Source organism: Polaribacter batillariae, from assembly GCF_017498485.1.
GTDB lineage: Bacteria > Bacteroidota > Bacteroidia > Flavobacteriales > Flavobacteriaceae > Polaribacter > Polaribacter batillariae.
The window spans coordinates 3,763,187-3,820,857 of record NZ_CP071795.1 but is presented as its reverse complement, the minus strand read 5'-3'; the positions used below and the strand labels follow the sequence as shown (position 1 = coordinate 3,820,857).

Annotated in this window: 46 protein-coding genes, 1 tRNA gene and 2 pseudogenes (1 of these 49 cut by a window edge); 17 read left to right on the top strand and 32 right to left on the bottom strand. The window is 31.3% G+C overall.

The genetic code is table 11. From position 1 onward, the window contains the following. The first annotated feature begins 64 nt into the window (after positions 1 to 64). The 7 genes from JL193_RS16760 (at position 65) to JL193_RS16730 (ending at position 7,750) form a co-directional block, all read left to right on the top strand. Positions 65 to 262 carry a hypothetical protein gene (locus JL193_RS16760; protein ID WP_243456793.1) on the top strand — a complete coding sequence of 66 codons (198 nt, stop codon included), beginning with the start codon at positions 65 to 67 and terminating at the stop codon, positions 260 to 262. Between the two features lie 16 nt (positions 263 to 278). After that, positions 279 to 920 (top strand): alpha/beta hydrolase, encoded by a 642-nt coding sequence (locus tag JL193_RS16755; RefSeq protein ID WP_207971851.1) that lies wholly within the window; start codon positions 279 to 281, stop codon positions 918 to 920. 305 nt (positions 921 to 1,225) lie between these two features. Beyond that, a complete protein-coding gene (locus JL193_RS16750; RefSeq protein WP_207971850.1) occupies positions 1,226 to 1,534 on the top strand; it encodes a helix-turn-helix domain-containing protein in 309 nt (102 codons plus the stop codon). Then, entirely contained in the window at positions 1,524 to 2,771 is a 1,248-nt protein-coding gene (locus tag JL193_RS16745; protein WP_207971849.1) for a DNA cytosine methyltransferase, read from the top strand. The genes JL193_RS16750 and JL193_RS16745 overlap by 11 nt, the downstream gene beginning before the upstream one ends. Then, positions 2,764 to 4,149: a Sau3AI family type II restriction endonuclease gene (locus JL193_RS16740; RefSeq protein WP_207971848.1), complete on the top strand. Its 1,386-nt coding sequence runs from the start codon at positions 2,764 to 2,766 to the stop codon at positions 4,147 to 4,149. The genes JL193_RS16745 and JL193_RS16740 overlap by 8 nt, the downstream gene beginning before the upstream one ends. A gap of 338 nt (positions 4,150 to 4,487) precedes the next feature. Next, complete coding sequence (locus tag JL193_RS16735; protein WP_207971847.1) at positions 4,488 to 5,723, top strand: DEAD/DEAH box helicase; 1,236 nt, start codon at positions 4,488 to 4,490, stop codon at positions 5,721 to 5,723. A gap of 488 nt (positions 5,724 to 6,211) precedes the next feature. Beyond that, entirely contained in the window at positions 6,212 to 7,750 is a 1,539-nt protein-coding gene (locus JL193_RS16730; protein ID WP_207971846.1) for a sulfatase family protein, read from the top strand. A gap of 126 nt (positions 7,751 to 7,876) precedes the next feature. On the opposite strand, the gene JL193_RS16725 is transcribed toward JL193_RS16730, so the two are convergent. From JL193_RS16725 to JL193_RS16710, 4 genes are all read right to left on the bottom strand, one after another. Further along, entirely contained in the window at positions 7,877 to 8,860 is a 984-nt protein-coding gene (locus JL193_RS16725; RefSeq protein WP_207970543.1) for an IS30 family transposase, read from the bottom strand. A 131-nt stretch (positions 8,861 to 8,991) separates the two neighbouring features. Beyond that, positions 8,992 to 10,440 (bottom strand): tagaturonate reductase, encoded by a 1,449-nt coding sequence (locus JL193_RS16720; protein WP_207971845.1) that lies wholly within the window; start codon positions 10,438 to 10,440, stop codon positions 8,992 to 8,994. A gap of 46 nt (positions 10,441 to 10,486) precedes the next feature. Next, complete coding sequence (locus JL193_RS16715) at positions 10,487 to 12,139, bottom strand: UxaA family hydrolase (protein WP_207971844.1); 1,653 nt, start codon at positions 12,137 to 12,139, stop codon at positions 10,487 to 10,489. Beyond that, a complete protein-coding gene (locus tag JL193_RS16710) occupies positions 12,132 to 13,157 on the bottom strand; it encodes a zinc-binding alcohol dehydrogenase family protein (protein WP_207971843.1) in 1,026 nt (341 codons plus the stop codon). Before JL193_RS16710 ends, JL193_RS16715 begins: the two co-directional genes overlap by 8 nt. Positions 13,158 to 13,797: 640 nt before the next feature. On the opposite strand from JL193_RS16710, the gene JL193_RS16705 reads away from it, so the two are divergent. Both JL193_RS16705 and JL193_RS16700 read left to right on the top strand, forming a co-directional pair. Continuing rightward, positions 13,798 to 13,881, top strand: a tRNA-Leu gene (locus tag JL193_RS16705). Positions 13,882 to 14,084: 203 nt separating this feature from the next. Then, positions 14,085 to 14,888 carry a carboxypeptidase-like regulatory domain-containing protein gene (locus JL193_RS16700; RefSeq protein ID WP_207971842.1) on the top strand — a complete coding sequence of 268 codons (804 nt, stop codon included), beginning with the start codon at positions 14,085 to 14,087 and terminating at the stop codon, positions 14,886 to 14,888. A 207-nt stretch (positions 14,889 to 15,095) separates the two neighbouring features. Here JL193_RS16700 and JL193_RS17410 read toward each other — a convergent pair whose 3' ends face one another. The 14 genes from JL193_RS17410 to JL193_RS16635 form a co-directional block, all read right to left on the bottom strand. Beyond that, positions 15,096 to 15,224 carry a hypothetical protein gene (locus tag JL193_RS17410; RefSeq protein ID WP_302849914.1) on the bottom strand — a complete coding sequence of 43 codons (129 nt, stop codon included), beginning with the start codon at positions 15,222 to 15,224 and terminating at the stop codon, positions 15,096 to 15,098. A 177-nt stretch (positions 15,225 to 15,401) separates the two neighbouring features. Beyond that, positions 15,402 to 16,232, bottom strand: coding sequence for a prohibitin family protein (locus tag JL193_RS16695; protein WP_207971841.1), 831 nt, complete (start codon positions 16,230 to 16,232; stop codon positions 15,402 to 15,404). A gap of 45 nt (positions 16,233 to 16,277) precedes the next feature. Beyond that, positions 16,278 to 17,171, bottom strand: coding sequence for a cation diffusion facilitator family transporter (locus JL193_RS16690; RefSeq protein WP_207971840.1), 894 nt, complete (start codon positions 17,169 to 17,171; stop codon positions 16,278 to 16,280). 102 nt (positions 17,172 to 17,273) lie between these two features. Continuing rightward, positions 17,274 to 19,430, bottom strand: a complete 2,157-nt coding sequence (locus JL193_RS16685; protein ID WP_207971839.1) for a TonB-dependent receptor — start codon at positions 19,428 to 19,430, stop codon at positions 17,274 to 17,276. 156 nt (positions 19,431 to 19,586) lie between these two features. Further along, positions 19,587 to 19,883, bottom strand: a complete 297-nt coding sequence (locus JL193_RS16680; RefSeq protein WP_207971838.1) for a hypothetical protein — start codon at positions 19,881 to 19,883, stop codon at positions 19,587 to 19,589. Between the two features lie 167 nt (positions 19,884 to 20,050). Next, a complete protein-coding gene (locus JL193_RS16675) occupies positions 20,051 to 22,078 on the bottom strand; it encodes a VWA domain-containing protein (RefSeq protein ID WP_243456792.1) in 2,028 nt (675 codons plus the stop codon). Between the two features lie 378 nt (positions 22,079 to 22,456). Further along, the gene (fabG, locus tag JL193_RS16670) at positions 22,457 to 23,197 is read right to left on the bottom strand and encodes a 3-oxoacyl-[acyl-carrier-protein] reductase (protein ID WP_207971837.1); all 741 of its coding nucleotides are present in this window, start codon (positions 23,195 to 23,197) and stop codon (positions 22,457 to 22,459) included. A gap of 108 nt (positions 23,198 to 23,305) precedes the next feature. After that, positions 23,306 to 24,178: a succinate--CoA ligase subunit alpha gene (gene sucD, locus JL193_RS16665; protein WP_207973514.1), complete on the bottom strand. Its 873-nt coding sequence runs from the start codon at positions 24,176 to 24,178 to the stop codon at positions 23,306 to 23,308. Between the two features lie 114 nt (positions 24,179 to 24,292). Next, positions 24,293 to 25,219 carry a UDP-3-O-(3-hydroxymyristoyl)glucosamine N-acyltransferase gene (locus JL193_RS16660; RefSeq protein WP_207971836.1) on the bottom strand — a complete coding sequence of 309 codons (927 nt, stop codon included), beginning with the start codon at positions 25,217 to 25,219 and terminating at the stop codon, positions 24,293 to 24,295. Between the two features lie 93 nt (positions 25,220 to 25,312). Continuing rightward, positions 25,313 to 25,879: an elongation factor P gene (gene efp, locus JL193_RS16655; protein ID WP_207971835.1), complete on the bottom strand. Its 567-nt coding sequence runs from the start codon at positions 25,877 to 25,879 to the stop codon at positions 25,313 to 25,315. A 55-nt stretch (positions 25,880 to 25,934) separates the two neighbouring features. Beyond that, positions 25,935 to 26,720, bottom strand: coding sequence for an acyl-ACP--UDP-N-acetylglucosamine O-acyltransferase (gene lpxA, locus JL193_RS16650; RefSeq protein WP_207971834.1), 786 nt, complete (start codon positions 26,718 to 26,720; stop codon positions 25,935 to 25,937). Positions 26,721 to 26,722: 2 nt separating this feature from the next. After that, positions 26,723 to 28,114, bottom strand: a complete 1,392-nt coding sequence (locus JL193_RS16645; RefSeq protein WP_207971833.1) for a bifunctional UDP-3-O-[3-hydroxymyristoyl] N-acetylglucosamine deacetylase/3-hydroxyacyl-ACP dehydratase — start codon at positions 28,112 to 28,114, stop codon at positions 26,723 to 26,725. Positions 28,115 to 28,116: 2 nt separating this feature from the next. Beyond that, a complete protein-coding gene (lpxD, locus tag JL193_RS16640; protein WP_207971832.1) occupies positions 28,117 to 29,151 on the bottom strand; it encodes a UDP-3-O-(3-hydroxymyristoyl)glucosamine N-acyltransferase in 1,035 nt (344 codons plus the stop codon). A gap of 44 nt (positions 29,152 to 29,195) precedes the next feature. Next, the gene (locus JL193_RS16635; protein ID WP_207971831.1) at positions 29,196 to 30,419 is read right to left on the bottom strand and encodes an HD domain-containing protein; all 1,224 of its coding nucleotides are present in this window, start codon (positions 30,417 to 30,419) and stop codon (positions 29,196 to 29,198) included. Positions 30,420 to 30,586: 167 nt separating this feature from the next. On the opposite strand from JL193_RS16635, the gene porX reads away from it, so the two are divergent. Together porX and JL193_RS16625 are read left to right on the top strand one after the other, a co-directional pair. Then, the gene (porX, locus tag JL193_RS16630; RefSeq protein WP_207971830.1) at positions 30,587 to 32,134 is read left to right on the top strand and encodes a T9SS response regulator signal transducer PorX; all 1,548 of its coding nucleotides are present in this window, start codon (positions 30,587 to 30,589) and stop codon (positions 32,132 to 32,134) included. Between the two features lie 122 nt (positions 32,135 to 32,256). Further along, entirely contained in the window at positions 32,257 to 32,835 is a 579-nt protein-coding gene (locus JL193_RS16625) for a DUF1287 domain-containing protein (RefSeq protein WP_207971829.1), read from the top strand. A 384-nt stretch (positions 32,836 to 33,219) separates the two neighbouring features. Here JL193_RS16625 and JL193_RS16620 read toward each other — a convergent pair. The 4 genes and pseudogenes from JL193_RS16620 to JL193_RS16605 form a co-directional block, all read right to left on the bottom strand. Further along, a pseudogene (locus tag JL193_RS16620) lies at positions 33,220 to 33,659 on the bottom strand (DUF4268 domain-containing protein). A gap of 91 nt (positions 33,660 to 33,750) precedes the next feature. Further along, a pseudogene (locus JL193_RS16615) lies at positions 33,751 to 34,331 on the bottom strand (MiaE family protein). A gap of 2 nt (positions 34,332 to 34,333) precedes the next feature. After that, positions 34,334 to 36,523 (bottom strand): SulP family inorganic anion transporter, encoded by a 2,190-nt coding sequence (locus JL193_RS16610; RefSeq protein ID WP_207971828.1) that lies wholly within the window; start codon positions 36,521 to 36,523, stop codon positions 34,334 to 34,336. Between the two features lie 2 nt (positions 36,524 to 36,525). Then, complete coding sequence (locus JL193_RS16605; RefSeq protein WP_207971827.1) at positions 36,526 to 37,359, bottom strand: universal stress protein; 834 nt, start codon at positions 37,357 to 37,359, stop codon at positions 36,526 to 36,528. A 125-nt stretch (positions 37,360 to 37,484) separates the two neighbouring features. Between JL193_RS16605 and JL193_RS16600 the strand changes: the two genes are divergently transcribed. Then, entirely contained in the window at positions 37,485 to 39,335 is a 1,851-nt protein-coding gene (locus tag JL193_RS16600; protein ID WP_207971826.1) for a cation:proton antiporter, read from the top strand. Between the two features lie 25 nt (positions 39,336 to 39,360). Here the strand turns inward: JL193_RS16600 and dnaX are convergent, their stop codons facing one another. After that, entirely contained in the window at positions 39,361 to 41,052 is a 1,692-nt protein-coding gene (gene dnaX / locus JL193_RS16595) for a DNA polymerase III subunit gamma/tau (RefSeq protein ID WP_207971825.1), read from the bottom strand. A 325-nt stretch (positions 41,053 to 41,377) separates the two neighbouring features. Here dnaX and msrA point away from each other — a divergent pair, with 325 nt between their 5' ends. After that, on the top strand, positions 41,378 to 42,031 hold the full coding sequence (gene msrA / locus JL193_RS16590; RefSeq protein ID WP_207971824.1) for a peptide-methionine (S)-S-oxide reductase MsrA: 654 nt from the start codon (positions 41,378 to 41,380) through the stop codon (positions 42,029 to 42,031). Positions 42,032 to 42,116: 85 nt separating this feature from the next. On the opposite strand, the gene JL193_RS16585 is transcribed toward msrA, so the two are convergent. From JL193_RS16585 to JL193_RS16570, 4 genes are all read right to left on the bottom strand, one after another. Beyond that, positions 42,117 to 43,730 (bottom strand): sulfatase family protein, encoded by a 1,614-nt coding sequence (locus tag JL193_RS16585; protein WP_207971823.1) that lies wholly within the window; start codon positions 43,728 to 43,730, stop codon positions 42,117 to 42,119. A 194-nt stretch (positions 43,731 to 43,924) separates the two neighbouring features. Next, the gene (locus JL193_RS16580) at positions 43,925 to 44,158 is read right to left on the bottom strand and encodes a DUF1871 family protein (protein ID WP_207971822.1); all 234 of its coding nucleotides are present in this window, start codon (positions 44,156 to 44,158) and stop codon (positions 43,925 to 43,927) included. Further along, on the bottom strand, positions 44,155 to 44,412 hold the full coding sequence (locus JL193_RS16575; RefSeq protein ID WP_207971821.1) for a hypothetical protein: 258 nt from the start codon (positions 44,410 to 44,412) through the stop codon (positions 44,155 to 44,157). The genes JL193_RS16580 and JL193_RS16575 overlap by 4 nt, the downstream gene beginning before the upstream one ends. A 533-nt stretch (positions 44,413 to 44,945) precedes the next feature. After that, positions 44,946 to 45,284 (bottom strand): DUF4870 domain-containing protein, encoded by a 339-nt coding sequence (locus tag JL193_RS16570; protein WP_207971820.1) that lies wholly within the window; start codon positions 45,282 to 45,284, stop codon positions 44,946 to 44,948. A 364-nt stretch (positions 45,285 to 45,648) separates the two neighbouring features. Here JL193_RS16570 and JL193_RS16565 point away from each other — a divergent pair, with 364 nt between their 5' ends. From JL193_RS16565 to JL193_RS16555, 3 genes are all read left to right on the top strand, one after another. Beyond that, positions 45,649 to 46,560, top strand: a complete 912-nt coding sequence (locus JL193_RS16565) for a mechanosensitive ion channel family protein (RefSeq protein WP_207971819.1) — start codon at positions 45,649 to 45,651, stop codon at positions 46,558 to 46,560. A 154-nt stretch (positions 46,561 to 46,714) separates the two neighbouring features. Next, positions 46,715 to 48,109 (top strand): tRNA uridine-5-carboxymethylaminomethyl(34) synthesis GTPase MnmE, encoded by a 1,395-nt coding sequence (gene mnmE / locus JL193_RS16560; protein ID WP_207973513.1) that lies wholly within the window; start codon positions 46,715 to 46,717, stop codon positions 48,107 to 48,109. Between the two features lie 173 nt (positions 48,110 to 48,282). Continuing rightward, positions 48,283 to 48,483, top strand: a complete 201-nt coding sequence (locus JL193_RS16555; protein ID WP_207971818.1) for a hypothetical protein — start codon at positions 48,283 to 48,285, stop codon at positions 48,481 to 48,483. A gap of 44 nt (positions 48,484 to 48,527) precedes the next feature. On the opposite strand, the gene JL193_RS16550 is transcribed toward JL193_RS16555, so the two are convergent. From JL193_RS16550 to JL193_RS16530, 5 genes are all read right to left on the bottom strand, one after another. Then, the gene (locus JL193_RS16550) at positions 48,528 to 49,379 is read right to left on the bottom strand and encodes an N-acetylglucosamine kinase (RefSeq protein ID WP_207971817.1); all 852 of its coding nucleotides are present in this window, start codon (positions 49,377 to 49,379) and stop codon (positions 48,528 to 48,530) included. Further along, on the bottom strand, positions 49,363 to 49,701 hold the full coding sequence (locus tag JL193_RS16545; protein WP_207971816.1) for a hypothetical protein: 339 nt from the start codon (positions 49,699 to 49,701) through the stop codon (positions 49,363 to 49,365). Before JL193_RS16545 ends, JL193_RS16550 begins: the two co-directional genes overlap by 17 nt. Before the next feature lie 36 nt (positions 49,702 to 49,737). Next, the gene (nagB, locus tag JL193_RS16540; RefSeq protein ID WP_207971105.1) at positions 49,738 to 51,666 is read right to left on the bottom strand and encodes a glucosamine-6-phosphate deaminase; all 1,929 of its coding nucleotides are present in this window, start codon (positions 51,664 to 51,666) and stop codon (positions 49,738 to 49,740) included. A gap of 35 nt (positions 51,667 to 51,701) precedes the next feature. Then, entirely contained in the window at positions 51,702 to 53,006 is a 1,305-nt protein-coding gene (locus JL193_RS16535; protein ID WP_207971815.1) for a sugar MFS transporter, read from the bottom strand. A gap of 333 nt (positions 53,007 to 53,339) precedes the next feature. Next, positions 53,340 to 55,016 carry a discoidin domain-containing protein gene (locus JL193_RS16530; RefSeq protein WP_207971814.1) on the bottom strand — a complete coding sequence of 559 codons (1,677 nt, stop codon included), beginning with the start codon at positions 55,014 to 55,016 and terminating at the stop codon, positions 53,340 to 53,342. 353 nt (positions 55,017 to 55,369) lie between these two features. Between JL193_RS16530 and JL193_RS16525 the strand changes: the two genes are divergently transcribed. Continuing rightward, positions 55,370 to 57,671: the 5' portion of a DUF8487 domain-containing protein gene (locus tag JL193_RS16525; protein WP_207971813.1), read on the top strand. Its footprint extends 767 nt past the window's final position; 2,302 of the gene's 3,069 nt are visible here — the first part of the coding sequence; its start codon is at positions 55,370 to 55,372; its stop codon lies beyond the right edge, outside the window.

The window sequence follows — 57,671 nt, the reverse complement described above, 5'->3', positions numbered from 1 at the left end:
AGCTATATTACCATAATTGGAACATTAATAGCATATATTTTAAACAAAGACAAGAAAAATTATTTTGCCAGTTTTCATATTCGACAATCTTATTATAAATCGATGGATAATTTACCAATCTTCAGGAAAAAATCCTGGTTGGTTTTTTGGAGTTTTTATTTTTACTCTTTGGATAATTGGCTTAATTGGCGCCGTTCAAGGAGAAGAAAAAAGAGTTCCTGTTTTAGGCGATTATTTTCAAAAATGGTTTAAAAATATTTAAATAGATTTTATTTAGAATGAGCGATTTACATTATTTAGTAAGACAACCCAAAAAAGCATCCGAAAATCCGCCTTTGTTAATTTTATTACATGGTTATGGAAGTAACGAACAAGATTTATTTTCTTTTGCAGACGAATTGCCAGACGAATTGCTAATTATTAGTGTACAAGCACCACTTTCTATGGGATTTGGAGGGTATGCTTGGTATTCTATTAATTTTGATGATGTGAATGGAAAATTTTCCGATTTAAAAGAAGCCAAAACATCAATCGATAAAATCGCTGTTTTTATTGACGAAATAAAGAAAAAATACAATACAAATTCTAATAAAATTTTTTTGTTAGGTTTTAGTCAAGGAGCCATTTTAAGCTACTCTTTAAGTTTTTTCTATCCTAACAAAGTAAATTATGTAATTGCCTTAAGCGGTTATGTAAATACAGAATTGTTACCCCAAAACATGCCAACCAACTTAAAGACGGAATATTACAGTTCTCATGGCAGTGTAGATCAAGTTTTACCTGTAGATTGGGCTAGAAACACCAAACCTTTTTTAGATAAATTAGGGGTAGAAAATGTGTATTCGGAATACAATGTTGGCCATGGAGTTGCTCCACAGAATTTTTACAGTTTTAAGAACTGGATTGAAACACGCTTGTAAAACTGCCTGTTAAAAAAAAGGGTATTTTCACCCTTTCATTTTTCCAAGTAAAAAACTAACTTCGCTAACTACTGATATAAGTTATTAAAACAGACGTCATATCAGTGAATAAGTTGTACACAAGCTACCAGCCGCATATTTTAGTACTTTTGTTTTTTGCAAACGCTGAATTCCAACGCTCTAAAAACAAAAAGTACTAAAATCTCCCACCACACCAGAACGAATAAAATAATCTGAATTAAAACTTGTTAATCCGAAATGTTTTTATAAATTTGGACAATATTTGTCTAAAACAATTTTGACCAATGAAAACATTAGGAGACACTTTGAAATGTGCGAGAGAGGAAAAAGATTTAATTCTGCGAAAAGTTGCGGCTGAAGTAGATATTGACCAATCTTTGATTAGCAAATTTGAGAAAAATGAAAGAAAACCTACAAGGGAACAAATCATAAGACTTGCTAAATTTTATGAACTTTCTGAAAGTGAACTCATTATAAATTGGTTTTCAGAAAAAATTGCAGAAGAATTAAAATATACAGAATCGACTTCTGAAATACTGAAAGTAGCAGAAGAAAAAATTAATTATTACAAAACTCAAGAAAATGGAAAATAAGAAATTGAAAGTTGCAGAATTGTTTGCAGGAGTTGGAGGTTTTCGTCTTGGACTTGAAAAAAGTAATTACGAAATTGTTTGGAGTAATCAGTGGGAACCATCAACAAAAATACAACACGCATCAAAAGTTTATGAAGAACGTTTTGGAAAAGAAAATCACTCAAACGAAGATATAAATGAAGTTGTAACGAGAAATGTGGAGGAAATTCCAGATCACGATTTATTAGTTGGCGGATTTCCTTGTCAAGATTATTCAGTTGCGACTACTTTACAAAATTCTAAAGGTTTAAAAGGTAAAAAAGGTGTTCTTTGGTGGTCAATTCATCAAATTTTAGAAAAGAAAAAAAACAAGCCTAAATACTTGTTTTTAGAAAATGTTGATCGTCTTTTAAAATCGCCAGCAAAACAAAGAGGTCGAGATTTTGCAGTAATGTTGCAAAGTTTAAATGATTTAGGTTATGCTGTAGAATGGCGAGTAATAAATGCAGCAGAATATGGAATGCCACAAAGAAGAAGAAGAGTTTTCTTTATTGGTTATCACAAATCCACAGAAATTTACAAAAGACTTCAAAAATCTAATAAAACAAATTGGTTAACAGAAGAAGGAACAATTGCAAATGCTTTTCCTGTAACTAAAATAAATACAATTCAAGAAGTAGAATTAAAAGGAGATTTAGTAGAAATAACAGACAGCTTCAATAAAAACGGAAAGTTATCGCCTTTTCAAAACACAGGTTTACTTATAAAAGGTAAAGTTTATACAACTAAAACAGAACCAAATTACGATGGAGAAAAAACTGTTTTAGCAGATGTTCTGCAAAATGGAGAAGTAACTTCTGAATTTTTCATTGACGAAAAAGACAAACCAAAATGGGAATATTTAAAAGGTGCAAAAACCATTGAACGAAAATCAGCAGATGGTTTTGTTTATAAATATTCAGAAGGTGGAATGATTTATCCAGACGCTTTAGATAATGCTTCAAGAACAATTATTACTGGAGAAGGTGGAAAATCACCCTCAAGATTTAAGCACGTAGTTGTTTCAGATAGAGGTTTGAGAAGATTAACACCAATTGAATTGGAAAGGTTAAATATGTTTCCAGATAATCACACCAAACTTGAAGGAATTACAGATACAAAACGTGCATTTTTTATGGGAAATGCTTTAGTTGTTGGAGTAATTGAAAAAATTGGAGAGGAACTTTATAAACAAATAAATCAATTTGAGTATGTATAATGTAAATTCGGCAGATTCGATTATCGGTTTTGCTAAATTATTAAAAGACCAAACTTTAAGACAAGCTTGTGGAGTAGAAATTGAAAAACACGGTTACAAAGGAAAAGGTAATTTTGGTCAGATATTAGAAAAATTCTATTTTGGTTACGAACCAAATTCTGATACTGAACCCGATTTTAAAGAAGTTGGAATGGAACTTAAATCAAGTCCATTAAAAAGTTTGAAAAACGGAGAATTCCGTTCTAAAGAAAGACTCGTTTTAAACATTATAAATTATTTAGAAGTTCATAAAGAAGAATTTGAAACAAGTTCTTTTTGGAAGAAAAATGCTCATTTACTTTTAGTGTTTTATCTTCACGACAGAGATTTAGAATTACTTGACTATATAATAAAGTTGGTTGATGACTGGAAATATCCAAATGAAGATTTATTAATAATAAAGCAAGACTGGGAGTTTATCAATCAAAAAATAAAAGACGGTAAAGCTCACGAGTTATCAGAAGGAGACACTTTTTATCTCGGAGCTTGTACAAAAGGATCAACTGCTCTAAAATCATTTAGAAATCAACCTTTTAATGAAGTCAAAGCAAAACAAAGAGCATATTCTTTAAAACAAGGTTATGTAAATCACATTATAGCCAATATTGCTCAAGAAGAACAAGCCGTTTATGGAAAAATTCTAACACAAGAGACAATACTTGAACATTTACCATCAATTGAAAAGATAGTAGTTTCTAAATTTGAACCGTTTTATGGCAAAACATCAATCGAAATTGAAGAACATTTTAATCTTAAACTAAATAGGTTAGCGAAAAGTTATTTTGCTAATCTAACGAAAGCAATTTTAGGAATTAGTTTAGACAAGAAAATTGAAGAGTTTGAAAAAGCAGATATTCAAGTAAAAACAGTGAGATTAAAAGAGAATAATCTTCCTGATCAACATATTTCCTTTCCTATTTTTAAGTACCAAGAAATCATAAATTCAAATTGGGAAAGTTCCAATTTTAAAAATATTTTAGAGCAAAAATTCTTCTTTGTATTCTATCAATTTGAAAACAAAAAATTAGTTTTAAAGAAAGTAAAGTTTTGGAATATGTCTAATTCAGATATTGAAGAAACTAAAGTTGTGTGGGACAAAACAGTAGAAACAATTGAAAAAGGCGAAATTGTAAAAGAAATAAAAAACGGTAGAAGGTTTACGTATTTTCCTAATTCATCAGAACATCGGATAAGTCACGTTAGACCACACGCAACTGACATTTATAAAAACGTTAATTCTTTGCCGAAAAAAGACAAACTTACCAAAGTAGAAGAATACACAAATCACTCTTTTTGGTTTAACGCAAAATATGTAAAAGACGAAATTTATCTGAAATAAGCCAACACAAAAAGCCATACACATTTGCAATTCGCTTCAGCCACCAACACAAGCAAAAAATTGCAAAAGAGTATACCTTTGCCAACGCTATCAAGTTTGCTGAAAAGAAAAGCCAGTGTACAACACCATATATAATTTATTGCTGGCTTTTTGCTTATTTATGAAAATCCTTGCGAATTTTCTATTCGGTTTTTATTTGCTAAATTAGTTGCTAAACCACGCAACTAATATTATACACAAACACGTTAGCGAAATAAATTAAAAAATCAATTTCTTTAATTTAATTCTCAACTCCACTCCTACTTTCTTTTAAACTATCTTTGCATAAAAATTAATACATGCAATTTTCTGAAATTCCACTTGATAAATCTATCTTAAAAGCAGTTGCTGAAGCACGTTTTCATACACCAACTTTAGTACAACAACAAACCATTCCTTTAGTTTTAGAAAAGAAAAATGTAATTGTTTCTGCAAATACAGGAACAGGAAAAACAGCTGCTTTTGCCTTGCCCATTATTCATTTATTAATAAATAATGAAAATAAAGAAGTGGAAAAAAAGAAAATAAAATCGCTTATTATTACTCCAACTCGTGAATTGGCCATTCAAATTTTCGAGAATTTTAATAGTTTTAGCAAATACACAAACCTTAAAACCACAGCAGTTTATGGAGGCGTTTCTTTAGAACCTCAAAAAGAAATTTTAGCGAAAGGTGTAGATATTTTAATTGCAACTCCAGGAAGATTAATCGACTTGCAAATGCAAGGAAATATTGATTTAAACTCGGTTGAAATTTTTGTTTTAGATGAAGCCGATTTAATGTTAGACATGGGTTTCATCAAAGACATCAAAAAAATAGAAGCGTTATGCCCAAAAAACAAACAAACGTTACTTTTCTCTGCTACAATTCCAGATTCAATTACAGAATTAGCCTATAAAATCCTTAAAAACCCTATAAAAGTAGCCATAAATCCAGAAGAAACCACAGCCAAAAATATTGGTCAGCTTTTGTATTATCTTCCTAAAAAAAATAAGACAGATTTGTGTTTGCATTTGTTAAGAAACACGATAAATGGAAGCATTATTATATTTAAACGTACAAAATTTGGCGTTGATAAATTAGAACAAACCTTACTTAAAAATGGCTATAAAGTTGCTAGTATTCATGGAGACAAAACACAAGCTGTTAGAAACAAAGCCATTGAAGAATTTAAAAATAAAAAAGCACATCTTTTAATTGCGACAGATGTTGCTGCACGCGGAATTGACATTACAAATGTAGATGCCATTATTAATTTCGACATTCCGAATGTTGCAGAAACCTATATCCACAGAATTGGAAGAACTGGTAGAGCAGGAAAATCTGGCATTGCATTCTCTTTTTGTTCGCCAGATGAAAACGGATATATTAAATTAATTGAAGCTTTAATCGAAAAACCTATTAAAGTTGTTACAGAACATCCTTATGTAATTAACAAAGCTAAAAACACCAAAAAACAGCCAAATACCATCAGCAAAAATAAAAAAGGGAGAAAATCTAAAGCTTCTAAAAAGAAGAAAAAACGCTGGTATTAAATGCTTTATCGCTTTGGACTTCGTTTGTTTCTAAATTCGAAAAAAATTATAATCATCATTGGTCTTGGGGTCAGATACAAGTATAAAGATGAATTAAATAACTATAAAATAGAACCATTATGATATACATACAAGATGGGATACAAAAAGATATAAGTATCTTTAAAAGGAAATAAATACTGGAAACATAGTTGACAAGTTTATTAATTTTTCAAAAATTACTCCCCACTAGCGCTAGTTTGTAACTATTGCCGTCAACAATAAGAAAATATAGATAAACTAATTTAAGAAATTAGATCGATGTTTTTACAAGACAAGTTATTTTGATGTATTAGCAGACAGGGGAAGCTATTGTAGAAAAGAATGATTACTATGGGTGTTTGAGTGAGCAGGAGCATAATGCGAATTGAAAGCATTTTTACATTTTCCTATTTATCAAAAATAAACTAAATTAGTACATCAAAACAAATATTACAAAATACGCCTTTATGAACTATTCTATACCAATTATATTACTATCATGTTTATTTTTTAGTTGCGCAGATAAACAAGAAGAAGCTACAAAACCCAACATCCTATTTATTTTATCTGATGACCACACCTCACAATCTTGGGGAATTTATGGTGGAGTTTTAGAAGATTATGTTCAAAATAAAAACATTAAAAGAATTGCTACAAATGGTGCTAAATTAAACAATGTTTTTTGCACAAATTCTATTTGTGTACCAAGCCGAGCAAGCATACTAACAGGGCAATACAGCCATCGAAATAATATATATACTTTATCTGACGCGCTCGAGCCAGATAGCATGAATATTGCAAAAGTCTTTCAAAAAAATGGCTATCAAACTGCTCTATTTGGAAAATGGCATTTAAAAAAACAACCCGCTGGTTTTGATGATTTTTTAGTGCTACCAGGACAAGGTGTTTACAACAATCCTATTTTAAGAACTGCTGCCAACTGGCCAAAAGGCAAAGAATATCAAGGTTTTTCTACAGATGTTATTACAGATTTATCAATTAATTGGTTAAAAAAACGAAATTCAGAACAACCTTTTCTATTGATGACTCATTTTAAAGCAACACACGAACCATTTGAATATCCAGAAAGATTTGCATCATTATATGAAAATGAAGAAATTCCAGAACCAGAGACTTTATATGATTTTGGACCAGAAACAACTGGTAGAAGTTTTATAGGTCAAAAAGTGGAAGTTTTAGAAAAAAGATGGCAAGCAGCAGTAAATGATCCTAAGTTTTGGACCAATTATCCAGGTTTACCATTTAATAATAAAGGACTGGACAGCATACAATTGAGAAAAGCCATTTATCAAAAATTTGTAAAAGACTTTATGAGATGTGGTGCTGCTATTGACGATAATATTGGGAAATTATTAAATTATTTAGAAGAAAGCGGACTCGCAGAAAATACAGTAGTAATTTATACTGCAGATCAAGGATATTTTCTTGGCGAACATGGCTTTTTTGATAAAAGATTAATTTACGAAGAATCTCTTAGAATGCCTTTTGTTATACAATACCCCAAAGAAATTAAAGGTGGTAGCACAATTGATGATATTATTTTAAATATAGATTTTGCAGCACTTTTTGCTGATTATGCAGGCATTAAGCAACCAAGTTTTATACAGGGAGAAAGTTTTAGAGAAAATTTAAAAGGTGAAACCCCAAAAAATTGGCGCAAAGATGCCTATTACAGATATTGGTTGCACAGAACAGAACGACCAGCTCATTTTGGAATTAGAAACAATAGATATAAGCTTGCATTTTTTTATGGGCAACCGCTTGATATGTCAGGCGCAATGAAACAAACAACTACGCCAGCTTGGGAGTTTTATGATTTAGAAAAAGATCCTAACGAAACCCATAATGCAATTGATGATGAGCAATATCAAACCATAATTAAAGAAATGAAAAATCGTTTGCAAGAACTTCGTGAAGAAATTGGCGATACGGATGAACAATATCCTATAATGAAAGAGATTATAAAGGAAAACTGGAATCTATGAACCAAATGATTATTGTAAGAAATGATTTTTGAGAGAAAAATTTCATTATTTTTCAGGAAGAAAGAAACCGATTACAAATTTCGTTACACTTTGGTTCATTATAATAATCCGCTAATAAACGTAGATTCAAGTACCAAGTGCAAGTTTTTGATTTTGGTTAATAAATTGATAAAAAACCTCTTTAGGGGTTCTGTATCCTAACTTTTTTCTTGGTCTATTATTGAGTTTGTTTACCGTTTCAAAAATATCCTTTTGTTTGACATTATCCAAGTGTTCATTTTTTGGGAAATATTGTCTGATAAGTTTGTTCGTATACTCGTTAAGTCCACGTTCCCAAGAGCTATAAGGGTGAGCAAAATAGACATCACAATTTAATTTTTCTGCTATTTTTTTATGTCCTGCAAACTCTTTTCCATTATCATTGGTAATTGTTCGAACCCATTTTTTATGTGGTGCTAAAGTGTTTATAGTCATTTTTGTAATCATATCTGCTTTTTTTCCTGTCACATTTTCAATCCATAAAAAACTAGAATAGCGATCTACAATGGTTAATAAAGCTCCTTTATGGTCTTTTCCTATAATTAAATCAGATTCTAAATCACCTACTCTTTCTTTGAGTTCTACAATTTTTGGACGTTTTTCTATAGACACTTTATCGGGTATTTGTCCTCTATTGGATTTACTTCCATACCTTTTTTTATATTTTTTTTGACCTGTTCGTAGTTCTTTATAAAGCAATCCTCCTTGTCTTTTATCTTGCCAAACATATTGGTAAATTCGCTCGTGAGAGACCATCTGTATTGCTTTAAGTTTACACCAACCAACTATCTGTTCTGGAGACCATTGAAATTTAATCATTTTTTCTTTGATTATTTTTTTCATTTCCGTTGAAAAAATAGTCTTATAATGGCCTTCTTTTTTACGCTCATCAGCTAATTTTTGTGCGTGTTTAGCACTATAAGTCCTAGGTTTTGAGTTCCTTTTCAATTCTCTATAAAAAGTACTTTCATTAATACAAAGTGATTTAATAATCTCTTTTTTACTAATTTTTGCCTTAAGCATTAATTCTATTGAGTACCTTTGTTCGAAAGTTAATTGTTTGTAGTTCATATCACAAATCTTTGACTTTTTTTGGACTTTTCCTAACGGGGTAAAACCCGTAGGAAAATCCTATCAAAAACTTGCACTAGCATTTGAATCTAGGAAATGATAAAAATTTTTCGAAAAACACACTACAAATATTAATAGTGCTTATCCGTTAAAAAAGCTTCTAATGCCACTTTCATTCCTTTATTTATAATGGCTTTTAAATGTTTTGTTACTTCCTGTTGTAATCCTTCAATTTTTGTTAAATCTATTCCCCAAAAATTTAGGTTACACAATACTTTTTCTGCAACTTGTTCACAATTATTGGTAATCCAAATATCCTTAAAGGTTGCTAACACTTTAACATCATCTTTTAAAGTGATTACTGCTCCATTTCTATCTCCTTTATAAAAGACTATTAATGCTGCTAATGAAAATAATAAATGAGAGGGTAATTTATTTTTTATTTTAACAAATTCTAAAACAGATGGTATCACTCGTGTTTTGTATTTCGATACAGAATTTAACGAAATACTCATGAGTTCATGCTCTAAATAGGGGTTTTTAAATCGGTCTAAAACATCATTTGAAAACTGATTGAGTTCTGCCTCTGGTAAATTTAAAGTCGGAATAATCTCATTAAAAATAGTGTTTTTTAAGTATGTTCCAACAACATTATTCTCTACAGATTCACGCACTTTATCAATACCATATAAATAACCAACAGGAACTAAAGTGGTGTGTGCACCATTAAGAATTCTAACTTTGCGGGTTCTATAAGGTTCTATATTATCGGTAAATACAATATGCAAACCACAAACCTCTGCAGGAATTTCTTCTTTAACGGCTTCTGCCCCTTCAATAACCCATAAATAGAATTGCTCTCCTTCTACCACTAAATTATCTTTGTAGCCTAATTCTTGGGTAATTGCATTTATTTTATCTTTCGGGTAACCAGGTACAATTCTATCTACTAGAGTGTTACAAAAAATATTATGTTCATTAATCCACCTAACAAATGCTTCGCCTAAACTCCAATCATTAGCATATTGTAAAATAATTTGTTGTAAGTTATCGCCATTTCTATCTATCAATTCACAAGGAATTATAATCAAACCTTTATCTGAAGCGCCATTAAAGTATTTAAATCTTCTGTACAAAAGTGCTGTAAGTTTTCCTGGGAAACTGCTTGCTGGGGCATCCTTTAATTTATCTTTGGCATTATAAGCAATGCCTGCCTCGGTTGTGTTTGAAATAACGAAACGCAACTCTGGATTTTCTCCAAGTGCTAAATAAGCGTTATAGTTTTCGTAAGGATTGATACCTCTTTGAATACAGTCGATTATTTCATGTTCACTAATGGCCTTATTATTTTTAATTCCGTTTAAATATAAAGTATATAACCCATCTTGATTGTTCAACACCTCAATCTGTCCTTGATTTATTGGTTGAATAACCACAACACCTGCATTAAAATTGGCATTTTTATTCATTTTATGAACCATCCAATTGGCAAAGGCTCTTAAAAAATTACCTTCTCCAAATTGAATAATACGTTCTGGGTAAGTGCTTGCTTTTACTGTATTTCTATTTAATTCTAGCATCTTTTCTCTCTTGCTTTCGTCTTATTTTTTATTCTATTGTTTTTTTCTACAATGAAACTCCTCTTTTCCAAGGAATAAAATCGTTGTTTGCTTGTAATACTGCTTTTGAAGGTGTTTCGCCACTAGCCACTCTAATGATATGGTTTAAAATCTTTTGTCCCATAGACTCGATAGTGTCTTCACCCGTGATTACAGTACCTGCATTTATATCTATAATATCATTCATGCGTTCGTATAAGTTGGTATTGCTAGATATTTTTAAAACTGGTGCTACTGGATTTCCTGTTGGTGTTCCTAAACCTGTAGTAAATAGAACGATATTACAACCAGAGCCTACTAAACCGGTTGTAGATTCTACGTCATTTCCTGGTGTGCATAATAAGTTTAAACCAGGTTTTGTTACCTGTTCTGTATAATCTAAAACTTTAACAACAGGAGAAGTGCCTCCTTTTTTTGCGGCTCCTGCCGATTTCATAGCGTCTGTAATTAAACCATCTTTAATATTTCCTGGGGAAGGATTATTTTCAAAACCAGAACCAACAGCAACAGCTGCTGCTGAATAAGAGCGCATTAAATTATAAAATTTCTTAGCATCTTTTTCAGTAACACATCGATTAATAATTTCCTGTTCTACACCGTTTAATTCTGGAAATTCTGCCAATACTGGGCTACCACCAAGAGCGACCAATAAATCTGATGCATAACCTAAAGCAGGATTTGCAGATATTCCTGAAAAACCATCTGACCCACCACATTCCAACCCTAAAATTAGTTTATTTAAAGATGCTGGTTGCCTTTCTATTTTGTTTGCTTCTGTTAAACCTATAAAAGTATGTTTTACAGCTTCTTCTATAAAATGTCTTTCGCTTTTACTTTGTTGTTGTTCTAAATAATAAACCGTTTTTGTAAAATTAGGATCAATGCCTTTAATTGCTTTTTGAAGCATATTTATTTGTGCATTCTGGCAACCCAAACTAAAAACAGTCGCTCCAGCAACATTGGGGTTTGCAATATAACCCGCCAATAGTTTTACTAAAACTTCAGAATCTTCGCGAGTACCACCACAACCACCATCGTGTTTTAAAAACTTAATTCCATCTACGTTAGGGAAAACTCTATTTTTAGAAATTTCTTCTTGGGTAGTAATGATTGGTGTATTGAGTATGGCTTCAGAAGAAGCTCCTGCTTTATACTGTTTTATTAAAGCTTCTATATCTACAGCAAAATCTTTTTGGGTTTCGTAACCCAATTTTTCAGAAAGTGTACTTTCTAAAACATCAAGATTTCTGTTTTCACAAAAAGTTAATGGAATTACCAACCAATAATTTGCAGTTCCTACTTTACCATCTTTTCTGTGGTAACCGTTAAAGGTGCGTTGTTTAAAGTTGGATGCATCAGGAGCAGTCCATGTAAATTTTTCTTTAGAATTATTATATTCCGCAGACGCGTGTTTTATATTTTTAACGGTAATTGCTGTTCCTCTCTCAATAGAAAGTACAGCTTTTCCAATTAACACACCGTACATAAAAATCTCGTCGCCAACTTTAAAATCGTACAATGCGAATTTATGTTTTTGTTTGATGTCTTCTTGCAATGTAAACGTCTCGCCAGCAACATCTATAAAGGTGTTTTTAGGCAAAGAAGTTATAGCAACTATAATGTTGTCTTTTGGATCTATTTGAACATAATTTTTAGACATGAGTTTTTAAATTAAAATTTACGGTTGCTTTTATAACGCCAGTTTCTGGTTTTAACCAACGATCGAAATGATGTATCATTTCTGTAAACGGCACATTGTGTGTTATAAAAGATTCTGTTGGAAATTGGTCTAACACACTAATTACGTACTCAAAATCTTCAGTAGTCGCATTTCTACTGCACATTAAAGTCATTTCTTTGGCGTGTATTTTTGGGTGTGTATAGGTTAATTCTCCTTTAGATAACCCCACTAACACAAAACGCCCTCCATGAGACATATAGTCTGGGCAAGTTTCTAAAGCAAATTTATTACCTGAAGCATCAAAGACAGCTGTACATAAATCACCATTTGTAATTTTAAAAATTTTAGTCGCTGCATGTTCTCCAGCTTTTACAGTATAATCGACACCTATTTTTTCTTTGGCATATGCTAAACGTTGTTCGTTTATATCTATCGCAATTACTTTTGCACCTGCTATTTGAGCCAGTTTCATAATACCAATTCCTATTGGACCGCAACCAACAACCGCTACAATTTCGTCTTTTTTTAGGTTTGCTCTTCTAACAGCATGGGCTCCAATAGCCAAAGGTTCTACTATAGCCATTTGGTTGTTAGTTAAATTGTTTGCAGGCAACAAAATATTAGTAGGAACTGTGATTTGTTCTTGCATACCACCATCTGTATGTACACCCAAAACTTTAATATTGGTACAGCAATTGGTTTTTCCATTTTTACAAGCAATACAATTACCACAGCTTAAATAAGGCATCACTACAACGTTGTCTCCTTGTTTAATCCCTTTTGGGTTTTCGTTAATTTCTAAAACAGTAGCAGCCAGCTCATGGCCTAATATTCTAGGGTAAGTAAAAAAGGCTTGGTTTCCACCATAAGCGTGTAAATCTGTACCGCAAATACCTACTTTATTAATTTTTATTAGGGCTTCGCCTTTTTTTCTAATTGGAGCTTCTTTATCTTTTAAAAGAAACACTCCTGGTTTTTCGCATACTATATATTTCATAAGGTATAAATTCTTTTTTTAATTAAATCTTAATTTTAAAAATCACTATTGATTGCCTATTAAAAATAATAAAGAATTTCTTGAAACTAAATATTTTCTGAGCAGAGCAACAGTGGTATTTCGCTGGTTTTATTTTTATCCAAAAAGGTCAAAAATTAAAATTCTGTATTTAGATTCCCGTTTTCACGGGAATCACAATTTTAAAGAAAATCTCGAAGCAGAGTCTCTTTCATTTAAAAAAACGAATTTAAACTTAAAATTGATTAAACACCTCTTAAATGTTTGCTTAGCATGATATTTTTTTTGCATTAAGGATTAAAAGTGTTTATTTTTAATGTTTTATTAGTTTTTAGAAATTGCATTGCTACTTCACAAAAGCCTCTTTTGGTGTCGAAAAGCATTTATGCGCTTATTTGTTAAAAGTAAATAATATACTTTTTAAAGCTCGAAATTAATTATATTTGCAGTTAGCTAGCGTTAAGTTTAACATATTATAAATCAAATAAGGTGTACAACGCATACCTATGAGGTATAAATTTAACAAACAGCTTACTGGTGTTGGGTTTTAAAGTGTTAAGTTCTATCTCCCAGTATAACCAAAAGGTTAAGCAAAAGCTTGGCTTTTTTGTTTTAAAATAATGCGCACGTGGCGAAATTGGTAGACGCGCAGCCTTGAGGGGGCTGTAAACAATAGTTTGTGTAGGTTCAAGTCCTATCGTGCGCACAAATTCCATAAACAACTAACAATCAATTAGTAAAGTGTTTAAAAATCTAGTTAAAAACTAAAAAACTAGACTATAAAATGTTGTTTGGAAAGCAAAAAAATGAATTCGTACCTACATTCGTACCTATTGATGTTTTAAAAAAAACCTACTTCTTTTAGAAATAATTAACCAAATTATAATGGATTATTACTAATATTGCATTATGCAAAAAATACTATTTATTTTGTGTTTACTTGTCTCTTTAAGCACATTTTCACAGAAAGACAGCCTGCAAATTAAAATTTTAAAAGGGCAAGTTGTCCATGCAGAAACTAAAAAAGCGTTGAGTGCTGCACATATTTTAAATTTAAATACGGTTAACGGAACGATTACCAGCGAAAAAGGATATTTTGAACTTCCTACAAGAGTTAACGATACTATTTTAGTATCTTACATAGGCTATTCTTCTATTAAATTAAAAATTACAAACGACTTATTAAAAGGTAACGAACTCGAAATCGCCCTGTTTGAAAAACCAGAAGAGGTAAAAGAAGTCGTTATAAAATCTACAAAATTAATTGGCGTTTTAGAAATTGATGTAAAACAAGTGCCAAAAGATCGCTTTACAAGAATACATATAAATGGATTGCCACAAACCTACGAAGTTGGAAAACCACGAGCCAAAGACTTCTCCTCTCCTATTGCAGCGCTGTTTCAGCCTGTAGATTTTCTCTATAACCTTTTTGGAAATAAACCAAAGCAACTAAAAAAACTTCAGAAACTAAAAAAAGAAGACGATTTACGTAAAATGCTTGCGGGTAAATTCGACAGAGAAGTTATGATGGAATATTTAGAAATGGACAGGCAAGAACTTTCCGATTTGTTAACGGATTGTAACTACTCTGCCTATTTTATAAAAAAAGCATCTGATTTACAGTTAATTGAAGCAATTTTAGATTGTTACGAAAATTACAAAGCTCACAAAAAAGGAAAAATTGAAAGAAATAAAATTCCTAATAAGAACTAAAAAAAACCTCTTTTTTTAAATTCATTTAAAACAAAGCCAAATCTAATAATTAAATTTCTCTTAAGCTATTTGTTTGCTTTCTTTTAGCAAGTAAAATTAAAAAAGTGATTTTAGATTCGAAAAAAATACACATTTATTTAAACTGAAAAAGGCCAGAAGCATAACTTCTGACCCTAATCAACTATTAAAAACTAACTAAATGTCTAACTAAAATACAGTGGTAATGTATTTGTAATTGTACTTTCTTTTTGTGTTCCAAGCAAATCTTTTAGATTGTATGATACCAAATGAATTTGATTTCTTGTTTTCTGCTTCTATGCTTTGTGTTGATTTCATAATTATTATATTTTAATTTGTTTTTTATTTTGTTACACCCATAAGACGCTACAACAACTCGTTAGTTACACTTTATTTTTCGTTTAACAGAACTTTGGCAAAACTTCTTAAGAACTTGTTAAACAAAAAAAAATCCAGCAAAAGCTGGATGTTTAAAATATTTAAAATTTTGTTTTTTTATTGATTTCCTAAAATAATAGGCAAACCATCTTTTCCAGAACCAATTACAATAACCTTACTGTTAGAAGATTTAGACAACTCTAAAGTAGCATCTATACCTTTTTCTTGTAAAATTTTTTCTGTTAAAGAAGCACTTAAAATTTTATTTGCAATTGCTTTACCTTCGGCATCAATTTTTTGTCTTTCTGCTTCTTTTTTAGCCTTTGCCAATCTAAACTCATATTCTAAAGATTCTTGCTCTTGTTTTAATTTGGTTTCAATCGCAGTTCTAATGGTTGTTGGCAGTTTTACATCTTCAACTAAAACTCTTTTTACGATTAAAAACTGCCCTTCTAATATGTTTTTTACTTCGTCTAAAATTTCTTGCTCAATAACATCTCTTTTGCTTGAATACAATTGCTCTGGTGTGTAACGCCCTACAACACTTCTTGCTGCTGCATTTATGGCTGGATCCAACAATTCGCGCTCGTAATCTTCTCCTTTGGTTTTAATTAAAGAACCTAAATTCGAAAATTCTGGTTCGTACCAAATGGTTCCATTTACTTTAACTTCTAAACCGTTTACAGAAAGTACATTCATTTCGTCGGAAATAGATTGCTGACGCACTTTTCTTATAATCATCTTATTCCAAGGTAACATTAAATGAAACCCTTCTCCATATGTTTTTTCTGTATCTATACCATCTCCTAATGTTTCAAAAATAACACCTCCTTCACCAGGTCCAATTGTTACTGTAGATTTCGAAAATATAATTACTGCAATTACTGCTATAATAATAAAGAGAACACCTCCTTTTGGGAAGCTAAGTTCTGGTTGTCTTGTTGCCATATGTATTTGTTTTTTATAATTTATCAAATTTACAACTAAAACTTATTAAACACAATCTATATAGCTACAATCTTCGTTTGTTAATTCGATTTCTAGTGTTATGTGCTCTAAATGAAAATTGTCGTGTAAAATTCTTCTTACTTCTGTTTTAAGTGCAATTTGTGCTTCTCTATTTAAAGATTCTTCAATAATTAAATGAGCTGTAAACACATTGTACTCTCCATCCATAGACCATAAGTGGCAATCGTGCATGCTTTTTATGGTGGTATGCTGAAGAATTTTCGTTTTAATATCATCTACAGAAATTTTTAAAGGAGCTCCTTGTAAAATAATTCGAATACTTTCTTTGCCATTTTTAAAAACATTGTATAAAATAAATAGGGCAATTAATATCGATAAAATTGGGTCTAAAACAGGAACATCATAATATTGCATAACAATACTTGCCATTAAAACAGCTGCCCAGCCCAAAACATCTTCTAGCATATGCAAAGAAACAACACGTTCGTTTATAGATGTTCCTTCTTTTAATTTTAAAACTGCGGCTCCGTTTATAACAATTCCAAAAATGGCAAACCACATCATTCCTTTTGCATCAGATGCTTCTGGATTGATAATTCTTGGTATTGCTTCAGAAATAATAAAAAAAGAACCTATTAATAAGATTACCGAATTGATTATTGCGCCTAAAAGTGAAAAACGTTTGAAGCCATAAGAATACGTTTTCGTTGGTTTTTTCTTAGATATTTTTTGAAAATACCAAGCCGTTCCTAAACTTAAACTATCGCCCAGATCGTGAATTGCATCAGATGTAATTGCCAAACTATTGGTGTAAAACCCTCCAATAAATTCAATAATTGTAAAAAACAGGTTTAAAAAAAATGCTATTCCTATATTTTTTGATGATGAATCGTGATGATGATGATGACTGTGTCCCATATTTTTGTAACAAGGGAGCATGCTCTCTTGCTTTCTTGTTTTAATTGCTTTTGTAATAGACCAATAATTATTTAAAAAGACGCAATCAACGGCCTATTTATTTTAAAGTTTTATTAAAATTCCTGTATTAAAAATAAATCCGTCTGTTGGTGCCCAAATATCTGTAAATGTTGGGTTGTTGTGAGGAGGCAGAATCATAGATTGATAATTTTGTTGTTTTGTATCTGTAAAGTTTTCGAAATTAGCGTATAAACTAATGTTTTTAAATGTTTTTATTGCCATAAAACCCATCGTCCAATAATTGGGTGTTTTTGTGTTATCGTTTCTAAATTGAGCACTTTTGTAATATGCTTCGTAACCAATTCTCCAAGCATCGTGCACTTCGTACATTAAAACGCCTCCAAAACTGTGTTTGGGAGTCAATGCTTTTTGATGGTTCTCCATTATTACATCATTAAAAGCATAATTGGTAAATAGCACAAAATCTTTATATTTCAACTTTAAATTTGTTTCAAAACCAACGCTGTTTAAAGGTTTATTGGCGTTTACAAATTCGTACACTGCTTCTTTTTGTTTTAAAATTAATGAATTTTCTAATTTTGTATAGAAAAATAATTGATTGAACGAAAGTGATACATAATCATTAAAAATATTTGTTTTGTAATTTATATCTGCATTAAAACCTATAGACGTTTCTGCTTTAAAATTATTGGCATTTATTGGCAATACATTTTCGTACGAACGCAATTCTGCTGCTTCTGTAAAAATGGTTGGTATTTTATACCCCAATCCACCTCCAATTCTCGAAGAAACAGCATCGTTAAACTCAATAAATAAAGAAGTTCTTGGCAATATAAAAGTTCCATAATTGTTGTTATAATCGGTTCTTAAACCACTTTCTAAGGTTATATTATCTGTAAATTTCCACGTATTTTGTGCAAAACCTCCAACAGTAAATTTACTGTAACTTCGATCTAATATTGCTTTATCTTCTTCTTTAAAATTTTCTGAAATAATATTTCCTCCGAAAACCCAATCTAATTTTTCGCTGTATAAATTGTAAGTAGCTTCTGTAAATGTAGCAAATTGTGTACCTAAAAACTGGAAATCTGGCAACAGTAAATGTCTTTTAAAATAACTTAAACTATTTTTAAAACGAAAGCTTTTATTTTCTGAAATATTGTTGTTATAGCTAAGCTGTGTTGCGTAACGCTCTGATTTATTTTCTTCAAAAAAACGGTGAGCTACACTTGGTTTTCCATTAATTACACTTACATCTCCTCCAATTCTGTTTTCTATGGATGAATTTAAACTTAGCCTCCAGGTTTCATTTTCGTTCGGATAATAAAATAAAGACGGATGAATGCTAAAACTCTTTACTTTTGGAATGTCAGAAAAGTGGTCGTTGTTTACATCTACAATATTTTGAAAATTGGCAGAGGTGTATAATGTCAATCCAAATTTATTGAATTTATTGCTGTAAAATGCGTTTGCTGTTTTTCCGTTTCTGGAAGTATAATCGAACATAATATTTAATTCTTGCTGGTCTTTTGGCTTTTTCGAAACCAAATTTACCAAACCAGCAATGGCACCTCCACCATATAAGGTAGAAGAACTTCCTTTAATAATTTCTATTTGTTGCAAATCTAAAGGCGGAATTTGCATAATACTTAAACCGCTAGAAAAGCCACCAAACAAAGGAAAACCATCTTTTAAAAGTTGTGTAAATCGACCATCTAAACCTTGAATTCTAATACTTTGGTTGGCAGAATTTGCAGAAGTTTGTTGCATTTGTATTCCTGTACTTTCTCTTAAAACCATGGCAATATTTGCAGAGTTCATGGCAGTTTTTTCGCCTAATTCTTCTGCACCCACAACCTCTATTCTTGTCGGTATTTTAGCAATACTTCTTTTACTTCTGGTAGATTGTATTACAATTGCATCTAAAGATTCTTTATTTTCGTGCAATTCTATTACCAATAAATTGTTTGTTCTTGGAAAACTTATTTTTTTAGAAACCGTTTCGAAACCAATATAAGATACTACAATGGTTTGCAATCCACCTTTAATATTTTTTATGTTTGCCAATCCATCAAAATCGGTGGTACTCCCTATATTTGTGCCTTTAATAAAAACGTTTGCGCCAAAAATGGGTTCTTTAAATTCTTTTGAAATTACTTTTACTTGTAAGGTGTTTTGTGCCAATATTGTATGAGAGAATAAGCCTAAAAATAGGGTTATTAATATATTTTTAATCATTTTAATTGATATTTTAAATTATAAATTTGTGTAGTAAACAGGCTTTTTTGTGCATAAAAATTGCGTAGTAAATAGAATTCCTCTAAAATGTAGAGACTGCCTTTTTACCTTTTCTTTTGAAAAAAAGTTCAACTGTGTATTAACAGTTTTAGAATACTATAATTTAAAATTTCTTGGAGGCTGAAAAATGCTGTTTAAGTAAAAAGAATAAGTTGCATTTTTATAGAAAGTAATGGTTTTATTGTTTTCTATAAATTTAGAAAACAGAATTTGATTTTCTACAGGCAAAAAAATATTTATTAAGCTAATAGAGCTACAATGATGGTGGTGTTCTTGATTTTTTTCTTGGTTTGAATCGTTTTTGTGATGCGCTTCTTCGTGTTGTAATTCTAAGTTTGAAGAATGGTGTTTTGTTACTTCGTTAAAAACAACAACATCTGTGTGTGCTTGCATTGGTGGCGCAAGCAATAAAAAAACAAATAATATGATGAATAGTTGTTTCAAAAAAAAATCGGAATTGTGCTACAAAAATAAAGTAATTTAGTACAACCATTAGTTCTTTAACCTTATTTTAACATATGTTAAACTATTTTTAATAGGTTAAAAATCCATTTTCTGCACTATATTTTTCCATAATATTTTCTAATAAACCATTCTGCAGTAAACAAACCAATCACAAAAAATAAAATCCATTTCCAATCAATTAAATTCTGTTCTTTTGTAATTGATTTTTGTGTTGTAAAATATGCTTTATTATCCATTAGCTCTTTAAAAAGAGTATTGGTTTTATTTTTATAAAACAGCTTCCCTCCTGCTTTTTGCGCTAATTTTTGCAATTTGTCTGAATTTGCGTGCGTAAATTGCTCTTCAATTTCGTAATCGGTAACTTTAAATTGTCCGTATTTAGAAATTTTTTGCCCCACAACAGCAACTTTATAACTGTAATCTCCTGAAGGAAGATTTTCTATACTTGCTTGAAAAGACTTATTTATTAACGAAAAAGGAAGCTTTGTAACTTCTTTTGTTGCTTTGTTAGTAATAGTAATTTCTAATGAAGCTCTATCATCAAAATTGTAATTTTTATCGACATAAAAAGCAGAAATATGAATGTTAGCATTTGCTGGGTACAAACTTTCTGCATTAATTTCTAAACGATTTCTCTTCTTTTTAGACGCTAAATATTGTACCAAATTTCCTATAAATTGGTCGAAATCTTGAAATGAATTTGAATTTAAAAAACTCGAAGAACGCCATTTCCAAATTCCTTCGCCGAATAAAACCGCTGTTTTTTGATTGTTTTGCTCTAATACCGACAACAGTGGTTGTTGTGTTTGAACGCCATTTATATTTTGTAATAACAAATCTTGATGGTCTTTTGTAAATGTAATATCACCAAATTTATCTTTTAAAGGAGAAAACTCATTAAACCCAATATTTTTTTGAAAAAAAGTTAAAAAAGATTCGTTGTAAGTTGCTCCGTAATTTTCGGTTTGATTGATGGCTTTTTTAGAAAACCCTAGTTGTTTTTTATTGATAAAATTCCAATCTGTATTGGCACCAGAAACGAGTAAAAAATTAGATTTTCGCTCGATAATTCGATCTAAAACAACACGGAATTGGTAATTGGGTTGAAATAAAATAACCAATTGATAATCATTAATTTGACCATTAAACTTATGTGCCAATTGCACTTCTACAGAACGCTGTTTGTTACTTTCTATGGCTTTTTTAAATGTTCCTAAATCTGGGTGTAAAATGGAAGACAGAATTAACACTTTAGTCTGCTCGTTAATTACTTCTATAGAAAAACTTTTGGTATTGTTTCGTGTGTTTTTTTCGCCTTCGATTTTTCGAATGCTTGCTGTATAGTAATTTACCCCTTCTTTATTGGAAGTTAAATTTGCGGTAATTGTTTTCGAGTTTTCTAATTTCGAAAATGTTAGGTTTTTAGAAAATACTGTTTTTTTTCCACTAAAAATCGAAAATTTGCTTTTTACGGTTTCTTCTCCTTCATAATTTAAAATTACTTCAACAGGAAACTTGTTTTTTATATAACTGTATTTATTTACGTTTAATTGCTTAATTTTTAGATCTTTATATTTTGTTGTATCGCCAATTACAACTGGGTAAATTTGCTGTTTCGAATTTACATATTCGTAGTCGTTTCCAATGGTTTGGTTGCCATCAGAAATTATTAAAATTGGCGCATTTTTACCTTTATTTAATTCATTTATAGAGGCAATTGCTTCGTAAATATTGGTATTGTTATTATCGAATGAAAGTGAGTCTAAAACTTGTATGTTTTCTCCAAAAGAAAATGTTTCGATTGTAAATTTTGAATTTAATTCTTTGTTTTTTGCAATTGTATTTAGTATTTCTTTTACATTTTTAACTTCTTTAAAAAAAGTAACTGATTTAGAATTATCTACCAAAACAGCCAAAGTTGGTTTTGTGTTTACTAAAGTTGTTTTTTTTATTGTAGGGTTTATTAGTAGCAATAAAATCAAAAAAATACTTAATGATTTTAGAGCAAATAATAAAATTGTAACTTTTCTCTTATTTTTTACGTTGTAATAATATTGAAAAAAAGCTATGGAAATAGCGAACAATAAAGCAATAAAAATGTATAAAATAGTTGTTGTTTGCAATTGATTTTTATTTATGTGGAAAGATATAAAGAACTACTAAAAAAAAGAAAAGAAGCTGTCACAAAAGTAAATTTAACTGTCGTTTTGAGTAAAGTTGTAAAATCTAAAAATACCGAAATTCAATAAATAAGATTTCTCTATTACAGTCGAAAAGACAAATTTTAATACTTTCGAGACAGCTTCTTGTATGTAATACCATTTGAAAATCCTATAATAAATCGCCTTTTTTTCCTTTCTATTTCAGAATAAAAAACCGTAGCTATGGCTATGCTTTGTTTTCTTCTTTATATAAAGGAAAAAACCATCCATTTCTTTTCCAGTAATTTCAAACAATAACGGGTATCATTTAAATAATAGAACAAAAACTCTTCGTTCTTTTTACATTCCTCCATCTACAGATAACGTTTGTCCTGTAATATACGTACTCATGTTAGAGGCTAAAAACACACATGCATTTGCGACGTCTATTGGTTGTCCTCCTCTTTTTAAAGGAATTGCATCTCGCCAACCTTGCACTACTTTTTCATCTAATTTATCTGTCATTTCTGTTTCGATAAAACCTGGAGCAATTACATTACTTCTAATGTTTCTAGAACCTAATTCTAATGCTACAGATTTAGAAAAACCAATAATACCAGCTTTAGAAGCTGCGTAATTAGCCTGACCAGCATTTCCGTTTAAACCTACAATAGAACTCATGTGAATAATGGAACCACTTCTTTGTTTCATCATTGGGCGAATAACTGCTTTTGTTAGGTTAAAAACAGATTTTAAATTTACCTGAATTACTTTATCGAAATCGTCTTCAGAAATACGCATTAACAAGTTATCTTTTGTAATACCTGCGTTATTTACTAAAATATCGATAGTACCAAACTCTTGTTGCACTTCTTTTGCCAATTCTTGAGCGGCATCGAAATCTGCTGCATTCGATTGGTATCCTTTTGCGGAAACTCCATAAGATTTTAATTCTTTTTCTAATGCATTTGCAGCATCTACAGATGCATTGTAAGTAAAAGCAACGTTTGCACCTTGTTTGGCAAATTCTACTGCAATACTTCTTCCAATTCCTCTTGTTGCACCCGTAATTATTGCTGATTTATTTTCTAATATTTTCATATTCTATAATTTAGTTGATGTTCATTCAAGTATAAAAAAGAAATTCCTGAAATATTGGGGTTAACTCAATATAAACAGGAATTTATATATTTTAAATGTTTATAAAAATTATTTTAAAACACTTGCTACCATTTCTCCAATTTTAGCGGGCGAACTTACTACGTGCACTCCATTTTCTGCTAAAATTTTCATTTTTGCTTGTGCAGTATCGTCTGCTCCACCTACAATTGCTCCTGCATGCCCCATGGTTCTTCCTGCTGGTGCAGTTTGACCTGCGATAAAACCAACTACTGGTTTTTTGTTACCATCTGCTTTAATCCATTTTGCAGCTTCTGCTTCTAAATTTCCACCAATTTCACCAATCATAACAATGGCTTCTGTTTCTGGATCGTTCATTAACAATTCTACAGCTTCTTTTGTTGTTGTTCCAATAATTGGATCTCCACCAATACCAATTGCTGTGGTAATTCCAAAACCTTGTTTTACAACTTGGTCTGCGGCTTCGTAAGTTAAAGTTCCTGATTTAGAAACAATACCAACTCTACCTTTTTTAAAGATAAAACCTGGCATAATACCTACTTTTGCTTCATCTGGTGTAATTACACCTGGGCAATTAGGCCCTACTAACCTACAGTCTTTATTTTCGATATAAGCTTTTACTTTTACCATATCTGCTGTTGGAATTCCTTCTGTAATACAAATAATTACTTTAATTCCTGCATCTGCAGATTCCATAATGGCATCTGCTGCAAAAGCTGGTGGCACAAAAATAATAGAAGTATCTGCCGCTACTTTTTCTACAGCTTCTGCTACTGTATTAAAAACAGGTTTTCCTAAATGTTCTTGCCCTCCTTTTCCTGGTGTTACACCTCCTACAACATTGGTTCCATAATCTATCATTTGACCAGCGTGAAAAGTACCTTCACTACCTGTAAAACCTTGAACAATAATCTTCGAATTTTTATTTACTAAAACACTCATTGGTTTGTTATTTAATGCCATTTTTAGACATTTCTATTAAAGAAAAGTAAAATGGAGTTTTTGTTTAATTTATATTGCAAAAATAGTTTATTGCTTGTATCTAAAAAAAGAAATTTAAGAATTCTTTCTATCTTTAAAAAAACGTTTTATTTCTGCCATTTCTTTTAATTTTTCTCTTGATTCTGAAATTGGAGTTCCAAAATAACTTTTTCCGCCAGCGACAGATTTGGTAACGCCTGTTTGCCCAAGAATTACAGCTCCTTTTCCTATTGTAATTCCGCTATTGGTACCAACTTGCCCCCAAATGGTTACTTCGTCTTCTATGATAACACAACCTGCAATTCCTGTTTGCGATGCAATTAAACATTTTTTACCAATTACAGTATCATGCCCAACATGCACTTGATTGTCTATTTTTGTTCCTTCTTTTATGGTGGTGTCTCCTGTAACTCCTTTATCTATTGTACATGAAGCTCCTAAATCTACATTGTCTTCTAAAACAACTCTTCCTCCAGAAATTAGTTTATCGAAACCTGTTGTTCTATTTTTATAGTAAAAAGCGTCTGCTCCTAAAACTGTGTTTGCGTGAATGGTAACATTGTTTCCAATAATTGAATTATCGTAAATAGCAACATTTGGATGAATAACACAGTTTTTACCAATTGTAACATTGTTTCCAATAAATACGTTGGGTTGAATTACTGTACCTTCGCCAATTATCGCACTTTCTGAAATACTTACTTCTGATGCTATAAACGGATTAAAATGTTTGGTAATTTTATTAAAGTCACGAAATGGGTCGTTAGAAATTAACAAAGATTTTCCTTCTGGACAAGTTACTTTTTTATTGATTAAAATAGTGGTTGCAGCAGAGTTTAAGGCTTTGTCGTAATATTTTGGGTGATCTACAAAAACAATGTCTCCTTTTTCGACAACGTGAATTTCATTAATTCCAAGAATTTCAAAATTTTTATCGCCAACAAAATCAATATTTAAAATTGATGCTATTTGTTGTAATGTTTGTGGATTTTTGAACTTCATTCTTATTTTAGTAGGCAGTATTTAAGTTTGCAGTATTCAGTTAACGGGTTTGAGTGAAAACTGCAAACTGACTACTGAAGACTGCTAACTTTTTTACTCTTTAATACGTTCTTGGTAAGTACCTTTGGTGGTCTCTACCTTAATTTTATCGCCTTCATTTATAAATAAAGGTACGTTTACAATGGCTCCAGTTTCTACTGTTGCTGGTTTGGTGGCGTTGGTTGCAGTGTTTCCTTTAACACCTGGCTCTGTGTGTGTTACTTCTAAAATTACACTTGAAGGCATTTCTACAGAAAGTGGCATATTATCTTCGGAATTGATAATGATTGTAACAATTTCTCCTTCCTTCATTAAACCAGGATTATCTAAAGCAGCTTCTAACAAACGAATTTGTGTATAGTCTGCTTCGTTCATAAAATGATAAAACTCTCCATCGAAATACAAAAACTGAAATTTATGTGTTTCTACACGAACATCTTCGATTTTTCTTCCTGAAGGAAACGTATTATCGATTATTTTTCCGTTTGTAACACTTTTTAATTTGGTTCTTACGAATGCAGGGCCTTTTCCTGGTTTTACGTGTAAAAATTCTATAATTTTATAGATATCGTTATTATATCTAATACACAATCCATTTCTAATATCTGATGTTGTTGCCATTTATAATGTTCTATTTTGTTTATTCAAAAAGTTAATGTAGTTTTTGGATGATGGTTTAATTAATGTTAAAATACCCTTTCATAATTCCTCTATGAGAATCTTTTATAAACTGAATTATTTCGTCTCTTTCTGGAGTTGCTTCCATTTCTGCTTCAATAATATCTATTGCTTGGGTATAGTTGTAATTTTTTTGAAATAAAATTCTGTATATATTTTGAATTTCTCTAATTTTTTCGGTGCTATAGCCACGTCTTCTTAAGCCTACTGAGTTAATGCCCACGTAAGATAAAGGTTCTCTTGCTGCTTTTACGTATGGGGGCACATCTTTTCTTACTAACGATCCGCCAGTTACAAATGCATGTTTACCAACAGAAGCAAATTGGTGTACTGCAACCATACCTGCTAAAACTACATTGTCTCCAATGGTTACATGACCTGCCAACGTAGAATTATTCGAAAAAATACAATTATTACCCACGTAGCAATCGTGTGCAACATGACAATATGCCATTATTAAACAATTGTCTCCTATTACTGTTTTCATTCTATCTTTAGTACCTCTATTGATGGTAACACATTCGCGAATGGTTACATTGTTGCCAATTTCTACGGTTGTTTCTTCGTCGTCGAATTTTAAATCTTGTGGAATTGCAGAAATTACTGCTCCAGGAAAAATTCTACAATTTTCGCCAATTCTAGCACCTTCCATAATGGTTACGTTAGAACCAATCCATGTTCCTGAACCAATTGTAACATTATTATGTATTGTTGTAAAAGGTTCTATTACAGCATTTCTTGCAACTTTTGCTTGTGGATGAACGTATGCTAAAGGTTGATTCATAATTATTTCTTTTTGGCTATTTGTGCCATTAATTCGGCTTCTGCCACCAATTTACCATTTGCATAAGCATAGGCTTGCATATGGCAAATACCTCTTCTAATAGGTGTAATTAATTCGGCCTTAAATATTAAAGTATCTCCAGGCAATACTTTTTGTTTGAACTTTACATTGTCCATCTTCATAAAATATGTTAAATAATTTTCTGGATCTGGAACTGTACTTAACACTAAAATTCCGCCACATTGTGCCATTGCTTCTACTTGTAAAACTCCTGGCATTACTGGTGCTCCTGGAAAATGCCCAACAAAGAAGTTTTCGTTCATTGTTACATTTTTTAACCCTACAACATGCTTGTCTGAAAGCTCTATAATTCTATCGACCAATAAAAATGGAGGTCTGTGAGGTAAAATATCCATTATTTGGTGGATATCTAATAATGGTGGTTGATGCAAATCGTATTGTGGAACGTTATTTCTTTTTTCTGCTTTTATAATTTTTGCTAATTTCTTAGCAAAATTGGTATTTACCATATGACCGGGTTTGTTTGCTATTACTTTTCCTCTAATTCGAGTTCCTGTTAATGCTAAATCTCCTATGACATCTAATAATTTGTGTCTTGCAGCTTCGTTTGCCCAATGCAGGGTTAAATTGTCTAAAATTCCGTTTGGTTTTACAGAAATATCTTCTTTATTAAAAGCTTTCTTTAATTTTTGCATGGTACTTTCCGACAATTCTTTATCTACATATACAATTGCGTTGTTTAAATCGCCACCTTTTATTAAATCGTTTTCTAACAACATTTCAATTTCATGTAAAAAACTAAATGTTCTTGCATTTGCAATTTCTTTCTTGAAGTCAGAAATTTTATTTAAGGTAGCATTTTGAGTTCCTAATATTTTTGTACCAAAATCTACCATTGTAGTTACTTGGTATTCGTCTGAAGGCATTAAAATTATTTCGCTTCCAGAAACTTCATCTTTATAAGAAATAATTTCTTTTACGACGTATTCTTCTATTTCTGCATCTTGTTCTTCGATTCCTGCTTTTTCTAAAGCATCTACAAAATATTTCGAAGAACCGTCCATAATTGGGGGTTCAGATGCATCTATTTCTATTAATAAATTATCGATATCTAAACCTACAGCTGCTGCTAAAACGTGTTCGGATGTTTGAACTTGAACACCATTTTTCTCTAAATTTGTTCCTCTTTGTGTATTTACAACATATTCTGCTCTTGCTTCAATGGTTGGGTTGCCTTCTAAATCTACTCTACTAAAAGCAAAACCGTGGTTTGCTGGAGCTGGTTTTAAAACCATATTAACAGTATTACCTGTGTGAAGCCCTACACCAGATAAACTTATTTCTTTTTGAATTGTTTTTTGTTTTTTACTCATTGTTATTTCTCTTTTTGAGACTTAAATTCTTTTTCTATGTTGTTTATTCTATCCACTATGGTTGGTAGCTTTTTAAAATAGACGTAACTTTTATTGTAATCAGAGACTTTAAAAGCTGGGGTTCCATTTACAATTTCATTACTTTTTATGTTTTTAGAAATTCCTGCTTGTGCTAATATTTTAACATTGTTTCCAATTTTAAGATGTCCAGAGATTCCTACTTGCCCTCCAATCATACAGTTCTCTCCAATTTTAGAAGAGCCTGCAACTCCTGTTTGTGAAGCAATTACAGTGTTTTTTCCAATTTCTACATTGTGTGCAATTTGAATTTGGTTATCTAGTTTAACACCTTTTCTTATGATTGTAGAACCTAATGTTGCTCTATCTATCGTAGATGCAGAACCAACATCTACATTGTTTTCTATAATAACATTTCCTATTTGTGGAATTGCTTTGTACTCTCCATTTTCATCGGGTGCAAATCCAAAACCATCTGCACCAATTACGCTACCAGAATGAATTTTGCAGTTGCTACCAATTACAGTTTCCGAATAAATTTTTACGCCTGCAAAAATAGTGGTATGGTCTCCAATTACAACGTTGTCTCCTATGTAAGAGTTTGGAAAAATTTTAACGTGATTGCCTATTGTTACATTTTCTCCAATGTAAGCAAATGCACCTATATATTCGTTACTGCCAATTTTAGCACTTTTGGCAATAAAATGAGGTTGTTCTCTACCTTGTTTATTGTTTTTTACTCCGTTGTAAAATTCTAATAATTTAGAGAAAGATTTGTAGGCATCATCTACTTGAATTAAAGTCGTATCGACCTCTTTTTCGAGAACGAAACTCTTATTTACAATAGCGACAGAAGCATTTGTAGTGTATAAATACGAATTGTATTTGGGGTTTGACAAGAAGGTTAAAGAGCCTTTTTTACCTTCTTCGATTTTAGATAGTGTAAAAACCTCTTCATTCGGATTTCCTAAGATATCACCCTCTAAAATGTCGGCTATTTGTTGTGCTGTAAATTTCATTAAACGCAAAAATATAAAAATAATACGGTTTTGGCTAATCTCACTTATTTTGGATAACAAATAAAGTGTTTGATTACTGGCTTTGTTAATGCTTGTAAATTTAATTGATCAGATGCTTTTGCAATGTCTTTTAATTTTCCTTTTTTATTTAAAATTAAAACAGGTTTTTTTAAATTGTAGGCTTGGTTTCTAATTTGTTGAGTAAAAACAAAAAAACGAGTTTCTTCTTTAGAAATGCCCAGTTTCTTAGTCGCTTTTTGTTGCTTTTTTTCTAGATAAACATCATTAAAAGGGTCTTTTTGAATTTCTATTCGCAATAGGCTTCTATCGACAATCATTTTTGCTAAAAGCGATAAAATTTTATCATTGTGATTTGCCCACTCTTTTATGGCCGATAAAACATCGTAATCATCTAACTTAGAAAACATTTCTAAAGTTTCTTCGGTAAAATTACTAGCATCGATTTGATGGTATAAAAAATAACGAAGTGCAGAACTTGCAAACAATTCTACCCCATTTTCTGCCAATTCTTTGGCTCTTTTTAAAACGTTTACCAACATGTTTTCTGCGACCAAACCGGTTTTGTGTAAATATACTTGCCAATACATTAATCTTCGTGCAATTAAGAATTTTTCGACGGAATAAATTCCTTTTTTCTCGATGACCAATTCGTCGTTTTTAACATTCATCATGGCAATTAAACGATCTGATGAAATATTGCCTTCTGTAACACCTGTGTAAAAACTATCTCTTTTTAAATAATCTAACCTATCTATATCTAACTGACTAGAAATTAACTGACATAAAAATTTTCTTGCATTTTTACCTTCGAAAATTTCTATGGCTAGTGTTAATTTTCCCTCGAATTCTTCATTTAATTTCTTCATAAATTTTAGTGAGATTTCTTCATGAGAAATTTCGCTTACAATACTGTGTTCTAGCGCATGTGAAAAAGCACCATGACCAATGTCGTGCAACAAAATGGCAATACACAATGCATTTTCTTCTTCTTTAGAAATGGCAACTTGTTTAAATCGCAAAACACGAATTGCTTTTTGCATTAAATGCATACAACCAATGGCATGATGAAACCGGGTATGATTGGCACCAGGATATACCAAGTTAGAAAACCCCATTTGTGTAATTCTACGCAAACGTTGAAAATATGGATGCTCTATAATATCGAAAATTAGTGAGTTTGGTATTTGTATAAACCCGTAAATAGGATCGTTTAATATTTTAAGCTTGTTGGGTGTTTTTTTCTTCAAAAGAATTCTAATTTATCTATACAGTGCAAAGTACAACATATTGCTAGAAATGCACAAGTTTTAATTTGATTCTAATGCTATTTTTTGGCAATATTTTATCATTTCAAAATGAATAAAAAAGCAACAAATGGGTATTTTTAACGTTCAGAATAAAACAAAAAGATACGATGAGCAACATACAAATTTTATGGGTTGATGATGAAATTGAATTATTAAAACCACACATTCTTTTTTTAGAACGTAAAGATTACAAAGTTATAACCTGTACAAATGGTGCTGATGCTATAGATTTGGTTACCGAAAATAATTTTGACATTGTTTTTTTGGATGAAAACATGCCTGGTTTAACGGGTTTAGAAACACTTTCGGAAATTAAACAGAAACAAGCCAATTTGCCAGTGGTAATGATTACTAAGAGTGAAGAAGAATATATTATGGAGGAAGCAATTGGCTCTAAAATTGCCGATTATTTGATAAAACCTGTAAATCCGAGTCAGATTTTGTTGAGTTTGAAGAAAAATTTAGACAATTCGCGCCTCGTTTCAGAAAAAACAACTTCTAATTATCAGCAAGAATTTAGAAAAATTTCTATGGATTTAAACATGGTAAATTCGTATGAAGATTGGATTGAACTTTATAAAAAATTAATTCACTGGGAATTAGAACTAGAAAATATTAGCGACTCTGCGATGTTAGGTATTTTAGAAAGCCAAAAACAAGAAGCCAATTCGCAGTTTTTTAAATTTATTAAAAAAAATTACAAAGATTTTTTAACAGCTCACGATAAACCAACATTTTCTCATACTTTGTTTAAAGACTATGTGGTTCCTGAATTAAAAAAAGACCAAGGTGTTTTATGGGTGGTGATTGACAATTTGCGTTACGACCAATACCGAATTTTAGAACCTTTAATTAACAACCATTATAAAAAAGACGAAGAATATACATATTTTTCTATTTTACCAACTGCCACACAATATGCAAGAAATGCCATTTTTTCTGGTTTAATGCCTTCCGAAATGGAAAAAAGACATTCTAATTATTGGAAAAATGATACAGATGAAGGTGGAATGAACTTGTTTGAGAATGAGTTTTTAACTGCACAAATTAAACGTTTAGGCTTAGATATTCAGCACCAATATTATAAAATTTCTTCATTAAAAGATGGAAAAGAATTGGCAGATAATTATAATGGCACCAAACAAAACGATTTAACAGCAGTTGTTTATAATTTTGTAGATATTCTTTCGCACTCTAAAACAGAAATGGAGGTAATTAAAGAATTAGCTGGCGATGATAAAGCGTATAGAAGCCTAACTTTGAGTTGGTTTAAAAATTCTCCTCTGTTCGAAATCATTCAAAAAGCGCAAAGTTTAGGTCAAAAATTAATTATTACAACCGACCACGGAACCATCAATTGTAAGCACCCAACAAAGGTTATTGGCGATAAAAACATTAGTTCTAATTTGCGTTACAAAACGGGTAGAAGTCTTTCTTACGAAGAGAAAGATGTATATGCAGTAAAAAATCCAAAAGACATTTTTTTACCAACGGTGTCTATGAATAGTCCGTTTATTTTTGCCAAAGAAGATTTGTTTTTCGCATACCCTAATAACTTTAATCATTTTGTAAAGTATTATAAAAACACATATCAGCATGGAGGTGTTTCTTTGGAAGAAATGATAATACCTTGTGCGATTTATAGTCCGAAATAAATTAGTAGGCAGTTGGCAGTGGCAGTAGCAGTAGCAGTGGCAGTGGCAGTGGCAGTGGCAGTGGCAGTAAAACTATGTTTTCTATAAATCTATGTGGTAAAATTTAAAAAATAGATAGTAAAATGAAAAAAAATTTCTCAATACTTTTTTTATTTTTATCAATAAATATTGCTTTCGCACAAGTTGATGAAGACAAATTATCAAATGCTGCCTTAGAATTAATAAAAGACAAAGTGGTTTACGACCCCAATTATTTTGCGATTGATTATCCTAATGGAGATGTGCCAAAAGGAAAAGGAGTTTGTACAGATGTTGTTATTAGAGCTTATAGAAAACTAGGCATCGATTTGCAAAAAGAGGTTCATGAAGACATGAAAAAAAACTTTAAAATGTATCCTAAAATTTGGGGTTTAAAACAAACAGATAAAAATATCGACCACAGAAGAGTGCCTAATTTAATGACTTTCTTCTCGCGAAAAGGAATCGTAAAAGTGAATTCTAAAAATCCAAAAGACTATCTTCCTGGAGATATTGTTTGTTGGAATTTAGGAGGTGCAATTACTCATATTGGAATCGTTGTTAATAAAAAATCTAGCGATAATAAACGTTATATGATTGTTCATAATATTGGTGCAGGTCAGGTTTTACAAGATTGTTTGTTCGATTTTAAAATAATTGGGCATTATCGATATAGAAGTTAGTTTGCGGTTTTCTGTGAGAATGTACTCATTATAAAAGTACTTTAGTAAAAAATTAATGAGTTTTACTTGTTTTTACCAGAGTACTTCTTAAAGAAGAACTCGAATCAGCAGAAGTGTTAAAAGCATTTGCTAATTCTCCAAAAGTTACTGTTTGCACCTTGCATAGAGCAGTTACAAAGTAAGAAATCAATTTAACACGAGCTAAATTAATTTTCCTTTAAAATGTGGGTTGAGTATTGAACTAAGCTCACTATTTTTATACGTAACATGGGTTTTCTTCATTAGATAAATGAGTAGAATTATTTATCTGATATACTAAAAACCAGTGTTTTAAACAAATTACCCAACAGTTAGTTTTCTAACTATCAGTAAGCTATGTTTATGTCATGTACTAAAAATATTTTTTATAACATCTTCATATTCATAAAAGAACAATTCGAATTTGGGCATTGTTTCTACATAAAATTCGTAACAATCTCGCCAAGTATTTTTATTGTAAATGCTAAATTTCCCTTCAAAAGGCACATAAATTCTATGAATCTTTTTTCCGCTCTCTAATTCATATTCATTATCAAAAATTATTTCAGGAATGTCTGCTTCCATCAATGTTTTTAAAGAAAGAAGCTGGTCGTAATACAACATATTTACCAGTTCATCTGGATTTTCCAAATCCAAACAAACCATTGCTTTCTTTCTATCTGCTACGAATTTAAAAGAAAACCCTTTAATTTTAGTATTATATAGTAACCATTTTCTTGGAAACGATTTTCCGAAACTTGTCCAAAATCTTTTCGCAATTTTGTAGCTTCTTCTTTGCTAAACATTTTTTTTTAGTTTAAAGTTTAGAGTTTAAAATTTAAGGTTTAAGATTCCGGGCAAAAGCTTTGAATATAAAACCTTAAAGTTTGAATTCTTTTATCCATGAATTTTGGCTACATTTCCGCGTTCGCGCATCATTTCTGCTTCAAAAGCTAAAAGTGCATTCCATTTTTCATCTACAATTGTTCGATCTTGATATTGTCTTGCAAACTGTAAAAAGTAGTATAATGTCCTGCTTCAGAAATCATTAAATTTTTATAAAATTTTTGCAGCTCTTCATCTTCCATATTTTCAGAAAACACCTTAAAACGCTCGCAACTTCTGGCTTCAATTAAAGCTGCAATTAATAAACGTTGTACCAAAGCATTGGTTCTGTCTTTTGTTTTTGGGAAAAATTTTTGCAAACGAATGGCGTAATCGTTTTTTTGTTCTCTGCCTAAAACCATTCCGCGTTTTACCATTAAGAGGTGCACCATTTTAAAATGTTGCATTTCTTCGATGGCAATGTTGCTCATTTCTTTTACAAGTTCGGTTTCTTCGGAATAATTTATGATTATAGAAACTGCGTTCGAAGCTGCTTTTTGTTCTAAAAAAGCGTGGTCTGTAAGTATTTGTTCTAAATTTACTTTGGCAATTTCTGCCCAAGAAGTTTCGGTTTCAAACTGTAATCCTAACATTTTTATAGTATTTTTTGCAAGCCAGAGCCAAAATAGGCGAGGGCTTTTATTTCTTTTACACTTGCCAAGCGTTCTTTGTCGATCACTAAAAGACCAACATTTGTGGCTTCAATATGATATTGTTTGTTACTTTCGAAGAACAAAATTAATTCATCTGTAAAATATTCTCTAATTTTTTCTTCATTTTTTCCAGATAAATAAAAGCGTTTGCTAAAATCTGGATGCGCATCTATATCTATATCTTTGTATCCTGCAAAATGATAAATGTATTCAAAAACCCCTTCTTTATCTAGTGTAAATTTTGGAAGTGTTTTTTTAGGATGAATGTGCAACATGGTTGCTTTAATTACTTGTTTTGCAATTAATTCTCCTTCCGAAAACTGAACATCGAACATCGTACAGTCTTCATTAGAAAGTACATTAGAAACCTTTTCGATATTTCGAGTTTTAAAATAGCCAAAATTTGGTAGTTCTTTCATTTCTATGTCCGAAAAAGCATCATAGGTATAATGCATTTCTTCGCTAATTTTTTGAATCGATTTTTGTCTTTTGGTTAAAACACCTTCTTTTGGAACGAATTTTTCTGGGAATAATTTACGCATCGCAAACGGATGTTTGCTTCCAGATTTGGCATCGTCTAAACCAATTACTTCAAAATGCCCACCTTTTCTTTCGAAAGTTGCACTATAATTACTCATGTTTTCCATTACAGAATGGTCTATAAAATCGCATAAAGAAAAATCGATTATGGCTTCTTGTGTTTCTGGAATTTGGTCTAGTTTTGTTTTTAGTTTTGTATAATTTAAAAAAGAAGAAAAGTTTTTTACACTCACATAATATGTCTCGTCTTCTTTAAACATTAGTACATTTGGTTTTAAGGCATTTTTAATAAAAAGCATGGCATCTTTATTGATAAAAATATGGATTGCGAATGTGATAATAATACCGCTTAAAATACCAATAATAAGACTTGTAGATATTGTTATTAAAAGTGTTGCTGTAAATATAATTAATTGTTCTCTTCCTATTCGAAATACCTTTTGAATGTTTTTTGGAGAAGCTAATTTATAGCCTGTAAACACTAAAATAGCCGCCAAAGCAGGTAAAGGAATTTTGCGTAATTCAGTTGCGAACAAAACAATAAAAAGTACTAAAAAAGCAGCGTGAAAAAAGTTTGCAGATCTATTGCTACCCTTATTATTTACATTTACAGAACTTCTGGCAATTACTGTAACTACATTTAATCCGCCTAAAAAACCGCTAATTACGGTTGCAATACCTAAAGCTCTAATATCTTTATTAATGTTCGATCGTCTTTTTAGAGGATCTAATTTGTCCACAGCTTTTATGCTTAACAAACTTTCGATGCTGGCAATTAATGTAATTGCAATTACAGCATTAATAAAATCTGCATGGTAAATTTTACCAAAATCAGGAAAAGCAAAATTCGATAAAATATGGTCTGGTAAATTAATTAGTAAATCTTTGTGAATTGGGTATTTGTGAGCAGAAAACAAATCAAAATAATAATACAAACCAATGCTTAAAACCACAATCCACATAGGAGCAGGAATGAGTTGGAAATATCGATTTCTAATTTTGCTGTAAAAAACCATGATAAGCAAACTTGCAATTCCTATGAACCCTGCATAAAACGTACTAGAATCGTCTGTTTTTATAAAATTAAGAATCCCTTTAGGAATTTTAATTAAAAGTTCAATAATACTTCCTTTTGTATGTAAATCGCCAAGCATTACATGAATTTGCTTGGCAAAAATTCCAATTCCGATGGCAGCTAGCATGCCTTGTATGGCAGAAGCAGGAAAGAAATCTCCTAAAGAGCCCATTCTTAAAAAGCCGAGAATAATCATTATAATTCCAGAAATTACTATGGCAGCAAGGGTATATAAAAAACCTTGTTGCATATCTCCATTACCAAGTGTTGTAATTGCTCCCAAAATAACTACTACTAAACCATTTCCTGGCCCAGTAATGGTTATGTTAGAACCACCCATAATGGCTACTACTGTTCCGCCTACAATTGCAGCAATAATTCCCGAAATTGGTGGTGCTCCAGAGGCTATAGCCAAGCCTAAACCTAAAGGAAGCGCAATTAAAGAAACTACAAAGCCAGAAAAAAGATTTTTAGGAATTTCGTTTACAAATGTTTTAACCGTGTTCTTTTTTGTCATTTTTATTTTACAATTAAAACATCGGTTGGCAATTCCGATAAAATGTATTCGATATCGTGTGGAAAAATTCGATCGAAAACTCTTGTTTTAGAAGGTGCATTCATTACTAATAAATCGGCTCTTTTTACTCGTGCATAATGCCCAATAGAATAGCCTCTTTTTCCAAAAATACTTTGAGTTTTTATATCCATTCCTTCACAATCTACTTCTTTTAAAATGTTTTTTACACGAAAATCTTCTCTCGATTTTATACGTTCTTTTACGATTGTAGATTTTCTTAAGGTCTTATCGTCACTTACTTTTACATGCAATTCTGCCTGACTAATTTCTTCGACAATCGTTAGTTTTCTACAGTGTAAATTTTTCGAAAAGTAGATAGAGGTTTTAATGGTTTCTTCTGTTTTTTTATCACGCAACCCATTTACTATTATGTGTTTACATGGTATTCTCTCTACAGAGGGCTTAATTAATAATAAAACAGCACAAGATGCCTTTCTTGTTATTTTTCTAGCTATAGAACCTACGTAATATCTCAGTAAATTTTCTTGCTGAATAGCTCCTAAAATTAGCAAGTCTATTTTTTCTTTTGTTGTCGTTTTTAAAATTACATCAACCGGTTTTCCTTCTTGCCAAATTGTTTTTAATGGTTTTTTTAGCGCATCTACCTCTAATAATAAATCTTTAATGTTTTGTTCTTTTTCAGGTGTTTTTTTACCCACATGAACACCTACTAATGCTGCGTTAAACATATTTGCCATTCTTACGGCTTCAAAAAGATTTGCTTTTAAATTCGGCGAAAATGCAATACCGATTAAAATTTTATGAATTTTTTGCAAAAAAAGATTTTAAAATTAGCTTGAACGCACAATATAGGAAACTTTATAAGAAAGAAAAAAACTAAAAAATTATTTTTATCATAGGGAAACATCCTTAAATTTACTTTTTTGAAAATCGAAAATGTATGTTAGAATTAGCAGGAATAATTATTTTAGGAATATTGGCGCAATGGGTAGCATGGAAATTTAAAATTCCGGCTATTTTACCCTTAATTTTAATAGGTTTGTTAGTAGGACCAATTGCAGCTGAATTTTTAAGTGCAGATGGTTCTAAATGGATTGAGCCTATTTGGAATGGTAAAAAAGGATTGTTTCCTGGAGAGAGTTTGTATTATTTTGTTTCACTTGCCATTAGTATTATACTTTTTGAAGGCGGATTGACCCTAAAAAGAGCCGAAATTAAAAATGTGGGCCCTGTAATTACAAAATTAATTACTGTTGGGTCTGCAATTACATTTTTCGGAGCAGGAATTGTTGCGCATTACGTTTTTAATTTGGGTTGGGACCTTTCCTTCCTTTTTGCAGGATTAATAATTGTAACAGGGCCTACTGTAATAACTCCAATTTTAAGAAACATTCCTCTAAAAAAAGATATTTCTACGGTTTTAAAATGGGAAGGCATTTTAATAGACCCAATTGGTGCTTTAGTGGCAGTATTGGTTTTCGAATTTATTAGTGTGGGAGGTGGAGGTGGATTTACCAAAACAGCTTTAATAGAATTTGGTAAAATTTTGCTATTTGGTACTACTTTTGGTTTTACATTCGCACATGCATTGGCATATGCCATCAATAAAAAATTAATTCCTCATTATTTATTAAACGTAGTTTCTTTATCTACTGTACTTTTAGTGTTTGTAGAATCTGAAATTTTTGCACACGAATCGGGTCTTTTAGCAGTGGTGGTTATGGGAATGGTTTTAGGAAACGGAAAGCTAAAAAACATCAAAGAACTATTATATTTTAAAGAATCTTTAAGTGTATTGTTAATTTCTATTCTGTTTATATTATTAGCAGCCAATATCGATATAGAAGATTTAATGTTGCTATATACCTGGAAAACAGCTATTTTATTCGCAATTGTGGTATTTGTAATTAGACCTTTGGCCGTTTTTGCAAGTACACATAACTCCAAATTAAAATTAAACGAAAAATTATTTATAAGTTGGGTAGGACCAAGAGGTATTGTGGCTGCAGGTATTGCTTCTTTATTTGGAAGTAAATTGCTAAAAGAAGGTGTAGAAGGTGCAGAATACATTACGCCTTTGGTTTTTATGATTGTATTAGGAACCGTACTTTTAAATGCTACCACAGCAAGATTATTTGCAAAATTAGTAGGTGTTTTCTTAAAAAGTTCGAATGCAATTTTAATTGTAGGAGCATCTAGCCCAGCAAGGTTAATTGCACATTATTTAAAAGAAAATGATAAAAGAGTAGTGTTGATTGATTCTAACAAAAACTTTGTTCAGGAAGCCAATAGTATGGATTTGGAAGCGTATGCGATTAATATTTATGATGAAGATTTAACAGATAATATCGAATTAAACGATGTGGGGTATTTAATTGCGATGACAGGGAGTGAGGCTGTAAATGAATATGCAATTAGTAATTTTTCTGAATCTTTTGGAGAACATGGGGCTTTTAGATTGGCAACTTCTAAAGAAATTAGAAACAAGACTTTAAATAGTAGAACTCAATTTTTAACTCCTAAAGACGATTATATTAATTTAAGTGAAGCATTTAGAGACAATCCTAAAATATACGAAGTAGAAATTGAAACAAATGATGCCTACGAAGCAATGCTTTCTAAGCTGTTTAGAGAATCGAGATCTGTACCTTTATTTGTTAAAAAAGACAAAGAAATGTACCTGATTCCAGAGTACGAAAAGTTACAAGAGCCTAAAGAAAACTGTACTTTGGTGTATTTAGGAAAACCTTTGGAAGAAAATAAAGAAAGTATAAAAAGTCAGGAGAAATAAAAAATTTAATATAACTTTAATGAAGCTACAAATCCAACTCAAAAGTTTGGCGTAACTTATCTAAAAGCGGATTTTTCTGTTTTAACTTATGATACTTTTCTTGTGGAGTATAAGCGAATTTTTTTTCGACAGTTTCATTTAAAACAGTTGCAATGTCAATTCCGTAATTGTTTAATTTCTCTCGCAAAAACTTTAGTAATTTTGGACGTCCTTTAAGAAACTGGTCCTGCATTAATTTATTGGGTACTGTAAAAGAAATTTTAAAATTGTCATTTAGTTTTGGCACATCTGTTCCTACAATAGAAGCCATACTTCTTTCTCCTTTTTTCTGAAGAAGTACTATATATTCTTTCCAAAGTATTTGCAATTGATTTTCTGTAAAAATATCTTTCGGATAATTGTCGAAATTTTCTTCAACAACCGTTTTTTTCTTTTCTTTTTTCTCGTGAATACTTTTTAACGAAAGAGAAGAAGAACGCTTTTTAGCAAAGCTTAAAAGAGGTTGGGTTGTTGTTGATTTTTTTTCTTCAACAATAGGGGTAATTTTAACCGTTTCAATTTTCTTTTCAACTGGTGTTACAGTTGTTTTTTTTGTAGGAGAAAGTGATTGAAAAAAAGTAGCAGGAATTATGTAGTTAGCTGACTTTTTTTTTTCTCCATCAAACGTGATGGAGGCAATTTGCATAAGTGTTAACTCTACCAACAAACGTTGGTTTTTACTCGCTCTGTAATTTAAATCGCAATTATTTGCCTTGTGAATCGCCTGCATTAAAAATGGAATGCTGGCTTTTTCTGCTTGCTTTAAATATTTCTTTTTAGCAGCGTCTCCGACTTCTAACAATTTTAAAGTAGCTTTGTCTTTGGCAACTAACAAATCTCTAAAATGACTTGCCAAACCGTTTATAAAATGATGCCCTTCAAAACCTTTTCCTAAAACCGTATTAAAAGCATTTAAAACATCTGGAATTTTATTTTCGAGCAACAAATTTGTCATACTAAAATACGTTTCGTAATCTAATACATTTAAGTTTTGTGTAACAGCTTCGCGCGTTAAATTTTTTCCTGAAAAACTAACAACTCTATCAAAAATCGATAAAGCATCGCGCATTGCACCATCTGCTTTTTGCGCGATAATATGCAAAGCATCGTCTTCTGCAGTTATATTTTCTTTCTCGCAAATGGTTTTTAAGTAGTTTTTAGCGTCTAAAACACCAATTCGTTTAAAGTCGAAAATTTGACAGCGAGATAAAATCGTAGGAATAATCTTGTGTTTTTCTGTAGTTGCTAAAATAAAAATAGCATGTGCAGGCGGTTCTTCTAACGTTTTTAAAAAAGCATTAAATGCTGCTTGCGACAACATGTGTACTTCATCAATAATATAAACCTTGTATTTTCCGGTTTGTGGTGGAATGCGAACCTGATCTGTTAAACTTCTAATGTCATCTACAGAGTTATTAGAAGCTGCATCCAATTCAAAAATATTAAATGCAAAATCTTCGTCTTCCGATAATTCTACATCTTGCTGATTTATTTTTTTCGCCAAAATTCTTGCACAAGAAGTTTTACCAACTCCTCTTGGTCCCGTAAATAACAAAGCCTGGGCTAAATGATTGTTTTTTATAGCATTGTCTAACGTGTTTGTAATGGCTTGTTGCCCAACAACATCTTCGAAATTTTGAGGACGGTATTTACGTGCTGATACTATAAAGTGCTCCATTTAGTTAATTTGATGCAAATAATGCTTGTTTGAGCGCAGTAGAGAACTCCATTTTTTTGAGTTTAAGAACTTCACTTAAAACATTATTTTTTTAATGATTATTTAACAAAAATAACCATCTGAAGGCTTTTACACAAATAGGTTTCTTAATAAAATGCTAAAGTTGTAAACAACTGTAAATAGAAACGTAATTTTACGACCAATTGTATGTTCGGAAGATTCATTTTTCGAATTAAAAGTTCTTGAAATTGCACTAATTTTTTATCAAATTCTAATTAGTGCAATTTTTTTATTTTTTAGAATTTAAACTTATTAGAATATAATTATGAAGATGATAAAACCCTTTTTAATATTTACTTGTACATTGTTATTAATTTCTTGTTTTGGTTTTTCTAGTAAAAAACAAAATAATTCACAAACTGCGTATGTTCCGCAAGAAAATACCAAAGTAGCTTATTTTGCCAGTGGTTGTTTTTGGTGTGTAGAAGCCATTTTCGAAAGTGTAAATGGAGTAGAAGAAGCTGTTTCGGGGTATGCTGGTGGAAATACTTTAAACCCAACTTACGAGAAAATAGGAACAGGAAAAACAGGCCATGCAGAAACAGTTGCAGTGTATTACAATCCTAAAAAAGTAAGTTTTGAAACTTTGGTAAAGGTGTTTTTTGGTTCACATGATCCTACAACTGTAAATGGACAGCACCCAGATTATGGCACACAATATCGCTCGATTGCTTTTTATAAAACAGCACAAGAAAAACAAACAATCGAAAAAATTTTAAAAACTTTAAATAACAAGGTTTATAATGGGAAAATTGCAACAGAAGTTACCAAGTTAAAACGGTTTTACAGGGCAGAAGATTACCATCAAGACTTTGAAAAAAGAAATCCAAACCAGAGTTATGTAAAAGCGGTTTCTATACCAAGATTGAATCGTTTTAAAAAGAAATTCCCAGAATTACTCAAGAAAGAAAGTCGCTAATTTCCAAATTACGGTAAAAAGTAGAGAAAAACTGTTTGTTTTAGCCAATCAGTAATGATTAATAATCTACTTTTTTGTGCTGTTTCTATTTGGCAATACCAATATACTTCTGGTCCAGTTTTGGCGAATCTTTATATTTTAGTCGTAACTTATCTAGCTTCTTATGTAATTTAGCAACGATACTGGCATAAGCAGGATTATTATAAACATTGGTCATTTCTTGAGGGTCTTTAATTCGATCATACAACTCCCACTCATCTATGTCATAATAAAAATGAGCCAGTTTATACTCTTTTGTAACAATGCCATAGTGCCTTTTAACGGAGTGACCACCTGGATATTCATAATAATGATAGTAAACAGATTCACGATTCCATTGTAACGTATTTCCTTTTAAAAGAGGCATCAAACTTTCTCCTTGCATATCGTTTGGAGTTTTAATTTGTGCAGCCTCTAAAAATGTTTGAGCAAAGTCTAGATTTTGAACCATTTCGTCGTTAGTTGTACCGGCTGTAATTTGGTTTGGCCAACGAATTAGTAACGGAGTTTTAAAAGATTCGTTATAAATAAATCGTTTATCAAACCAACCGTGTTCTCCAAGGTAAAACCCTTGATCTGAAGTATATATTACGATTGTGTTTTCAGCTAATCCGTTTTCATCTAAGTAATCTAACACTCTACCAACATTATCATCTACTGAAGAAACACAAGCCAAGTAATCTTGAATATATCGTTGATATTGCCAACTCATCTTTTCTTGATTGCTCATGGTAGGCCAGTGCATTTTAAAGTCTTGAGTGATAGAATCTAGAATTGGTTTGTACATAGATTTTTGCTTGGGGTTTAGTCGAGAAAAATCTGCTCTCTTAAAATAATTTTTATTTCTAGCATTATTATTTGTCATGCCTATTTCTTCAATAGCTTCAGGAAACACTTTATTGTCGTAACTAAGCATCTGGTCTCTAATATTCATTTTAGCTGTTTTTGCAGCCAATCCACGGTTATTATAATCATCAAATAAAGTTGCTGGTTCTGGAAATGTTCGCTGAGAAAACTCTTTGAATTTTTCTGGGCTTGGCCACCAAGCTCTATGAGGTGCTTTGTGTAAATACATCAACATAAATGGTTTTTCTTTATCTCTTTTTTTGTCCAGCCAATTTAAAGTAAGGTCAGTAATAATGTCGGTTACATATCCTGTAATGGTTGTATCTCCTTTTTGTGAGATAAAGTCAGGATTAATATAATGTCCCTGTCCTGGTAAAATCATAAAATCATCAATACCTTTTGGGTTATTGCCAAAATGCAGTTTCCCAAACATTGCAGTTGTATAACCTGCTTCTTGAAATAATTGCGGGAAAGTAACTTGTGTGGAATCGAAAGGCATTATATTGTTAATTTTGCCATTGATATGCGAATGTTTTCCTGTAAGAATGGTTGCTCTTGATGGTGCACAAATGGAGTTGGTAACGCATGCATTGGTAAATAATATGCCTTCGTTAGCGATTCGATCGATATTTGGAGTTTTTATTAGCTTATTTGAGTATGCGCTAATTGCCTGATAAGCATGGTCATCAGACATCATAAATAAAATGTTTGGTCTTTTAGTTGACTTCTTTTGATGCTTTTCTTTATTAGGTGTTTTACAGGAAACAAAGGTCAAAATCAAAATTAAAAAGGTTATTAAGTCTTTTATTTTCATTTTTTAATTCTTTTTTGAAGCTTACACAACAATTTTGTGTATGGTTGGTGGCGTGTTTAAGCACCTAATTTAGCAAATAAAAACCGAATAGAAAATTGCGAATACTTTCGTAAGTAGGCATGAACTAGCAGTTAATTTTATATTGTGTTGTGCTTTCGTGTTTTTATTTTTTATTAAGTATTATATGGATTTTTTTAGCAATAATTTTGCATTTTACAGGATCTACATGAATTCCAAAAGCTTGATTTTAATACAGAATCTATTAATTTACTTATCTGATCTGTAGTATTTTTGCTTTTTATATGCCACAGAATATCAATCGCTTCTGTTTCGTAATTATTTAAATCGCTTATTTGAGTAGCTCTATCTCCAAGTGGATTCCATTCAGTTAATAAAATTTTTACCTTAGCTATATGTTCTTTGTTCATTTTACTTCAGATACGAATTGTGATCGGGCTTTTCCATCAATTTTTAAGCCTCTAATTTTACAGTATGTTTTTAATTTACCTAAATCGACAACATAATCATTGACAATAAAACCTTTGGAAGTTAAACTGCGCTTTGCGTTTAAATAAGATTTATGCCAATCTTCCCAAAAATCATACATGCTGTCTCTATCGTCGATTATTTTTAAGAACTTTTTCCAGTCTTTTTTACGATAGTATGCCATATTAATCTTCATAATAAACTTTTATCTTATTTTTGGTCACGAAGCACAAAGCCTTTGTTTATGGAAAGTTGCGATTTTGATAAGGCTAAAAGTAGCAATTTTTTATAAACAGTGTTGGCAAATACGTGTTTTTTTTTATTTCGTTCAACTCTTTTATAATTTTTTTTAAAATTAAAACTAGGAGTAAGAATTCAACAATACTCGAAAGACCAATACCTAAATTTAGTGAGGAATTTACTTGTTTTTTACCACAGTACTTCTTAAACATTATTCACGTTAAATATACTAATTTTCTACTTTTTTTTACAATAAAAAAATAGAATTTCTTACCTCGAACTCAGGTTTTTTAGTTATCAGTTCGAGTGAATTTGTGAAAAATAAACAAGTTTATACCGAAAACAAAACTCAAAAGACAACCTTTCGACTACGCTCAATACAGGCTATAAACCCAACCTATAGAGAACACCCAAATTCTTGTAATCCTTTTCTAAAAAACGACTCTAAACAAAAAAAAATCGCCTTTTAAAGACGATTTCTGTTACTTATTATTTTATAAATTGAATGCTAAATGGATAATTTGGAGGTTCGTTATTACTGGCTTTTATAGCATTTATAATTGGAAATATTAGGTAAAAAAGTCCGATAACGATTAATCCTATAACCCCCAACCCCAATAATAAAATAAGTGGAATACAAATTAAGATGTATAAAAACATGGAAATTCGGAAATTTAAAATCGCTTTTCCGTGAAAATCCATTCCTATAACATCGTCTTTTTTTGTAAGCCACAAAACTAATGGAACGATAAAACCTCCTATACCGCTTACGAAATCTAATAATTGACTAAGATGTGTTATTACAAGGAGTTGTTTGTCTTCTTTCATATTTTTTTAAATTTTTGGTTACACTTATGGGTCGCAAAATTGATTATTTTGTTACATATTTTTCAAAAACAAAACAAAAAATAACGAATTTCCTAAAACCAAAGATTCTCGAGGCAGAACTAAAGAGGTATTTCACTGGTTTTATTTTGACTTAAAAAGATCAAAAACAAAATGCTGTATTTAGATTCCGTTTTCATGGAAATGACAATTGTAACGGAAAACCTGAAGCAAAACCTCTATTCTTTTCAATTAAAAGAACTATTAATTTTATTTGAGTTAAAATGAAAATTGCCTGAGGTAAGAAAAAACGTTTATCTGCCTTAGTTTTGCAAAACAACATAAAAAGTACATAAAATTTTTTAAAATGAATAAAGTTCTAGAAAAATTAGAAGCCTGGAAAGAGCTGTTTATAAAGAATATACCCAATTTGGCTATTGCATTGGTTGTTTTGGTAATTTCGTATTTCGCTTCCAGAGCAATGAATAAAATTGTTAACAAAACAATTGGAAGAAGAATTAGCCAAAAATCGGTTAGAGATTTGGTATCGAGAGTTGCATCTGCAATTACCATTTTAGCTGGTTTGTATTTGGCGATGACTGTTTTAAAATTCGACGATACCTTAAAAACAATGGTTTCTGCAGCTGGGGTTTCTGGTATTGTTATTGGTTTGGCTTTGCAAGGTACGTTATCGAACACCATTTCTGGTGTGGTACTGTCTTTTAGAAAAAACTTAAACATAGGAAATTGGGTAGAAACAAGCGGATATTCTGGAGAAGTTATCGATATTAACTTAAATTATTTTGTTTTAAAAGAAGCCGATAACAATATGGTAGTAATTCCTAACAAAACTATTTTAGAAAGCCCTTTTAAAAATTATTCTTTAACTACAAAAATGAGAATTGCTATTGAATGTGGTGTAGAATATGGTGCCGATTTAGAAAAAGTAGAAGAATTAACCAAAAATGTAATCGGCACTCATTTCGATCAAGAAAAAATTGGTAAAAATGTTGAATTTTACTACACAGAATTTGGCGATAGCTCAATTAATTTTTTATGTAGATTTTGGGTAGATTCCGAAAATGCTTTGGAAAAATTAAAGGCAAAAAGCAAGGCTATTATAGAAATTAAAAAAGCTTTTGATGCGGAAGATATTAACATTCCATTCCCAATGAGAACTTTAGAATTTGTACCCAACAATAAATTAAACTTGTCGCAAGTTTCTAAAGAAAAGAAAAAAGAAGTCAAAGAAGAAGAAATAGAAGAGAATGTTTATTAATTGATACTAAAAAAATTACGAGATAAATTAAAAAAAATTCTTATCATTCATAATTTTTGCAATGATTCCCCCTCATTGAATTGCTTGAAAAGTCTATCGCAAATTGTGATAGGCTTTTTATTTTTCTGAAAAAATGTTTGTGTATTTTTGTAGCATGACACAACAAGACACCATTATCGCTTTGGCAACTCCTTCTGGAGTTGGTGCCATTTCCGTAATTCGGCTTTCTGGAGAAAAATCCATCGAAATTGTAGATGCATATTTTAGGTCTATAAAAAAAGGCAAATCTCTTAAAAATCAAAAAACACACACCATTCATCTAGGGCATATTATTAACAACGACGTTATAATTGATGAAGTTTTAGTGTCTATTTTTAAAAATCCGAATTCTTATACTGGCGAAAATGTGGTCGAAATTTCTTGCCATGGTTCTAGTTTTATTCAACAAGAAATCATTCAACTTTTTTTACAAAAAGGGTGTAGAATGGCAGATAACGGAGAGTTTACCATGCGTGCATTTTTAAACGGAAAAATGGATTTATCGCAAGCGGAAGCTGTTGCAGATGTGATTGCTTCAAATTCCGAAGCAAGCCATAAAATGGCGATTCAGCAAATGCGTGGTGGAATTACCAACGAATTAAAAGACTTACGTGCCCAATTGTTAGATTTTGCAGCTTTAATTGAATTAGAACTCGATTTTTCTGGAGAAGATGTAGAATTCGCCGATAGAACAAAATTTAAAGAATTGGTAACAAAAATAACCTTTGTTTTAAAACGATTAATTGATTCTTTTGCCTTTGGAAACGCTATAAAAAACGGAATTCCTGTGGCTATTATTGGCGAACCAAATGTTGGAAAATCGACTCTTTTAAATGCCTTATTAAACGAAGAAAAAGCGATTGTTTCCGACATTGCAGGAACCACTAGAGATGCTATCGAAGACGAAATAATTATTAATGGCGTGGCTTTTCGTTTTATCGATACTGCAGGAATTAGAGAAACTTTAGATGTTGTAGAAAACATCGGGATTAAAAAAACCTACGAAAAGGCAGAAAATGCCCAGTTAATTATCTTTCTTATCAATTCAGAAAAATTTAAAGTAAAAAGTTTCGAGTTTAAAGCTGAAATTAAAAACATAAAAAAACGCTTCCCAAATAAACGTTTATTAGTAGTTGCTAATAAAATAGACACACTTTCGAATGATGAAGCCACTACTCTATCTACCGAAATCGAAAATCTAATTCCTTTGTCTGCAAAAAATAAAACAGGTATTGATAAACTAAAAGCAGAGTTGACTTCTCTAGTTAATATTGGGGCTTTAAGTAATAACGAAACGATTGTTACCAATTCTCGTCATTTTGAAGCGCTGAATAATGCTTTGGAAGCAATTACATCTGTAAAACAAGGCATTGATCTTGAAATATCAACAGATTTATTTTCTATTGATATTCGCGAATGCTTGCGCCATCTTGGCAATATTACTGGTGAGTATGATGTAGATAAAGATATTTTAGGGCATATTTTTGGGAATTTTTGTATCGGGAAGTAATAAAGAAAAACAAAAGAAGCTAAAGGAATAAAAAGTCAATAAAAACAATGATTTAAAGAAAGATAGTTGATTTCTATTTTCCTTTGTTATACTTATTTTAGTATCTTTATGGAATCTAAATTACACCTCAATTCTATGTATCAATTTCTAAGGTGCAGTAAATTACACCTTAAATGAAAGTTGCACTAAAAAAGAAAAAATTATCTACAGGTAAATATAGTCTTTTCATAGAATATTATAAAGGAACAATTCTTGATGAAAATGGTAAAACCAAACACAATAGAGAGTTAAAATATTTAATTATTAATCCTAAAAACAAAAGTGATAAATTTAAAAATAAAGAAACCCAAGAACTTGCTGGGAAAGTGTCCTGAAAAAATTCTTTCAACTAGACATTCCAACTCATAAGCAAAAAATATTAAGAATCGATTGTTTTCATATTTTCAATAATGTTGTCTATTGGTCTTCTTACAAAAGATCTAACAGAAATATTCCTATTCTTTGCTTCTTCTATAATTTCAACTTGTAAATAATAAGCGATAGAACCTACAAAATACAATCTCTTTGTTTTTAGTTCTTCCTTATAACACATTATAAGGTTAGAAAACAGTTCTTTTATTCCCTTTCTTATAATATCCATAATGTAGGGTTCAGATTTATTTTTAATTAAGAAACTAGCAAAACTAGCTAAAAAAGCACTCGGATTTTCATTCTCATAAAGCCCTTTTAAAACAGATTCTAAAGATAAATCAAAGCTTTTTTTAAATTTCTCATGTAATTCTAAAGGCATTTTATTATAAAAATATGCATTTAATAATTTTTTTCCAAAATAGTTACCACTTCCTTCATCCATAACAGAATATCCTAAAGAAGCTTGTTTTACGTGAATCTCTTTTCCATCAAAATAACAGCAATTAGAACCTGTTCCTAATATACATACAACACCAGCTTCTGTTGTAGTTCCAAAAACTGCCGCACTTAAATCTTCTTTAACAAGTACGTTTTTTGCATTATTAAAATACTTTTTTAAGATACTTTTAATACTATTTTTAGATTTTTCAGATGCACAACCAGCTCCGTAAAAACAAACTTCGTAGATTTTATCTTTTATAAATTCCAATTCGTTACTTCCATTAATAATGTTATTAATTTCTGTTTCTGAAATAAGTCTTGGATTTATACCTGCTGTTCTTATTTTAAGTACTTCTTTTTTTCCATCGACTACAGCCCAATCGCACTTTGTAGAACCACTATCAGCTATTATTATCATTTGTTTTATTTTTATTAAATAATAAAACATGCTGATAAATATTCTCAAGTTGTAACATTATTTTTTTACACACTAAACTTGATTTTCCTTCAACTAATATTTTAATATTTAGTTCGTTTTTATCATCTTCGAAATTTCCTATATAGAATTGCCCATTTGGGAAATATACTTCAAGTTTTTTTGATTCATTTTTAAGAAATAAATCAAATTCACCAATTACCCAATTAACGAATCGCTCATAAATACCAATATTATTTATAAGTTCTATTTTTTTAAGTTTAAAAAGAGTCAATTCATTCTTAGAAACTTCTTTATCCATCATTAAAATATTTCTTATAAAATGTTATGTTTTAATTTACTAATAATGCCACCTTACAAATGCTTCCATTGCTGCGTAATGAGACAGGCCTAATTTATCGTATAACTCTGCGGTTTCTCTGTTTCTATCTTCTGCTCGTTGCCAAAACTCTCTACTATCTGAGCCTTGAAAAACAACACCATCTTTTTGTGATTGATGTTTAAAAATTCCTTTTCGCTTTTCCAATACCTGGTCTGGACCCATTGGAACTGCCATTTCTATCTCATCTATACCCCATTCTTGCCAAGCGCCTCTGTACAACCAAACCCAACAATCTTCCATAAATTTCTTTGGCTTTAATTCTTTTACCGCTGCAAAAATAGCATCTAAACAAACTTTATGCGTTCCATGTGGGTCTGCCAAATCGCCTGCTGCATAAATTTGGTGTGGTTTTATTTTTTCTATTAGATCTTTGGTTATTTCTACATCGCCAACTCCTATTGGATTCTTTTTTATGGCACCTGTCTCATAAAACGGCAGGTTCATAAAATGAATTTGAGCATCTGGTAAACCTACAAAATGGCAAGTGGCTCTGGCTTCGCCTTTTCTAATTAAGCCTTTAATGTACCTTACTTCTGGGGTATCTATTTCACTCGACTTTTTGTTCTTTAAAAATTTAACTGCTTTTTTATAAATTTTTGTTGCTTCTGTATTGTCGATGCCAAATTTCTCGTTATAATCGCATACAAAACTTGCAAAACGCAATGCTTCATCATCTGCTACTGCAATATTTCCTGAAGTTTGATATCCTACATGTACTTCGTGACCTTGTTCGTGCAATCTTTTAAAAGTTCCTCCCATACTAATGATATCATCATCTGGGTGTGGACTAAAAATTAACACTCGTTTCTTGGTCGGTTCTGCTCTTTCTGGTCGTTTACTATCGTCTGCATTGGGCTTTCCTCCAGGCCAACCTGTAATGGTGTTTTGTAATTTATTGAATATTTTAATGTTAATGTCGTAAGCGGGGCCAGAATCTGCCAACAAATCACTCATTCCGTTTTCGATATAATCGGCATCTGTTAGCATTAAAATGGGCTTTTTTAAGTTTAAAGCCAAACTTAATACTGCTTTTCGAATTAAATGATCTGTCCAAACAATTTTTTCTACCAACCAAGGCGTATTGATTCTTGTGAGTTTAGATGCTGCTGCTTTGTCTAATACAAACGTGGCATTTCTATGTTCTTGTAAATACGATGCAGGTACCAAACTGGTTACTTCGTCTTCTACTGAAGCTTTTATGATGTTCGATTTTCTTTCTCCCCAAGCCAATAAAATAACTCTTTTGGCTTCCATAATTTTTTTTACTCCCAATGTAATTGCCGTTCTTGGCGTGTTTTCTAATCCAGAAAAATCGCCACTTGCAGCCACTCTTGTGATATGGTCTAAAGCAACTAAACGTGTTTTTGAATTTTGAAGAGAACCAGATTCGTTAAAACCAATGTGCCCATTGCCTCCAATTCCTAAAATCTGTAAATCGATACCACCTAAAGCTTCTATCTTTGCTTCATATTGGTCGCAATAATCTCGAATTTCTTCTTTTGACAAGGTGCCATCTGGAATGTGGTAATTCTCTGGTAAAATATCGACATGATTGAACAGTTGTTCTTGCATAAAACGCACGTAACTATTTACAGAGTCGGGTTCCATTGGGTAATATTCATCTAAATTAAAAGAAATTACGTTCTTAAAACTTAAGCCTTCTTCTTTATGTAAACGAACCAGTTCTGCATACAAGCCTTTGGGAGAAGAACCTGTTGCTAACCCCAAAATACAAGGTTGTTTTTGCGACTGCTTTACTTTAATTAAATCTGCAATTTCTTTTGCAACTTGTGCTGATGCTTCTCTTGAATCTTCGAAAACTACAGTTCCAATATTCTCGAATCTTTTCTCGAATCCGGTGGCTTTGTCTATTTTACTTTTTAACATGATGTATTGCTTCTCTATATTAAAATTAATCTCGATTATTTACTCCAATTTTTTATTTTATGACCCCATATTGCAAAGAATAGGATAATTGCATAGCAAGGAATTAAAATCCAATAGCTTTCTGTAGATGCTGTTGCAATGGCCTCTGCTTCTTGTATTCCATTGGCTATAAGTTCGTGTTTGTTGGCATCTACAATTCTTCCATACAAAGGCGGAATGATTGCCCCTCCTGAAATGGCCATAATTAACAATGCAGAACCTGTTTTGGTGAATTTTCCTAAACCATCTAAAGTTAGGGGCCAAATGGCTGGCCAAACCAAAGCGTTTGCAATCCCTAAAGCCGCAACAAATAGTACTGAGGTAAAACCTGTGGTACTTAATATGCAAAAACTAAATACAATTCCTAAAACGGCACTGGCGATTAAAGCTGTTTTTTGTTTTACATATTTAGGAATTAAGAGAACGCCTAAGGCATAGGTTGCCACCATTGCCATTAAGGTATAGGTGGTAAAGAATTTTGCTTCTTCTCCTGTAAATCCTAAGGAAATTCCGTAAGCGATAATGGTATCTCCTGCAATAACTTCTGCACCTACATAAACGAATAAAGCAATTACTCCTAACCATAAATTAGGGAATTGAAAAATGCTTGTTTTGGCGGTTTTCCCTTCTTCTAAAACGGGTTCTTCTGCGGCTTCTACTTGTGGTAATGGTGCTTTTCTTATTAAAATTCCTAATAAAAATAAGGCGATTGCCATTACAACATAAGGCATAAATACGCTATCTGCCATGGTATCTAACAACACATTTTTTTCTTCTAAAGTTGCGCCTGCTAATTTTTCTTTTGTTTCATCGATTCCTGATAACAATAAAGCTCCAAAAATTAAAGATCCTAATGCTCCTGCAACTTTGTTTGCTATTCCCATAATGGCAATTCGCTTGGCGCCACTCTCTATTGGACCCAAAATGGTAATGTACGGATTGGCTGCGGTTTGTAAAATGGTCATTCCTATTCCTTGAATAAAAATTCCTGCTAAAAAAACCCAATAGGTTCTTGCTTCTGCTGCTGGTATAAATACCAAAGCTCCAATGGCCATAATAATTAGCCCTAAAGACATCCCTTTTTTATACCCTATTTTACCTAAAATATAGGAAGCTGGCAATGCCATTACAACAAACGAAATATAAGAGGCTGTCGCCACTAAATAAGATTGCGATTCTGTTAACTCGTTGATGGTTTTCATAAAAGGAATTAAAGCACCATTAATCCACGTTACAAACCCAAATATGAAAAATAGTCCTGCAATAATTACAATTGCTGTCGTGTTGTTTTTTTGTTGCATAATGTTAGTATTATTTAATTGAATTTAAATTCAACGCAATTTTCTTAATATTGACCACTTTTTGGTATAAAAATCATTCTTTTTGGTATATAATTAAGCCTTTTTACCAAATAGCTAAAGAGTAAATACTCATTCCTTATTAATGCTATTTTACTCTAAATAAGATTCATAAATATGAAAACCTTGAGATACAATCATTAAGTTTTGAATTATTTAAAAAGATTCTTAGTCTTTGAACATAAAAATAAACATGCTTTTTTATAAGCAAAAAAAAGAGTATTCAATCTACTGATTAAATACTCTTCTATAAAAAAGTCAAGATGACTTCAATTATTATTTTTTTATTATTTTTTTCATCAAACTTTTACCTGCATTATTTAATGAAACCATATATATTCCAGTACTTAAATCTTTTATATTTATTTTTTCCATACCTATGGAAAGTTTAAAGCTTTTTATTTTTTTACCAAAAACATTATATATAATTGCCTCTCCTTCATCTTCAATATTAGATACGAATAAATAATCACTAGATGGGTTAGGATATACTTTAATTCTTGATAATGAATTAGAATCTAAAGATAAAGGCTCGTTTAATGCACCTACAAACTTAACTTCACCAAGTGCTGCTCGACCACCACCATGATTATCAGTAAAAGTAATTCTAACAAAATTAGCTGTTTTAACACTAGAAAAAGTTAAAATGGCAGCATTACTATTTCCTCCTAAAGAGCTCGAATTTGTAACGTTTTCTACACCTTCTGCATAGGTTGTTCCTCCATCTGTAGAAAATTCTACCTTAAAACTTTTAGCTTCTGCGCTTGGATCTAAAGGATATCCCCAAATAACTAAAGATGATACGTTATAATTATTCCCTAAACTTAATGTAAAAACTGGATCTGGATTTGATGCTGAAAAATAACCTCCAGCTTGATCTGTAGCTGTCGCGAAAGCATTGCCTTCTCCAAAATTACCTGAATGAGTTACCGTATTTATATTTGTTACAGTTGGTGTTACAGATAAACCTGAATCGTCAATCATATCTCCAACAGACAATCCACAACAACCTTCTGAATTGCCTGCTTCTTGCGTAATAGAAGTAGGCGTTATTAAAATAGTAGGTCTTCCATTAGAAGCTTTGGTTGCTCCTCCTCCTTCTGCACTCCCAATTGAATCACCATCTCCGTTTGTTGCTTTAACTCTGTATGAATAAATTGTAGAAGGATTTAAACCTGAATCACTATAACTTGTAACGCCTGCTGCTGGTGTTGCGATTTCAGAATAAGCACCTGTACCTTCTTTACGCTCTAATTTAAAACCTGTTTCATTATCTGAATTATCATCCCAACTTACAGTAATTTCAGAATCAGAAGTTGCTGTAGCTACTAAATTCGAAGGGTCATTTGGTACTGCAACTGCTACATCTCCTCCAAAACGCAGTTCAGCGAAACCAACTCTACTACCTCCGTGATTATCTGTTATTGTTAGTTTTACAAAATTAGCCTTTCTTGGTGTAGCCCAAGATGCAGATTGATGAGGAATTGCAATGGGATCTCCAGACCCAACAGAAGACCCTAAAGTAATATTTTCTGTAGCCGTGTAAGTGACTCCTCCATCTGTAGAAAACTGTAAAACAACCGTTTTTGGATTGTTCGCAGGAAGTACAGGATAGCCCCAATATGCAAATGAAGTCAAATTATAAGCAACTCCTAAATTTATTTCAAAAACTACATCAGGGTAGTCAGCTGTATCTGCAAAATAACTTGGCGAGCCTTCATTTCCTGTTGCCCAACTATCTGCCCAAGCATTTGCATGCGTTGTCGTAGCGAAATCTGCAACAGTTGTAGGCTCACTACTAAGACCAGATCCTGTAATAAGATCTTCCAAAGACAAACCTAAAGCACTTTCGGAAGTACCTGCTATTTGAGTAATTGCTGTAGGTTTTACAGAATTTTGTGCTTTTGCTAAAAAAGTAAAAAGCAACAATAATAAAAGTAAATGTTTTTTCATAATATTGTCTATTTTAAAGTTCCTTCAAACATATAAATCAATTTAATACTTCAGGTTTTCTTTTTGGTCTTAATTGTTCGATTATCGGTTTAAGTTAAAAGCGACAAAACATTTATTAATTGGAAAAGAATTATAATTAATAAGCTAATTATTTTCTTAGAAAGTTTAAAAAATTATTATTCGTACCTCATAAACCAATATTTAAACCTTATTTTTTTGAAAAAGAAATATTTTTGAAAGAATCATTAAAATTTCAACAAATAAGTATGTTTAAAAAAAACCAACTCTCTTATTCTCTTGCTGTTATCGTTCTATTTACTTTCTTTTATAGTTGCTCCACAAAAAACAACTCCATGGTAAAAGACCTTTCAGGAACGTGGAACGTTTTTTTAGACTCTTTAAATAAAGGACTTCCAAAAGAGTTAATTTCAGAAAACACGCTACAACTTCCAGGATCATTAAATGAAAATGGGTATGGGGTTAAAACTATAGTTGCAGATACTGCTATGTTAACTCCTAATTACAAATATGTTGGTCGAGCGTACTATTCTAAAAATATAGAAATTCCTAAAAAATGGAAAAATAAAAAAATTGAATTGTTTTTAGAGCGTGTATTGTGGGAGTCTAAAGTGTATGTAGATGGTATCGAAAAAGATACCAAAGATGCTTTGGGTACGCCTCATATTCATAATTTAGGAAATTTAACTCCAGGAAACCATACATTAACTATTCGTGTAAACAATGAAATGATTCACGACATTGGTAAAAAAGGTCACGCTTACACAGAGCATACACAAACCTTATGGAATGGTATTGTGGGCAGAATGGAACTCATTGCTAAAAATAATCTTCATATTGAAAAAACAACGATTTCTGGTAATTTTGATGGAGATGAAATTTCAGTAAAATTAAATATTCGAGGACAGTTGCCACAAAAAGCAACAATAAATTTTGTGATTTCTAATTTAGAAACAGGCGAAATTGTGCTTACCTCTAAAAAAACTGGTAATGAATTCGAAAAAGCATTTAAAATTTCTTTAAATAAAGCAGTAAAACCATGGAGTGAATTCACACCAAATTTATACGAATTAAAAACAAGTTTAGAGGTTGATCATAAAGTTATAGCCTCTTCTACAGAGTCGTTTGGATTAAGAAAGGTAAGTCAAGATGGTACTAAAATAAATATCAATAATATGCCTATTTTTTTAAGAGGAAATTTAGACAATGTTCATTTTCCACTAACTGGCTATCCTTCTTGCAAAGTCGAAGATTGGGAACGTATTTTTAAAATATATAAAGATTATGGACTGAATCATGTCCGTTTTCATTCTTGGTGTCCGCCAGAAGCTGCTTTTGTAGCTGCCGATAAATTAGGTATTTATATTCAAGCAGAAGCAAGTGTTTGGATAGACTGGTGGATGAAAAACACTGTTGGTGTTGGAAAATCTCCTGAACGAGATAAATTTATTCGTGCAGAAATGGATCGTGTTATAGATACTTACGGAAACCACCCTTCTTTTATAATGTTCGGTATCGGAAACGAATTAGGAAGTGCCGATTTTGATGTTACTGATAAATGGATTGGCGAATTAAAAAAACGTGACCCGAGAAGATTATATGCAGTATCTACCGCAAGAAAAATAACCAAACATTGCGATTATGCTGCCACACATTTTATAGACGGTGTAGGTTTGGTAAGAGGTACCCTAAAACCTAGTACAAATTGGGATTATGAAAATGTATATGGTCCAAATAACATTCCCATTATTGCACATGAAATTGGGCAATGGCCTGTGTACCCAAATTGGGAAGAAATTAAAAAATATACGGGAGCTTTAAAAGCTAGAAATTTTGAAGCCTTTAGAGAACAAGCTCGCAAAAATGGTATTGAAAACCAATCGAGAGACTTTCAGTTGGCATCAGGAGCTTTAAATCAACTTTTATACAAATATGAAATCGAGTCTTTTTTAAGAACGCCGAGTTGTGCAGGAATTCAATTATTAGGCATTAACGATTACCCTGGTCAGGGAGAAGCTTTAATTGGCTGGTTAGATGCTTTTTGGGATTCTAAAAACATTACAACACCTAAAGAATTTAGAAAGCACTTTAATACTACTGTACCTTTGGCAAGGTTTGAAAAATTTGTTTTTACAAATGATGAAACCTTAACCGTTACATCTGAAATTTCTCATTATAATAAACATGATTTAAAAGATAAAACGATTGTATATAGTGTTTCTGATGAAACTAACAAGATTTTATTTTCAGAAAGACTAATGAACAAAACAATTAAAAATGGAACAGTAACGTCTGTGGGCACACATCAATTTTCACTACAAACAATTAAAAAAGCAACTCAATTAAAAATAGAAATTGCTATTGAAGGTACAGAATTTAAAAATGATTGGAATGTTTGGGTGTTTCCTAAAAAAACGCCAAAAGTAGTAAATAACACTGTTTTAGAAACCAATTCTTTTGATGAAACCACCTTAAAAGCCTTGGAAGAAGGAAAATCGGTATTACTGAATGCTTCTAAATTAGGTTCCACAAAAACCAGTGTAAAATTTGATTTTTATTCTCTGTATTGGTCGCTAACTTATTTTTCTGGACAAGGAAAAACAAATATTGGCTTGTTAGTTGATCACAAAAATAACG

Coding starts and splice junctions, on each gene's coding strand:
- JL193_RS16545 (WP_207971816.1), bottom strand. CDS start 49,701: ATGATGGATAAAGAAGTTTCTAAGAATGAATTGACTCTTTTTAAACTT.
- JL193_RS16730 (WP_207971846.1), top strand. CDS start 6,212: ATGAACTATTCTATACCAATTATATTACTATCATGTTTATTTTTTAGT.
- JL193_RS16695 (WP_207971841.1), bottom strand. CDS start 16,232: ATGGCAACAAGACAACCAGAACTTAGCTTCCCAAAAGGAGGTGTTCTC.
- fabG (WP_207971837.1), bottom strand. CDS start 23,197: ATGAAAATATTAGAAAATAAATCAGCAATAATTACGGGTGCAACAAGA.
- JL193_RS16720 (WP_207971845.1), bottom strand. CDS start 10,440: ATGCTAGAATTAAATAGAAATACAGTAAAAGCAAGCACTTACCCAGAA.
- lpxD (WP_207971832.1), bottom strand. CDS start 29,151: ATGAAATTTACAGCACAACAAATAGCCGACATTTTAGAGGGTGATATC.
- JL193_RS16535 (WP_207971815.1), bottom strand. CDS start 53,006: ATGCAACAAAAAAACAACACGACAGCAATTGTAATTATTGCAGGACTA.
- JL193_RS16710 (WP_207971843.1), bottom strand. CDS start 13,157: ATGAAATATATAGTATGCGAAAAACCAGGAGTGTTTCTTTTAAAAGAT.
- JL193_RS16755 (WP_207971851.1), top strand. CDS start 279: ATGAGCGATTTACATTATTTAGTAAGACAACCCAAAAAAGCATCCGAA.
- JL193_RS16685 (WP_207971839.1), bottom strand. CDS start 19,430: ATGATTAAAAATATATTAATAACCCTATTTTTAGGCTTATTCTCTCAT.
- JL193_RS16570 (WP_207971820.1), bottom strand. CDS start 45,284: ATGAAAGAAGACAAACAACTCCTTGTAATAACACATCTTAGTCAATTA.
- JL193_RS16660 (WP_207971836.1), bottom strand. CDS start 25,219: ATGAAGTTCAAAAATCCACAAACATTACAACAAATAGCATCAATTTTA.
- efp (WP_207971835.1), bottom strand. CDS start 25,879: ATGGCAACAACATCAGATATTAGAAATGGATTGTGTATTAGATATAAT.
- msrA (WP_207971824.1), top strand. CDS start 41,378: ATGAAGATGATAAAACCCTTTTTAATATTTACTTGTACATTGTTATTA.
- JL193_RS16600 (WP_207971826.1), top strand. CDS start 37,485: ATGTTAGAATTAGCAGGAATAATTATTTTAGGAATATTGGCGCAATGG.
- JL193_RS16530 (WP_207971814.1), bottom strand. CDS start 55,016: ATGAAAAAACATTTACTTTTATTATTGTTGCTTTTTACTTTTTTAGCA.
- JL193_RS16585 (WP_207971823.1), bottom strand. CDS start 43,730: ATGAAAATAAAAGACTTAATAACCTTTTTAATTTTGATTTTGACCTTT.
- JL193_RS16680 (WP_207971838.1), bottom strand. CDS start 19,883: ATGCAAGCACACACAGATGTTGTTGTTTTTAACGAAGTAACAAAACAC.
- JL193_RS16725 (WP_207970543.1), bottom strand. CDS start 8,860: ATGAACTACAAACAATTAACTTTCGAACAAAGGTACTCAATAGAATTA.
- sucD (WP_207973514.1), bottom strand. CDS start 24,178: ATGAGTGTTTTAGTAAATAAAAATTCGAAGATTATTGTTCAAGGTTTT.
- JL193_RS16550 (WP_207971817.1), bottom strand. CDS start 49,379: ATGATAATAATAGCTGATAGTGGTTCTACAAAGTGCGATTGGGCTGTA.
- JL193_RS16580 (WP_207971822.1), bottom strand. CDS start 44,158: ATGAACAAAGAACATATAGCTAAGGTAAAAATTTTATTAACTGAATGG.
- JL193_RS16565 (WP_207971819.1), top strand. CDS start 45,649: ATGAATAAAGTTCTAGAAAAATTAGAAGCCTGGAAAGAGCTGTTTATA.
- JL193_RS16690 (WP_207971840.1), bottom strand. CDS start 17,171: ATGGGACACAGTCATCATCATCATCACGATTCATCATCAAAAAATATA.
- JL193_RS16745 (WP_207971849.1), top strand. CDS start 1,524: ATGGAAAATAAGAAATTGAAAGTTGCAGAATTGTTTGCAGGAGTTGGA.
- mnmE (WP_207973513.1), top strand. CDS start 46,715: ATGACACAACAAGACACCATTATCGCTTTGGCAACTCCTTCTGGAGTT.
- JL193_RS17410 (WP_302849914.1), bottom strand. CDS start 15,224: ATGAAATCAACACAAAGCATAGAAGCAGAAAACAAGAAATCAAATTCA.
- JL193_RS16555 (WP_207971818.1), top strand. CDS start 48,283: ATGAAAGTTGCACTAAAAAAGAAAAAATTATCTACAGGTAAATATAGT.
- JL193_RS16740 (WP_207971848.1), top strand. CDS start 2,764: ATGTATAATGTAAATTCGGCAGATTCGATTATCGGTTTTGCTAAATTA.
- JL193_RS16575 (WP_207971821.1), bottom strand. CDS start 44,412: ATGAAGATTAATATGGCATACTATCGTAAAAAAGACTGGAAAAAGTTC.
- nagB (WP_207971105.1), bottom strand. CDS start 51,666: ATGTTAAAAAGTAAAATAGACAAAGCCACCGGATTCGAGAAAAGATTC.
- JL193_RS16715 (WP_207971844.1), bottom strand. CDS start 12,139: ATGTCTAAAAATTATGTTCAAATAGATCCAAAAGACAACATTATAGTT.
- JL193_RS16750 (WP_207971850.1), top strand. CDS start 1,226: ATGAAAACATTAGGAGACACTTTGAAATGTGCGAGAGAGGAAAAAGAT.
- JL193_RS16610 (WP_207971828.1), bottom strand. CDS start 36,523: ATGACAAAAAAGAACACGGTTAAAACATTTGTAAACGAAATTCCTAAA.
- JL193_RS16735 (WP_207971847.1), top strand. CDS start 4,488: ATGCAATTTTCTGAAATTCCACTTGATAAATCTATCTTAAAAGCAGTT.
- JL193_RS16645 (WP_207971833.1), bottom strand. CDS start 28,114: ATGAGTAAAAAACAAAAAACAATTCAAAAAGAAATAAGTTTATCTGGT.
- JL193_RS16625 (WP_207971829.1), top strand. CDS start 32,257: ATGAAAAAAAATTTCTCAATACTTTTTTTATTTTTATCAATAAATATT.
- dnaX (WP_207971825.1), bottom strand. CDS start 41,052: ATGGAGCACTTTATAGTATCAGCACGTAAATACCGTCCTCAAAATTTC.
- JL193_RS16700 (WP_207971842.1), top strand. CDS start 14,085: ATGCAAAAAATACTATTTATTTTGTGTTTACTTGTCTCTTTAAGCACA.
- porX (WP_207971830.1), top strand. CDS start 30,587: ATGAGCAACATACAAATTTTATGGGTTGATGATGAAATTGAATTATTA.
- lpxA (WP_207971834.1), bottom strand. CDS start 26,720: ATGAATCAACCTTTAGCATACGTTCATCCACAAGCAAAAGTTGCAAGA.